This is a genomic window from Ruegeria sp. AA6 (assembly GCF_056542865.1).
Map to the genome: position 1 here is coordinate 1 of NZ_JBQGAN010000031.1, position 42,576 is coordinate 42,576.

The 42,576-nt window shown below is 54.8% G+C and carries 44 protein-coding genes and 2 pseudogenes; 29 read left to right on the plus strand and 17 right to left on the minus strand.

Annotation, left to right across the window (positions count from 1 at the left end):
* Positions 1-403: 403 nt before the first annotated feature.
* The 3 genes from ACR0LN_RS21245 to ACR0LN_RS21255 form a co-directional block, all read right to left on the minus strand.
* Entirely contained in the window at positions 404-1,519 is a 1,116-nt protein-coding gene (locus ACR0LN_RS21245) for a tyrosine-type recombinase/integrase (protein WP_480432557.1), read from the minus strand.
* Positions 1,519-1,713: a hypothetical protein gene (locus ACR0LN_RS21250; RefSeq protein ID WP_237216012.1), complete on the minus strand. Its 195-nt coding sequence runs from the start codon at positions 1,711-1,713 to the stop codon at positions 1,519-1,521. The genes ACR0LN_RS21245 and ACR0LN_RS21250 overlap by 1 nt, the downstream gene beginning before the upstream one ends.
* 168 nt (positions 1,714-1,881) lie before the next feature.
* On the minus strand, positions 1,882-2,382 hold the full coding sequence (locus tag ACR0LN_RS21255) for a hypothetical protein (protein ID WP_480432559.1): 501 nt from the start codon (positions 2,380-2,382) through the stop codon (positions 1,882-1,884).
* Positions 2,383-3,004: 622 nt separating this feature from the next.
* Here ACR0LN_RS21255 and ACR0LN_RS21260 point away from each other — a divergent pair.
* Entirely contained in the window at positions 3,005-4,858 is a 1,854-nt protein-coding gene (locus ACR0LN_RS21260; protein ID WP_480432562.1) for an adenylate/guanylate cyclase domain-containing protein, read from the plus strand.
* Positions 4,859-5,015: 157 nt separating this feature from the next.
* Here the strand turns inward: ACR0LN_RS21260 and ACR0LN_RS21265 are convergent, their stop codons facing one another.
* Both ACR0LN_RS21265 and ACR0LN_RS21270 read right to left on the minus strand, forming a co-directional pair.
* Positions 5,016-6,119, minus strand: a complete 1,104-nt coding sequence (locus ACR0LN_RS21265; RefSeq protein ID WP_480432564.1) for a GFA family protein — start codon at positions 6,117-6,119, stop codon at positions 5,016-5,018.
* Between the two features lie 309 nt (positions 6,120-6,428).
* Positions 6,429-6,752 carry a hypothetical protein gene (locus tag ACR0LN_RS21270; RefSeq protein ID WP_010443746.1) on the minus strand — a complete coding sequence of 108 codons (324 nt, stop codon included), beginning with the start codon at positions 6,750-6,752 and terminating at the stop codon, positions 6,429-6,431.
* A 516-nt stretch (positions 6,753-7,268) separates the two neighbouring features.
* On the opposite strand from ACR0LN_RS21270, the gene ACR0LN_RS21275 reads away from it, so the two are divergent.
* Entirely contained in the window at positions 7,269-7,814 is a 546-nt protein-coding gene (locus ACR0LN_RS21275; protein WP_010443748.1) for a hypothetical protein, read from the plus strand.
* Positions 7,815-8,287: 473 nt separating this feature from the next.
* Here the strand turns inward: ACR0LN_RS21275 and ACR0LN_RS21280 are convergent, their stop codons facing one another.
* Complete coding sequence (locus ACR0LN_RS21280; protein ID WP_171621314.1) at positions 8,288-8,920, minus strand: tyrosine-type recombinase/integrase; 633 nt, start codon at positions 8,918-8,920, stop codon at positions 8,288-8,290.
* 207 nt (positions 8,921-9,127) lie between these two features.
* On the opposite strand from ACR0LN_RS21280, the gene ACR0LN_RS21285 reads away from it, so the two are divergent.
* Positions 9,128-10,360: a flavin-containing monooxygenase gene (locus tag ACR0LN_RS21285; RefSeq protein WP_480432567.1), complete on the plus strand. Its 1,233-nt coding sequence runs from the start codon at positions 9,128-9,130 to the stop codon at positions 10,358-10,360.
* Positions 10,361-10,415: 55 nt separating this feature from the next.
* Here ACR0LN_RS21285 and ACR0LN_RS21290 read toward each other — a convergent pair whose 3' ends face one another.
* Positions 10,416-11,312 carry a LysR family transcriptional regulator gene (locus tag ACR0LN_RS21290; RefSeq protein WP_171621228.1) on the minus strand — a complete coding sequence of 299 codons (897 nt, stop codon included), beginning with the start codon at positions 11,310-11,312 and terminating at the stop codon, positions 10,416-10,418.
* A 159-nt stretch (positions 11,313-11,471) separates the two neighbouring features.
* On the opposite strand from ACR0LN_RS21290, the gene ACR0LN_RS21295 reads away from it, so the two are divergent.
* From ACR0LN_RS21295 to ACR0LN_RS21310, 4 genes are all read left to right on the plus strand, one after another.
* Positions 11,472-11,882: a GFA family protein gene (locus ACR0LN_RS21295; protein ID WP_170560164.1), complete on the plus strand. Its 411-nt coding sequence runs from the start codon at positions 11,472-11,474 to the stop codon at positions 11,880-11,882.
* Positions 11,883-11,913: 31 nt separating this feature from the next.
* Positions 11,914-12,108, plus strand: coding sequence for a DUF1059 domain-containing protein (locus ACR0LN_RS21300; RefSeq protein WP_171621227.1), 195 nt, complete (start codon positions 11,914-11,916; stop codon positions 12,106-12,108).
* A gap of 246 nt (positions 12,109-12,354) precedes the next feature.
* Entirely contained in the window at positions 12,355-12,975 is a 621-nt protein-coding gene (locus tag ACR0LN_RS21305; RefSeq protein ID WP_170560160.1) for a DUF1326 domain-containing protein, read from the plus strand.
* Between the two features lie 28 nt (positions 12,976-13,003).
* The gene (locus ACR0LN_RS21310; protein ID WP_171621513.1) at positions 13,004-13,774 is read left to right on the plus strand and encodes a DUF2182 domain-containing protein; all 771 of its coding nucleotides are present in this window, start codon (positions 13,004-13,006) and stop codon (positions 13,772-13,774) included.
* Between the two features lie 440 nt (positions 13,775-14,214).
* On the opposite strand, the gene ACR0LN_RS21315 is transcribed toward ACR0LN_RS21310, so the two are convergent.
* The 7 genes from ACR0LN_RS21315 to ACR0LN_RS21345 all read right to left on the minus strand — a co-directional run bounded on the left by ACR0LN_RS21315 (position 14,215) and on the right by ACR0LN_RS21345 (position 20,979).
* Positions 14,215-14,586: an HGGxSTG domain-containing protein gene (locus ACR0LN_RS21315; RefSeq protein ID WP_480432572.1), complete on the minus strand. Its 372-nt coding sequence runs from the start codon at positions 14,584-14,586 to the stop codon at positions 14,215-14,217.
* 227 nt (positions 14,587-14,813) lie between these two features.
* Positions 14,814-15,992: an AAA family ATPase gene (locus ACR0LN_RS21320; RefSeq protein WP_480432574.1), complete on the minus strand. Its 1,179-nt coding sequence runs from the start codon at positions 15,990-15,992 to the stop codon at positions 14,814-14,816.
* Entirely contained in the window at positions 15,992-16,381 is a 390-nt protein-coding gene (locus tag ACR0LN_RS21325) for a hypothetical protein (RefSeq protein ID WP_170560072.1), read from the minus strand. Before ACR0LN_RS21325 ends, ACR0LN_RS21320 begins: the two co-directional genes overlap by 1 nt.
* A gap of 536 nt (positions 16,382-16,917) precedes the next feature.
* Positions 16,918-17,943: a choline ABC transporter ATP-binding protein gene (gene choV / locus ACR0LN_RS21330; RefSeq protein WP_480432576.1), complete on the minus strand. Its 1,026-nt coding sequence runs from the start codon at positions 17,941-17,943 to the stop codon at positions 16,918-16,920.
* A gap of 3 nt (positions 17,944-17,946) precedes the next feature.
* Positions 17,947-18,777, minus strand: coding sequence for a choline ABC transporter permease subunit (gene choW, locus ACR0LN_RS21335; protein WP_170486709.1), 831 nt, complete (start codon positions 18,775-18,777; stop codon positions 17,947-17,949).
* 95 nt (positions 18,778-18,872) lie between these two features.
* Positions 18,873-19,799, minus strand: coding sequence for a choline ABC transporter substrate-binding protein (locus ACR0LN_RS21340; RefSeq protein ID WP_480432579.1), 927 nt, complete (start codon positions 19,797-19,799; stop codon positions 18,873-18,875).
* Between the two features lie 679 nt (positions 19,800-20,478).
* Positions 20,479-20,979, minus strand: coding sequence for a hypothetical protein (locus tag ACR0LN_RS21345; protein ID WP_480432581.1), 501 nt, complete (start codon positions 20,977-20,979; stop codon positions 20,479-20,481).
* A 157-nt stretch (positions 20,980-21,136) separates the two neighbouring features.
* Here ACR0LN_RS21345 and ACR0LN_RS21350 point away from each other — a divergent pair, with 157 nt between their 5' ends.
* Together ACR0LN_RS21350 and ACR0LN_RS21355 are read left to right on the plus strand one after the other, a co-directional pair.
* Positions 21,137-21,355, plus strand: coding sequence for a hypothetical protein (locus tag ACR0LN_RS21350; protein ID WP_480432584.1), 219 nt, complete (start codon positions 21,137-21,139; stop codon positions 21,353-21,355).
* Between the two features lie 128 nt (positions 21,356-21,483).
* On the plus strand, positions 21,484-21,705 hold the full coding sequence (locus tag ACR0LN_RS21355; protein ID WP_480432632.1) for an RNA 2'-phosphotransferase: 222 nt from the start codon (positions 21,484-21,486) through the stop codon (positions 21,703-21,705).
* A gap of 153 nt (positions 21,706-21,858) precedes the next feature.
* Here ACR0LN_RS21355 and ACR0LN_RS21360 read toward each other — a convergent pair whose 3' ends face one another.
* Positions 21,859-22,512 (minus strand): GntR family transcriptional regulator, encoded by a 654-nt coding sequence (locus ACR0LN_RS21360; RefSeq protein WP_480432586.1) that lies wholly within the window; start codon positions 22,510-22,512, stop codon positions 21,859-21,861.
* Here ACR0LN_RS21360 and ACR0LN_RS21365 point away from each other — a divergent pair.
* From ACR0LN_RS21365 to ACR0LN_RS21420, 12 genes are all read left to right on the plus strand, one after another.
* On the plus strand, positions 22,511-23,812 hold the full coding sequence (locus tag ACR0LN_RS21365; RefSeq protein WP_480432588.1) for a Gfo/Idh/MocA family protein: 1,302 nt from the start codon (positions 22,511-22,513) through the stop codon (positions 23,810-23,812). The two genes, ACR0LN_RS21360 and ACR0LN_RS21365, sit on opposite strands and share 2 nt — an antisense overlap.
* 88 nt (positions 23,813-23,900) lie before the next feature.
* A complete protein-coding gene (gene dctP, locus ACR0LN_RS21370; RefSeq protein ID WP_170734020.1) occupies positions 23,901-24,911 on the plus strand; it encodes a TRAP transporter substrate-binding protein DctP in 1,011 nt (336 codons plus the stop codon).
* A 30-nt stretch (positions 24,912-24,941) separates the two neighbouring features.
* Positions 24,942-25,517 (plus strand): TRAP transporter small permease, encoded by a 576-nt coding sequence (locus tag ACR0LN_RS21375; RefSeq protein ID WP_170328648.1) that lies wholly within the window; start codon positions 24,942-24,944, stop codon positions 25,515-25,517.
* Positions 25,514-26,809: a TRAP transporter large permease gene (locus ACR0LN_RS21380; protein ID WP_480432591.1), complete on the plus strand. Its 1,296-nt coding sequence runs from the start codon at positions 25,514-25,516 to the stop codon at positions 26,807-26,809. Before ACR0LN_RS21375 ends, ACR0LN_RS21380 begins: the two co-directional genes overlap by 4 nt.
* Complete coding sequence (locus ACR0LN_RS21385; protein WP_480432593.1) at positions 26,809-28,701, plus strand: bifunctional sugar phosphate isomerase/epimerase/4-hydroxyphenylpyruvate dioxygenase family protein; 1,893 nt, start codon at positions 26,809-26,811, stop codon at positions 28,699-28,701. The genes ACR0LN_RS21380 and ACR0LN_RS21385 overlap by 1 nt, the downstream gene beginning before the upstream one ends.
* 8 nt (positions 28,702-28,709) lie before the next feature.
* On the plus strand, positions 28,710-29,525 hold the full coding sequence (locus ACR0LN_RS21390; RefSeq protein WP_480432595.1) for a citryl-CoA lyase: 816 nt from the start codon (positions 28,710-28,712) through the stop codon (positions 29,523-29,525).
* Positions 29,512-30,702, plus strand: a complete 1,191-nt coding sequence (locus ACR0LN_RS21395; RefSeq protein ID WP_480432597.1) for a Gfo/Idh/MocA family protein — start codon at positions 29,512-29,514, stop codon at positions 30,700-30,702. The genes ACR0LN_RS21390 and ACR0LN_RS21395 overlap by 14 nt, the downstream gene beginning before the upstream one ends.
* A complete protein-coding gene (locus tag ACR0LN_RS21400) occupies positions 30,692-31,366 on the plus strand; it encodes a hypothetical protein (RefSeq protein WP_480432599.1) in 675 nt (224 codons plus the stop codon). Before ACR0LN_RS21395 ends, ACR0LN_RS21400 begins: the two co-directional genes overlap by 11 nt.
* The gene (locus ACR0LN_RS21405; protein WP_480432602.1) at positions 31,359-32,549 is read left to right on the plus strand and encodes a Gfo/Idh/MocA family protein; all 1,191 of its coding nucleotides are present in this window, start codon (positions 31,359-31,361) and stop codon (positions 32,547-32,549) included. Before ACR0LN_RS21400 ends, ACR0LN_RS21405 begins: the two co-directional genes overlap by 8 nt.
* 139 nt (positions 32,550-32,688) lie before the next feature.
* Positions 32,689-33,618 (plus strand): sugar phosphate isomerase/epimerase family protein, encoded by a 930-nt coding sequence (locus tag ACR0LN_RS21410; protein WP_480432605.1) that lies wholly within the window; start codon positions 32,689-32,691, stop codon positions 33,616-33,618.
* Positions 33,599-35,008: an aldehyde dehydrogenase family protein gene (locus ACR0LN_RS21415; protein ID WP_480432607.1), complete on the plus strand. Its 1,410-nt coding sequence runs from the start codon at positions 33,599-33,601 to the stop codon at positions 35,006-35,008. The genes ACR0LN_RS21410 and ACR0LN_RS21415 overlap by 20 nt, the downstream gene beginning before the upstream one ends.
* Positions 35,008-36,789, plus strand: a complete 1,782-nt coding sequence (locus ACR0LN_RS21420; RefSeq protein WP_480432610.1) for a thiamine pyrophosphate-binding protein — start codon at positions 35,008-35,010, stop codon at positions 36,787-36,789. Before ACR0LN_RS21415 ends, ACR0LN_RS21420 begins: the two co-directional genes overlap by 1 nt.
* Positions 36,790-37,314: 525 nt before the next feature.
* Here ACR0LN_RS21420 and ACR0LN_RS21425 read toward each other — a convergent pair.
* On the minus strand, positions 37,315-37,833 hold the full coding sequence (locus ACR0LN_RS21425; RefSeq protein ID WP_480432613.1) for a helix-turn-helix transcriptional regulator: 519 nt from the start codon (positions 37,831-37,833) through the stop codon (positions 37,315-37,317).
* Between the two features lie 31 nt (positions 37,834-37,864).
* Here ACR0LN_RS21425 and ACR0LN_RS21430 point away from each other — a divergent pair.
* Positions 37,865-38,137: pseudogene (locus ACR0LN_RS21430) on the plus strand (integrase core domain-containing protein); the annotation flags it as partial.
* Positions 38,138-38,505: 368 nt separating this feature from the next.
* Here ACR0LN_RS21430 and ACR0LN_RS21435 read toward each other — a convergent pair.
* Positions 38,506-39,087, minus strand: coding sequence for a TetR-like C-terminal domain-containing protein (locus tag ACR0LN_RS21435; RefSeq protein WP_480432615.1), 582 nt, complete (start codon positions 39,085-39,087; stop codon positions 38,506-38,508).
* Between the two features lie 124 nt (positions 39,088-39,211).
* Here ACR0LN_RS21435 and ACR0LN_RS21440 point away from each other — a divergent pair.
* The 7 genes and pseudogenes from ACR0LN_RS21440 (at position 39,212) to ACR0LN_RS21470 (ending at position 42,503) form a co-directional block, all read left to right on the plus strand.
* Positions 39,212-39,802, plus strand: a pseudogene (locus ACR0LN_RS21440) (YceI family protein).
* 77 nt (positions 39,803-39,879) lie between these two features.
* Positions 39,880-40,422, plus strand: a complete 543-nt coding sequence (locus ACR0LN_RS21445; protein WP_480432618.1) for a luciferase domain-containing protein — start codon at positions 39,880-39,882, stop codon at positions 40,420-40,422.
* A gap of 195 nt (positions 40,423-40,617) precedes the next feature.
* The gene (locus tag ACR0LN_RS21450) at positions 40,618-40,953 is read left to right on the plus strand and encodes a hypothetical protein (RefSeq protein ID WP_480432620.1); all 336 of its coding nucleotides are present in this window, start codon (positions 40,618-40,620) and stop codon (positions 40,951-40,953) included.
* A gap of 58 nt (positions 40,954-41,011) precedes the next feature.
* Entirely contained in the window at positions 41,012-41,479 is a 468-nt protein-coding gene (locus ACR0LN_RS21455; RefSeq protein ID WP_170641748.1) for a DUF411 domain-containing protein, read from the plus strand.
* Positions 41,479-41,943: a c-type cytochrome gene (locus ACR0LN_RS21460; RefSeq protein WP_480432624.1), complete on the plus strand. Its 465-nt coding sequence runs from the start codon at positions 41,479-41,481 to the stop codon at positions 41,941-41,943. The genes ACR0LN_RS21455 and ACR0LN_RS21460 overlap by 1 nt, the downstream gene beginning before the upstream one ends.
* A gap of 12 nt (positions 41,944-41,955) precedes the next feature.
* Positions 41,956-42,300, plus strand: a complete 345-nt coding sequence (locus tag ACR0LN_RS21465; RefSeq protein WP_480432627.1) for a copper resistance CopC family protein — start codon at positions 41,956-41,958, stop codon at positions 42,298-42,300.
* On the plus strand, positions 42,297-42,503 hold the full coding sequence (locus ACR0LN_RS21470; protein ID WP_480432629.1) for a hypothetical protein: 207 nt from the start codon (positions 42,297-42,299) through the stop codon (positions 42,501-42,503). The genes ACR0LN_RS21465 and ACR0LN_RS21470 overlap by 4 nt, the downstream gene beginning before the upstream one ends.
* Positions 42,504-42,576: the final 73 nt, after the last annotated feature.

Sequence of the window (42,576 nt, forward strand, 5' to 3'; positions counted from 1 at the left end):
CTCTTTGGATTTCACCCCAAAAATCTCTGCGTGTATCCCAACTTACTAACGTCCCGTCTCCCCCCTCCCGGTTACCTTCGCGGCCAAATCCAGGTTGAACACAGGAGGGGGGCTGAGAGACGCGCAGAGAGACGCACAGTGGCCCATCGGCAGTCGATGTGGGTACGCCCCCGGGAATCGCACTGATCCTCAGGGAGTCACTGAAGGACACTGAGAGGGAGCAAGGTGGACCGTAGGACAAATCGTAGGACAAAACACGCCTGTTGACGTGGACTCACCCCTCCTGATACCCCCTGTTTTACTGAGGTGATCATCGGTGACGGTGCCTGTAACGGGAGCAGAACTTCCGCCCCCGGGCACCATTCAAGCGATTGATTGTTCTCAATATTCAATTTTGGGCCTTTCATGGTTTGACAGTTTTCTTGAAGGGTTTGACAACTCTCGATCTGCGTTCGTTCTCCTTTTCTAATGCTTCCTCGTTCTCCTTTTCTAATGCTTCCATCGTGATCCGGTTGCGGTCCGCGAGGTTGGCGGACCGGGAATAGTGACGGGCCATAGATGGGGTCTTTTGCCCCAGCAGGTCCGCAATCTGGCGTTCCTCAAGCCCTGCCTCGCGCAGTGTCGTGGCCACGGTATGCCGCAGCCCCTTGAGTGTCAGGCCAGGTTGTACAACGCCCTCAGCTTCCAGCTTTTTCTTGAAGCGGTACCAGACCGTCGAAAAGCCGTTGTAGGTCCAAGGCTTTCTGTTTGATGAGGCATGGATGGTCACGGCGTCGTGCTTGGGCGCAGCATCCAGAGCCGCCTGCAGCGTCGGACCGATTGGAACGGCAACTTCCTGGCCCGTCTTGCCCCTGACGCCCCAAATCGTGTCGTCGTCTATCTGGCGACGGGTCAGCTTGAGCGCATCGGACGGATCAAGGCCGGTATTCATAATCAGCGCCACCGCCACTCGAACGTGCGGGGCGGCTCGATCCAGCACAACTGCGCGTTCCTCCACCGTCCAAGGCCGGTTGGCATAGGGCCGATTTTTCGGGCGCGGCTTGGGAATGACACCTGCCGCATAATCCCGGTCGATCAGACCGCGCGGAATGGCGTAGCGAAAAACTTGACTCAGGAAGGTGCGGACCATGTTTGCTCGCCGCCAGCCAATCTTGTCCGCCGCTTTGTCATGGATGCCCGAAACGAGGGGCGTCGTGATTGCGGAAACAGGCGTGTCCCGGATTGGGTGCAGGAAGTCAGCGCACTTGCGATAGTCGCGCTTGGTGGCGTCCGACAGATTGCCATAGTGTTCAGTCTGGAAATAGGCATTGACCAGCCCGCCAAGGGTTCCTGGCTTAGGAGCTTGCGCCTTCCTCGCCTCGGCAATGGCAGCAATGCGGGCGCATTCCGCAAAAAACTCAGCCGATCCTAATGGAGTCTTTTCCAGGTCGATCTTGTGACCCGTGGCGCGATGATAGCAGCGCGGTTTCCCGTGCCGATCATCGAATATCTTGAAACCTCTAACCCTGACACGTGTCATTACAACTTGCCAAGAATGACGTCCTGCGTTGCCATCTCGGCTCCTTCCTTCATTGCATCAATCCAATTGTCCAGATCGCGCTTGTCCCAAAGAACTGTGCCGGGCCGCATTTCAATTGGCTGGACGGGGCACGTTGTTTTAAAGAGCTTTGGAGGTAGCCCAGTATAAACCGCTGCCTCAGACTGTTTCAGCATGCGTTTTTCATTAACGTTGATAGTGAGACTAGCGTTAGCCACTGCTAGTGCCTCCCAAGACGCTCGTTGGTCCATGACGTTGACCAGGAGGTCCGTTTGGGGTCAATTTACCCCGAGGATCAATTGACGCTGTTATTTCCGGTTGGTTTTTTTTGATTGCGTGAGGCATCACTCAGTCCCAAACTCTGATGCAATAGCCTCTATCTCTCCAAGCGAGATCTGGCGCATGACATGCATGCCTTCCATTTCAAACAATCCGGCAGGCCCTGAATTTGACCACATGGTCGGGTCGTCTTCGAATTCGTTTATTTTCATTTCGGAAAGATGTACCGCTGTAAAATATATTTCTAATCCGGCGTTTTTGAAAATCACATAAGCTGGTTTCTCATGGACGTTAAATTCTAATCCATTGAGTAATATGTCAGATTCAGAATTGGACCGATGCGACAACACAAAATCAAATAAGTAGACAAGGAAGTCTTCCGCAGTGTTTTCTCGCTTGAAATCGAGACGCTGAATGACCTTTGCAGATTCTATATGCTCGAACTCATCATTCCGGAATTGTCGGTAAATCTCAAAAGTATCGACTATACGGTTTGGCGGAGCGCCTGTCATTAGCGCAAGCGTAAGCCTCGCTGCATCACGCGTTGTCATATCCGGTGCGTTCACGCCACGAGCTCCTGTCGTCAGAAAGCCTGCTTCACGGAGCTTCCTTGCAACAAAGTGAACTGTCGCTTGATCGATACCAAGCGCATTCGATATGACTTTTATCAGATGACCAGACTTCATAGTCTAAATGTGCATTGCGCACTTAGGCTATGTCAATACACCTTTTGCCCGTCGTCAGAGTATTTTGGAGAACACAGGCTGTATCGTAGCGGAGGCTCTAGTTCGGTTTCTGTTGAAGTTTAGGTGGCAGCGGCTTGGCTCTGCAACTGCCGTTATCGGATTGTCTGCGTCTTGATCTCCTCTCTCACCTTCAGGATTTTCGCACCGCGGCCATGATAGACGTCCACTGGTGTCAGAATCACGAGGCTCTCGTGGTAGCGATGGTTGTTGAGTGAGCGACGAAGGCACCGATCTGTCATTCGGGGCCGCCGGGTTTGTAATAGTTTTCCAATAGCACTGGGTTTTCATGGTCTTCTATACGACTGCTTTGGGGTCAAAGCAGTCTTTCGGCGCGTGGGGCATCAATGACCGCTGTGCGGACAGAGCCGACATTTGAAGCTACTCGTCAACGCGCTTAGAAAAATCTCACAATTAGGCTAAACTTAGCCACTGAGAGGTTCTGATGGATCGACGGTTGGCCACAATCCTTGCTGCGGATGCTGTCGCATATTCAAGGTTAATGGGCGAGGACGAGGAAGCGGCTCTGGCCGAACTGACTGCCTGCCGGGAACTGATCGACGCGCAAATTTCAAGCCATGGCGGTCGGGTTTTCGGTAGCGCCGGGGACAGTGTGGTGGCTGAATTTGCCAGCCCGGTCAAAGCGGTACAGGCGGCGTTGGCTGCACAGGCAGACATTGCCCGGCGCACTGCGGAAATCCCAGGGGCCGGACGACTGCAGTTTCGCATTGGTATTCATCTTGGTGATGTAATGGTCCGGGGTGATAACTTGCTGGGTGATGGCGTCAATGTCGCCGCACGACTTGAGGCACTGGCACCGCCCGGTGGGATCATCGTCTCGAAACCGGTCGCCGACATGGTTATCGACAAGCTGGATGTCGAGTTCGGGCATTCTGGCATCCACGAATTGAAGAACATTACTCGAAGCGTGGAACTCTGGACTTGGCCGGCGGACAAGGCAGTCAAGCCGGTAGCGCGGCGTGGTAATCGAAAACGGGGTGCGTTGGCTGCTGCCGCGGTTCTGGCGCTGGCAGGCCTAGCCTATCAGTTCTACCCGAAAGAAGAGGCCTATGCCCTGCCCACCGGGCCAAAAGTGCTTATCCTACCCTTCGAGAATGTCGGCGGCGATCCGCAGGACGACTATTTCAGCGATGGTCTGACCCGCGACATTAACGCCATGCTCGCCAAATTCACCAACCTGTTCGTCTTGGCGCCAGAGGCCGGCAAGCCTTTCCGCGAGAATGCGGACTGCGAAGCGATCCGCGATGAGCTGGGTGCGGATTACATACTGGGTGGCACTGTGCAGCGGTCGGACGACAAACTTCGCGTCACCACCACATTTACCGATGCAAAAACCTGTCTGCAGCTTCAAGCTCCCGGCCCCTTTGAAAGCGATTTGAGCCTTGCGAGTGTTCTGGACGTGCAGGTGGAAGTCGCCAGCAAGATTGCCTCGCTTATTGGATCGAGCGATGCCCCACTGTTCAAGGCCGATGTTTTGAAAACGATGCGCGAAAAGGCGCCCGAAACCCTCGACGCCTATGAGTGCTACATGACCGCGCACTGGTTTTATCAGACTTTTGCACTGCCCGAGCACCGAAAGGCACGCGATTGCCTGCTGAGGACCGTGCGTGAAGAGCCTGGCTATTCGTTGGGTTGGTCGCGCCTCGCCTACAACTACCTTGATTCAAAAAAGAACTCTTACGACCTCGATCCCGATTGGGCTCAGAAAAGCTTTGACGCGGCTCAACATGCCATCGAAGCAGATCCGGACAATCCCGATGCTTACTACGCACTTGCTGTGCGAAGCCGGTTGATGGGCGAGAGCATGGAAGTTTACCGCAAATATGCCGAGCGGGCGGTGAACCTAAACCCGAATGATTCCTGGATTCTGGCTGATCTGGGGATCTTCTTCGCCTATTCCGGCGATTTTAAAACGGGGTTAGCATGGATCGACCGGGCACGGGCGCTCAACCCAAAACTGCACTCGGGCTATACCTATGCGGCGCATCTGGATGCTATTTCTCGTGGTGATTACGAGGAAGCAATCAATATACAGTTGGCTGCGGCGGGTAGATTGCCGATGAACAAAGCAAGCCTTGCGGCTAGCTATGCCCTTAACGGGCAGCAAAAGAAAGCTGAAGAGACCGTAGAATATATCAAACAGCAGTTCCCAGAATACCAGTCAGATCCCCGTGCACCGTTTCGCGCCCGTGGGATGCCCAAAGAGCTGATTGACAGGATAATGGAAGGCCTGACCCTCGCTGGCTACCCGGTGCCACCGGAAGAGGCCACCGACTGACGATACTGCGTGATCTTCAATTAAGCTATGATTTGCGGGCTTGCCGATCCTGGGCCGAACGTCTGCTCCGGGCTCAAGGCAGACCTTCGTTGCGCTGCACATTGATTTGTCGGCGGTTGCTTCGGCATTAAGGTCAGCTTTGCGGACAAACCTGCCGTTACTCATTGTTCTTTGCTGGATCAATCGTCTTTCCCTCTAGCCTGTTAGCAACGCGATCCTCCGAAAAAGGTGGAGTCGGTCCGGAACTTGGCTCGCCCACAGCAACCCAACGAGATGCCATTCGCGGATCTTCTTCTGTTCTAATTCTGGGTAAGTCGTCGTGTATGTCGACCCAAGGGATTTGACTTTCGACGCCATAGTGAAGCTCAGGCGGAAAATCAGCTGGATTGTCGAGCGTCCCGACACGGATCGAATAGTATCCGATATCTTTGATGTCGGTATAAATGCTCGTCCCGCAATTTTTGCAAAATGCGCGCTCAGAAAGCTTTGAGGAAGCGTACAAACCCGGTTCTTCGCCTTCGAATGTCACATTTTGCTTCTCAAAAATTGCCCATGCATTCAATGGCGAACCAAGAGCCAGCTGACAGTGTCTGCAATGGCAAAAGCCAACTGCAACTGGCTGAGACCAAACCTGGTAACGAGTCGCTCCGCAAAGACATCCACCTGCAGTGATCGGTTCACGTTTTGCAGCTGTGAGGAACGGCCAGCCAATCGGCTTGGTCTCTTCACCTGCGGCCGTCAAAGTCGAACGATAAGCTCGGACAGGCTGAACAATGTTTTTTAACTTTCGATGACCTAGGTCTACAAAGGGATGCTCAATTTTGTCTTTGACCTGATCAAACACGCTGCCCGAGATACAAAGCTCAGCTGGTTTGGCAATTTCTTGAAGGCGTGACGCCTGATTCACGCCGTCCCCAAAAATGTCATCTCCAATGACAACAATGTCGCCAATGTTTACACCGATGCGAAAAGATATTTTCAAGTCGTCGGTGAAGTCGGCTTCCCGTTCCGCGATGACTTTTTGGATTTCCAACGAGCAGGCAACCGCATCTGCTGCCGTTGGAAACTCAATCAATAGGCCGTCACCCATTGATTTGACGACACGCCCGTGATGCGCTGCGACCCGGCGCGAAACGATGCCGTCGAAGCACACTCCGAGCCGCGCAAGAGTTCCCTCTTCATCAATTTGCATGAGACGAGAGTAACCAACGACATCGACCGAAACGATGGCAGCAAGCTTTCTGATCTTCGGCTTTGGCATTTCGGCAAGTTACGTCAGAATAGAGAAGTCGCATAGTGTGCATCGTTAATTCTAGCGATGAAACGCTTGTAAAGCTGTTTGACCTAGCCATCCAAAAAGCCATGACCGCTTATCGACCCCAAAATAACAGAGATCTCCCGACTGCTTTGGGCTCAGTGCAGACGTTCGCACAGTTGCTGCGAATGACCGCTACGCGGGACATACCCGCCGTTGCCGTCAGAACACTTAGAAATTGCTCCCGGCCCCATTGGGCAAACAAGTCATCGTTGGCCCGAGCGTAGCGTATCGCGCCGGCCACCCCATGTCCGGTCAGTGCGAGACGATCGCGAGCCCCGCAAATATGAGCGCGCCGCCTGTCCAATCGCGCGGCTCTAGCCCTTCGCCGATACTGTAGGCGTAGGTCAGTACGATCAGCGTCTCGAGCGCAATTATTATTAGATACAGCTCGGAAAGTGGAACTGTGCGCATCAGCACCACCTCGGACTGGGTGGCGGCAAGAAAACCCAGAATGATCAGAGCGAGCGCCACCGCCGTCCATTCGGCTGAGGCCAGTTTCATTCCGATGGTTGCAACGCCATACCCCACTGCCGCCAAGACGGCCAAGGCCAGTGGTTTCAACGCCAGAAGCTCCATGTTTCAAATCCTTCACCGTGCGCAAAAAAACCGCGCACCTCTCATGAACCAACATTCTCTGCGTAGGATTTTAGCATGCGTATTATGTCGCATCAGTGAAGCCGATTACTTTATTTTAGCGAAGTGAAAGCCGGTAAGAGTATTGCTTATTCAGATGAAGCGAATAGCTGATACCCGCCTTCGAAACGGATGCTGCGCCTGACCCAAAGTCTGAAAAGGGCTCGGTTCGGTCAGCCTTGTATGAGCTTCCCCAACTGAATTGGTCCACTGCTATATTTAGGAAACGGAGGACCAAGAATGGCAAGCAAGAGACCGAAACCTGAAGCGTTGTCCGCCCAAGCACTCAAGATTACGTGTGCGCTCTGGTGGAAATCTGATGCTCGAGAACTTCGGTCCTTGCTGATGCTGACTGACAAACATCTTTGAAACTGCGAAGCGGTGTGGCAACGTTTGGCTATCCTGCGAAACTGTGTGCTACTTTGCAGACTTCCATCATCAATCTCATTAGGAGAAGACATGCTAATCAAACTTCTTGCGTCCGCATTTTTCTTGATTTTGCCCGCGCTCAGTTTCGCTCAAACAGCTGAGCGCAGCGTGACCATCGAAGCCGATGCGACAGTTAAGTCGGTCGATCCGGACACTCGCCTTATCGTGCTGCAAAACTCAGAGACGGGCGAAGAAGAGACCATTGTTGCGGGACCGGAAGTCGTAAACTTCGACCAAATTGAAGAAGGCGACACAGTCAAAGCGGTTTACACACTGGGGGTAGCTGCAAGCATGGCGTTCCCCGGCGAGGTTGACAGTATGGTTGAATTGGAAGCCCAGGTTGCAGAGGGATCAACACCGGGCGTGGCTGCCGGAACGATGGTTACGTTAATTCTGACTTTTGTTTCCTTCGACGCCGCGAGCTCAATCGCCACTGTGACGGACAGCAGCGGCACGGAACAAATGATCGAGGTTGAAACGGATGTTGGTCGTGAGTTTGTTGAACAGCTTAGCCCGGGAGACAGAGTAGCTCTGAGCTTCACGGAAGGTCTCGCTGTGGGAATTGTTGAAAAATAGGCGTCGTCCGCAGCGCAACCTCATAAGGCGTACCTGTTGTTTCTTATGTCGCCACCAATGGAACAACTCGTCCCACAGCTTCCGCCCCCCCAAAGCTCTTAGCATTGTTGGTCCAAATTGGGCGTCGAAAGGTGGAGAAAACCCGCCTTCCAAAAAGGGATAAGGCTGAGGTCATACAATGGTCTCTGCCACCGTATCGATCCGGCACGCGATGGATCACAATAGGCCGCTTTGGGCTCGAAGAGGACGTTCGCCGCACTTTACAGGAGTGACTGCTTACTTCGCACAAGCAGTCACATGGGAGTGATGACGCCCCAGCTACTGACCTGAGCCCGGCGATCCGGGCGGGAGCTTCAACTCAATCGACAACGATGGTGACGCTCGTCTCGGCTCAGAAGCCCAGTGGATGGTCAACACTCATGCGACAATCGCCAGTCACGAAAAGCGGGCGACTCTTGCCGCCCGCTCAATCTTCACACGTCGATCTTTTCTGCGATACTCAGCGCGTCTTCTAATTCAACGCCAAGATATCGAACTGTGCTGTCAACCTTGGTGTGGCCAAGCAAAAGCTGCACCGCGCGTAGATTGCCTGTTTTCCGGTAGATCAGTGCCGCTTTTGTGCGTCTCAGCGAATGCGTGCCGTAACCGCTCGGCTCCAAACCAATCGCCGACACCCAATCGAGGACCAGACGCGCGTACTGTCGTGTCGATATATGCGGCCTTTCGTGGAAGCGGCTTGGGAAAAGGAAAGTGCGCCCAAGCATCTCCGGGCGACATATCCAGGTACAGACGGACTGGCGGGTGTTTTCCGAGACCTCGAATTGGACCGGCCGTTTTGTTTTGCTCTGGACAACTGTCACGCGTTCGCGGACACGATCACCAGTAACAAGATCGGCTACGTTCAATCGAACGAGATCGCAGCCTCGCAGCTTGCTATCGATCGCAAGATTGAAGAGTGCCAAATCCCTGAGATTGTCCGAGAGTTCAAGCCGGGCGCGGATGGCCCAGACCTGCTTCGCGAGAAGCGGGCGTTTCTGGCCTATAAGGCGACCTTTGTTCCACGGCGGGCGCTTCGGTGTGATGGCAGGAAGTTGAATAATGGACATCGATTGTCCTCCATCCTTCCCTCCCTCTCCAGGCACCGACACCATGTCGACCAACTGACTCTATCAAGGAGCAAAATGGCAGGTGTCATCAGCTTACCCGACGTTCGTGAGCAGCGCAGCGTATGACCGTTTCGAGCCCTGAGCGGACATTGATACGTTGAAGCAACTAGCTGTCGCCGATAGAGTTCCATAGAGAGGTTTGCTGCTATGTACACCCTGATTGACACTGTGGTTGTGGGCGGAGGTCAAGCTGGTCTTTCTGTTAGCTGGCACTTAAAACAGGCTGGTCATGATCACGTTGTTTTGGACCGCGGGCAGATTGGCGATACATGGCGTAACGGTTGGGACTCGTTCTGCCTTGTCTCTCCTAACAAACTCTGCCGACTTCCTGGTTTCCATTACGATGGGGATGATCCCGATGGTTTCATGCTCCGCGATGAGATCGTCAAGTACATTGAAGACTATGCGAGCAGTTTTGGTCCGCCCTATCGAGGGGGTGTCGAGGTGGCTAGAATCGAGGCAAGTGCAGGACCGGGTCGGTTCAAACTAACCACATCAGATGGCGAAATCAGAGCGCAGAACTTGATCGTCACCGTCGGCACGCATCAACACCCGAATATACCAAGTTGGCATTACGATCTGCCTGAAAGGGTTACTGGCATACATACTTGTGACTATCGCAACTCAGCGAGCCTACCGGATGGTGCGGTATTCATTATTGGAAGTGGTCAGTCAGGGTGTCAGGTCGCTGAGGACCTGCACTTATCCGGGCGCGACATACATCTCGCAGTGGGCAGTGCTGGCCGCATCCCACGTCGCTATAGGGGGCGCGACATTTTTGAATGGGACTTGGCGACTGGGTACATGAACATGGCGGTGAAAGACCATCCCAAAGGGACAACTATCCGGTTCAAAGCCCATCCACATCTCTCTGGGCGAGAGGGCGGTCGTACAATTGATCTGCGCCAGATGGCGCTCGACGGGGTCAAGCTACACAGCAAGGTTGAGGGTGTTCAAGACGGGTGTCTGATTTTGGCGGGCGGCCTTGAAGAGACGCTCAAGGCAGTGGACGATGTGTGTCGCGCGGAAATGGAGAGCATCGACACGTTTGTTGCAGAGAATGGACTCGATGATCCCAAGGAAATTGTTGTCCCGATCAACTGGCAGCCCAAACCTGAACCACCGTTCTTCGACTTGGCTGCAGCAAATGTTTCAACCGTCATATACGCAACTGGGTTTCACCGCGATTTTGGATGGATCGACTTGCCAGTCTTCGATGAGACTGGCTATCCGCTATATGAGCGAGGTACTACGGATATAGCAGGCCTGTACTTCTGCGGACTGCATTGGATGCATACACAAGGGTCTGGCCTGTTTTATGGCGTGGGCGAGGACGCGGAGTACGTAGTTGATCACTTGATTTGCACTTCGAACAAATGAGGTGCGCGACAGCCTCGAGCCTAGCTTGGTTCGAAAGTTTCCAACTGCAACTGGATCAGTTTTCGGACGTGTTTGCCGATACGACTTGCGACTGAGATATAAGCCAGTTGACGAACACCTTAGCCTCGGGACGCTGAAATTCTGCCTGCGTCTGGATGTAATAGACGCCGAAGAGAGGCTCAGAGAACAATTCAATCATCCGACCAGATGATAGATCGTCCTCGAAAAAAGCTCTGGCGGTATACGTGATACCGTCACCCCGGCGAACCGCAGTCATGATCAGGTTCCCCGGCATGTGATTTATGGTCAATGGTTCGGCAGGAACAACCCCGTGATAGGTGAACCAGTCAGCCGCCTCGTTGGTGCCCAGCTCCTGCAACCAGGGCAGCTTTGCTAAAGAGGCCGGGTCACGCAGATCTTGGCCTTCCACCAGTGAAGGTGCCCCGATCACGACCATGTCGGAAACAAGGACAGTATCCTCTTCTTTTCTCGGCATGCGTCTGTCGTGATACCGAATGGCGACATCGATACCACCTGGTCTTATCTGAACCAGTTCCGAGGTTGGGTTCAGCATCAAAGTGATCTCTGGATGTTCACGTTGAAACTCTGCCATTCTCGGCAATAGCCACTCCACCGCGAATGCTGGTGACATGGTCACTTGAACGGGGCGCTGCGCTGTGTGTTCTGCCAGTCGTTCGACACCCCTTCCGATAATTTCAAAGCCGATACCCAGTTCACGTGAAAGAATGATGCCTGGCTCTGTCAATTCGATGCTGCGCCCACGTCTGGCAACGAGAGCTACACCCAAATGCCTTTCCAACGATTTCACCTGCTGGCTGACAGCCGCTTGGGTCACGTTCAAGCGTTCAGCTGCCACGGTGTAACTCCCTGCTTCCGCAACCGCTGAGAAGGCACGCAAAGCGTTCATCGGAGGAAGGTGTAACCAATCCATACTGTAGATTTTCTAATGTTTGGTTAGACTATTTGAGTCGCATGATATCGACATTGTTGACATTATTCACAGTGAAATCAGCGCTGCCATTATAGCATATTGGAGCGGATGCTTTAGCACCGATGTAAACCTAGCCGCATGCCAGGAGATCTTGATACGATGGAAAAACTTCAAGGTGGATGTTACTGTGGTGCTGTTCGATACCAGATCGCGACACCACCTGTCTGGTCGGGACATTGCCATTGTCGTTCATGCCAAATGGCCCTTGGTGGCGCCTTTGCAACTTGGGCTAAGGTAGCCGCCGAAGACTTCGCCGTTATCAAAGGCGAAATCCAACACATTGAGAAAACTTCGGGTATTCGCCGCGGGTTTTGTCGGGACTGTGGAACGACGTTGACCTATGCCGCACTAAATGAAGTTGAGGGCCAAGACTGGAGTGCTGACGCTTGGTTTTCTGCTGTAACGTTGGACGACCCATCGATTGCGCAACCCAAGGCCCACATCTTCGTGTCACATCAGCAGCCATGGATAAAACTCGACGACGGGCTGCCGACGTTTCCTGAGTTCTAAGCAACTTTTCGAGCGAACGGAGAAGAAAGCGATGAACACTGTTTATTCATATGCCTGCAAGGATTGCGAGGGCATGGAGGCCTGCCCAGGCAAAGTGGTTGCAGCGACCAAGGACGAAGTCTGGAAGCTCATGGAACTGCACGCGGTGGTCGCCCATGGAGAGGACCCCAGCTCTTGGGACGCCGACACTCGGGCATACTTGGAAACATTGATTAAGCCAGCTTGATAAGATCAGTGGAGCTTCGACGCCCAACGAGATATCGGCCTTGAACTTCGATTTGGATCGCTTGGTGACGAATGGCGACTTTGTTGCGAAGGACCGGCATGGGCTGCCAACCAGGTAATCAAGCAAGCTGTAGGGATAGGCAGCTCTGAGCTTTGAGGAAACATGAGTAACCTTCTGGTTGATTGGTGAAAAGCGGTCTTTCTGCTAAAATGCAGTCGTCGGAAATGTGGGATGGGAGGAGAAATCATGTCTTGGAATGTTTCAGGGGAACTCGTCGAAACCTGCAGTTGCAACATGCTTTGCCCATGCTGGTTCGGACAAGCCGACCTTATGCTCATGGACCAGGGGTATTGTGCAACATCACTGTTGGTACGCATTCGCGAGGGCTCTCATGAAGGCGTGGACCTTTCCGGTCAAAACGCGATTGTCTCGTTTCATTTCCCCGGGCCGACACTGTTCGACGCCAACGGCACTGGGCGAGTGTACATTGATGAAAACGCCAGCGATGCGCAGGCAGAGGCATTGGAAACCATCTTACAGGGTGCGTCCGGCGGCGGCATGGAAGTACCAGCAAGCCTGTTGTCGACTTGGCTTCCGACCAAACGCGCCGCGATCAGCGTGACCGAGGCCGAAGGCGAACTAACGGCGAGTGTGGCTGGTGTGGGCGAGATGAAATCCCGCCGTCTGGTCAATGATCTCGGCAACAAGATGAAACTGCAGAATGCCGCGTTCAGCCTCGCCTTCGGGCATGAGGGGCATGAAGGTGATCTGGCCCCCAGTGACGGCACCACCTGGAACGACTCGGATATGCCCATGAGCTGGACAGGTCGGTCGGGTGTGGTCGGACAAGTCGCCTGGGCCGGCTGAGGCCGGGCCGGGTCGTCAGGCCATTATAATGAATGCTTTAGGAGTTGCACAACGGGATCGGGCGCTGGTTCTGGCTGCGCTAGTCGCGCTCACGGCGCTGGCGTGGGCCTACACAATTTACCTCGGGCGAGGTTCGCCCTCGATGACGATGATCGGCGACATGGCTATGCCGATGATGATGCAGTGGTCAGTCGCGGATTTTGTCTTCATGCTTATCATGTGGGCGGTGATGATGTTCGCGATGATGCTGCCTTCGGTTACACCCGCCGTAATGATCTACGAGCGGGTGCGCGCGAAACGGGAGGAGGCAGGGCGACCCTTCGTGCCAACGGGCAGCTTTGTGGCAGGGTATCTGTTGGTTTGGCTGGGGTTCTCGCTGGCGGCGACTGTATTGAATTGGTGGCTTCACACGGGTGGCGCGCTGTCCTCCATGATGGGGAGGGTTGCGCCGACGGTGGGCGGCGTGATGTTGATATTCGCCGGGTTGTTCCAATGGACGCCACTCAAGAACGCTTGCCTTGAGCATTGCCGCTCGCCCATGAGTTTTCTGACGGCTCATTGGCACGAGGGAACCCTGGGTGCCGCGAAGATGGGGCTTCACCACGGGGCCTACTGTCTTGGCTGTTGCTGGATGCTGATGGTGCTGTTGTTTGTATTGGGCGTCATGAACTTGCCGTGGGTTGCCGTACTTACAATCGTGGTGTTGGCGGAAAAGACGTTGCCATTCGGGCGGTTTCTGAGTCGTGCATTGGGCGTGGTTTTGATTGTCTGGGGCGGGTGGCTGATCATGCTCGCCTGAAGAAACATTGTCGCATTCACGAGCAGGATGAACGCAACCGCGGGGCGATTTCCATCACGTCACCGGACAAGCAATTTCTGCGGGAGTTTAAGTTCCGCTCCGAACCCTAAGCGGAAATAGGGGAACTGGTGTGCTAAACTGTTGCAAGACCATTCAGATTTTCTGGAGTTGGCCATGACTCACATCGATCACCTAAAATCGACATAGGCTCATGTTCCGCCAGCGTTTGCACTTGATGGAGAAGCAGCTGTTCACCGCCGGATTCTGGAAGTTTCGCCCTGAATTTCGGCTATTGGGGGTATCTTGTGCACAGCATGATCCAATCGGATCATACGGGGGAAATTTCTCCCTGTGGCCATTGTGAGCGATGTTGTGGAATCTGATGGGTACGGATTGCGTGCTCCACCGGCAGTGCAACGGAGGTATTGCACCGCCTCCCTTTAGTCATCCTTTGTTTCAACTTTGGCTTTAGCTTTTCGCTTCCCCTTTGGGCCGGTGCTGAGGCCGCCATGCAACCTGCAACGCCGTTTTCCAGGTACTACCCGGGCTTGGCATTGGCCACCGGTTCGGGTCCTAGCGCCGCATGTTGGGCGCTCTGTCTTAGGCAAGGGTTCCCTGGCATCATTCAAGCCTAGCTCAGCCATCCGTTTGCAATTTACGCCGTGGCACTGTGAGCAATCCCTACGATAGTCTGGATGCTTGTGCGCCTCTGCTGGGCATGGTCGCCAACGTGACCGAATTTCACGCCAATCAATGGGATCGCTTTGAAAGAGCGAGCGTAACTCAACTTCTAGCTTTGTCGGTCGCCCCATCAAAAACCCCGACAATTGTTAACATACTCGGCAAACCCCATGATGCGCGTAGTGTTTGGTGTTCGGTTCTCACAAATTTCATTGAGTACTGCACCGTATCTCGCTCAATGGAGGTGCGGCACGCCACACCACCGCCCGCCCCCTTTAGGGGGGCGGTGGTGTGGCGACTGTTTTCTGCATGTTTGCCACACCCCGCCACACCTCCGCTTTCGGGGTGGGTGTCGCACTTATGTGTTTGCCCATTCACCTACCTCCAAACACGGGCGTTCCATACGTTTTGCATCCAACAATTTGACCTTCTTCAAGGCACCAGATTTCAACCATGCCTCGATCATTTTTTTGATACGTATGCGGTCTGAACAGGCATCAAGTGCCAAGACTTCCGCAATAGTCAGGCCTGCCCAGTCCTCACGAGCCTGGTCTGAATACCGTAGTCCTTTTCCATCCAGAGCTTTCTGCACAGCAAGAAGGTCGGCCAATGAAATTCCATCAAAGGTACCGGGCCAATTCCAGACTTCGACTACGCCTACGCTGTCACCGTTTGACAAGTGGACTGAAGCTAAGCGCCGCCAGACACGACCAGCAGTGGGGGCAAGGTTTGCCTTGTCGCGGGTCACTGCAAAGTAGGTAGACGGGTCCTCTTTCACACCCGCTTCAGCCTTCATGCTCTCTGTCATCTTGTTAAGCACCCGACCGGAACGCGCCGCTGCCAAAAGCGCGGTTGCACCTCGCCCACTTTCGGTTGTTGCTTCTTCACCGTTGGTTTTGCGAGTGTGGTGCACAAGTTCGATTGCACAATTGCAACGGTCTGCCAGCCGCGCCCATTCCTTTGCCACAAGGTCGATTGCGCCGTTGTCGTTCTCGCCCACCTGATGCGACGACACGAACGGGTCGATAATCAGAACATCGATTTCGCGCGCTTCGATCTCTTGGGCTAAGGCCTCCATTTCCGGCTTGACGATCTGGACGCCTTCACGAGTTTGAATGGCGGTACTGAGTTCGCGTTCCCGCCCCGTGTCCACAAATAGACGCCCTGAGATTTCCTCGGAGGCGACGTTGTGATGTTGCATGGCCGCGATGATGCGCCGGTTCATCTCGTCTCGGGTGTCTTCCAGGTTGTATATCCAGACATTTAGGTCTGATGCGGTCCAATCACCCAGTAGGTCGCGGCCGGAGGCCATTGCCAGCCCTTCGCAGATCGTCAAAGACGATTTCCCGACGCCGCCGGGTGCGACCGTCACCGATATCTGTTTGCGGATCAGGTGTTGCCCGTAGAGCCAAGGACGGGGCGGAATAGTGGAAGGGTCGCGCCAGACGAACTCTGTAGGCAAACGATCCGACCGTTCTTTGGGGAACTCGGCGCCGTGTGCATCCAGTTTCAACGCCATGTCAGCAAAATCACGCATCACGCCGCTTGCCTCCTTTGCACATGTTCAAGGAATGCTGCCTGCCGCGCGGGTTTCATGCGCTTAAAGCTGGCAAGGCAATAAGCGTATAGTTCTTCCGGGTCGGCATAATCCGCCCAGAACGCTGCCTCATCCATGAAGTTAAAGAACGGGGCAGGGGGCCGTCCCGCACCAGTGCCTAGCGCCGCCTCAGCCGCATTTACCGCGTCGTCACGGTCCAGAGCCTTGAGAGCCACGAATGCCAGGGCCACGCGCTGCCGCGCATCCAGACGTGCTCGCAGGATTACCGTAAGGCCGAACCATGCGTCAGTGCCATCCAGCCAAGCGGCGTATCCGATCGAGCGGCAAACACGTTTGATATTGTCGGGGATTTGCGTCGAAATATTCACAGCAGCACCCCCCAATGCATTGCCAATATGGGGAAAGCCGCGATATGTTCACTGTAAGAACAGACGCCTTCCATAACGTCTTTAACCCCGGTTGCGATTGCCGTCGCGCCGGGGTTTTCGTTTGTCAGTTCGGCTTCAGCCGGTTTGACACTTTCGCGGTAAGTCTTTGATGTTTCGTCGGGGGTTTGACGCACCCCGGTTTTGTAAGTGTTTGATTTGCTAGAATTAGCGCCGGATTGAAAATCCTCGTGTCGGTGGTTCGATTCCGCCCCCGGGCACCATTCCCAAAAGGTAAGCTACTGTTTCCCTTCAGCTTTTACTGAGGCTGACCAAGGGCGTAGTGCAAGTTGGAGAGGGATACTGTTCCGTTCTTGATTGTAGAAGGTGGGGTCGTTTTCTTTACACGACGGGTCTCGAAGGACCTCGGTTACCACTCGAAAACGCAGTGCCGTCCGGTGCCCTTGCAAGATTCTTCCATGCCAAAGAGAAACTGACAATAAATTGGTGGTTATTCTCTATTGCGTGGAACCCACAGTTCAGCCGCCTTTGGGATTGAGAAGTTTCGTCAAGACTAAGTCTTTGGTGACCCGGCCAACTATCGTTCCATTTTCGATGACGCCTATTGGCGCTTCTGTTTCGAATATTTTATTTACAACCGTTCGAATACTTGTGCTCGGGTCGACGGCAACCTCAGTATTCTCTGTGGTTGCTTCCATCACGTCTCTTGCACACAGAACGCCAAGCGGGTTCATGTGGGTTACGAACTCTCCTACATATTCGTTCGCCGGGTTGGAGTAGATTTGGTGAGGCGTCCCACATTGAACAATCCGCCCGCCTTCCATGATGGCGATGCGATTGCCGATTTTGAAAGCTTCATCAAGATCGTGAGATACGAAAATGATCGTACGCTTCAGTTTCCGCTGTAGCTCCAGCAACTCATCCTGAAGCTTTGTACGAATAAGCGGGTCGAGGGCCGAAAAGGGTTCGTCCATCAGCAGAATTGGCGCGTGGGTTGCAAAGGCGCGTGCCAAGCCTACACGTTGTTGCATGCCCCCCGAAAGCTCACCAACTTTCCGATCGGCCCAGTCCGAGAGGCCGACCATCTCCAATTGTTCTTCGGTCTGTTTGTTGCGCTCGGATTTGCGCATGCCCGAAAGTTCCAGGCCAAGCCAGACATTTTCCCGGACGGTACGCCACGGCAAAAGCCCGAATTGCTGAAACACCATGGCAATATGGTTCTGTCGTATGCGACGCAAAGTTGCGTCGTCCGCGTTCGAGACGTCGACCATTCGGGATCCGTCATTCACGCGCACAGATCCACGAACGACAGGATTCAAGCCGTTGACCGCCCTAAGCAACGTGGATTTTCCGGAACCGGACAACCCCATCAGGACAAGGATTTCACCTTCCTTCACTGTAAGCGAACAATCATGGACGCCCAGCACTTGACCGGTTTTCTCCTGTATCTCGGCGCGTTCTAGGCCTTGATCCATAAGCGGCAGTGCCTGCTTTGGCTTGTCACCGAAGACGATGGAGACTTTGTCGAATTCAACTGCGGTCATGGATCAGCGCTCCACTCTTAGAATACGGTCAAGCATGATCGCGACGACCACAATGATGAAGCCCGACTCAAAGCCCAGCGCCGTGTTTACTTGATTGAGCGCCCGTACAACCGGTACGCCTAGACCATCGGCACCAACAAGGGCGGCGATCACCACCATCGAAAGGGACAGCATGATGGTTTGGTTGAGGCCAGTCATGATCTGCGGCATGGCGTAGGGCAGTTCCACCTTCCACAGGGTTTGGCGGCCAGTTGCACCAAAGGCCTGTGCGGCTTCGAGGAGGGGCGTCGGTGTCGAAGAAACGCCCAGATGTGTGAGGCGAATTGGTGCAGGCAGAACAAAGATCACCGTCGCGATCAGACCGGGGACCATGCCAATACCGAAGAACACAATTGCGGGGATTAGGTAGACGAAGGTTGGCAGGGTTTGCATCAGATCCAGCACCGGGCGCATGAAGACATAAAGTCGGGGGCGGTGCGCCACGGCGATGCCAATGGGGACACCAACCAGCATGCAAACAACACAGGACGACAGAACCAGCGTTAAACTTTCAGTGGTTTCTTCCCAATATCCCTGATTCAGGATGAACAGGAACCCAAGCAGTACGAACAAGCATGTTTTCCAGTTTCGTTGAAGCACCCAGGTTATTGCGACAAAAATCGCGATTACGATCAGCGGATGGGGCGTTTGCATCAACCACAGAATGGAATCAATCAACAGCTCCAAAACCCAGGACAACCAGTCAAAAAATGGCTCTCCTACATCCTGAAGCCAGTCGAATACCGACTTGGCGGTCTTCCCCACGGGAATCTTAGTTTCCGTCAGCCATTCCATATGAATCCCCTGAGCCGCCACCGAAATTCGGATTTATGCCGGTTGTAGAAAGCTCCCCGCCAGGCAGGCGGGGAGCTTCGAATTGCAAAATTTCGTTACAGACCGAGCTGCGCTTTTACAGCAGCAACAGCGTCACCACCATCTTTTGTGGTTACCCCATCCAGCCAAGCGGTGAATGCATCGGGATTGGCCTTGAGCCAAGCGCTGGCGGCATCTTGCGGGTCTTCACCGTCGTCAAGAATCGAGGCCATGATCTCGTTTTCCATCGCAAGTGAAAACTTCAGATTGCCGAGAAGTGCGCCAACATTGGGGCATTCAGCTGAATACCCTTGGCGGGTGTTCGTATATACGGTCGCGCCGCCCAGATCAGGACCAAAGAAATCGTCGCCACCCGTCAGATAGCTCATTTCGAAGTTGGCGTTCATCGGGTGCGGCTCCCAACCAAGGAACACGATCGGATCACCCTTGCGGCTTGCCCGGTCGACCTGTGCCAACATGCCTTGTTCCGAACTTTCGGCCACTTCAAAGCCTGACAGTCCGAACGAGTCGCCATCGATCATGGATTGAATAAGGCGGTTGCCGTCATTGCCGGGTTCGATGCCGAATATCTTTCCGTCCAGCGCATCTTTGTGGGCAGCGATATCCGCAAAGTCCTTGATGCCAAGCTCGCTTGCGACCGAGTTGACCGCCAGCGTGTATTTTGCACCCTCAAGGTTTTCACGCACGGTGTCGACGGTGCCTGCTTCGCGATATGGAGCGATATCGCCTTCCATTGTCGGCATCCAGTTTCCAAGGAAAACGTCGATGTCACCTTCGGCCATCGACGTATAGGTCACAGGTACCGACAGGATCTTGATGTCGGTTTCGTAACCAAGGGCGTCAAGTACAACTGTCGTTGCCGCGGTCGTGGCGGTGATGTCCGTCCAGCCGACATCCGAAAAAACAACCTCTGAACAGTCCGCAAACGCAGCACCTGCGCACGTGATGACAGCAAGTGTTGAAATAGTCGATTTGAGTTTCATCGTAGCTTCCCTGTTTTATGATTGATGAGCCAAATAACAGGTTTTTTGACTGACGGGTCAAGAAAAAACTACAGTCAAACCGAGTCGTCCACGCAGAAGACGTGGTGTCAAATCACTTGTCGGAAATGTTTAAATCTTTGCTGGCAACACCAACTCGGTCAAACGCTAGGCACTAGTATTTGGTCCAATAGCAAGCGCCCAGTCGTCGAAGCGCTGAGATCGCGGCAACTAAGTGCCGCGAAGGTCGGCTATTCAAGAGTTGCCTTGCAACCCGTCTGGCGGGATTATTTAGTTTGCAGAAGTATTTGAGGGGTCCCCGCTCCTAGTGCCCGGCTGGCATCTAGTTGACCGGATCAGTCGACAGTATACGCCCAGAGGTGGAAAGATCTTGGAAAGACTGTAACCTTCGCCAATAGCATTGGGTATGGCATCTTTGTTGGCGCTGTCGATTAAGCAGGTATGTTCTTAATCCCGTTCAATTCACTGAGGTAAAGGTAAGTAAACTGCAGTTTGAGATTTGGTGAAGTTTTTGCGGAGCAAGTTCGAACACTTTGATAGAGGAAGTCCAACGCTGGGAAAGGCACTTTGCAGGTCTCAAAGGCAGTTGAACTGAATTTCCTAAAATCTGTAGTGTAGCCGAGTTAGCGACCTTGAAATAATCGAAGGTTTTGTCTTTCCGTTAACCTTTCGACATCCCAGCGCGCCACGCATATGCAAGATCAGCCGCATCAGGGCCGGCGCGGTGAGTTGTTGGACGGCTTGCTTTTGTTCTGTAGACGCGAGACAACACTGAGGATGCTCGATTGCCTTTGTCTGAGAACGTATTCCAGGCCGCCTTATCGAAATCCATGATCTGTGGCCCGGGTCGGATGAGCAGACGATCAAGCCATCTCTGATCGAAGTCTGGAGCGTCGGAGATCAGACTGTTTTCCTGAACGATATCCAGCAGCCAGTCGGACACCTCATCCGGGTCTGATCCGGTGGTAGTAACGGCTGAATACTGTAAGCCATGCACCTTTTCTGACTTCGGATCCCAGCCGTTTGGATCCCACTCCACGCGCGGGATGATCAATCGGCTTTTGACGACGACTTTTCCGCCTTCGAGCCAGGCCAGGCCAACTTCGATTGGCCAGCTTTCAGGACTCAGCGACGACGCTTCGAAATCGATAAAGATGTTCATAAAGTCGGAGTCCATGAAATCAAATAAGCCTGCGCCCGTGGTATGCAGACAACTCATTTCTGTATATCATAGATGTATTGTTAGAGAGCGTATACAGAACCAATGCGTGTGTGAACTCGGAGAGTTCCGCGATAGAAAACAAGCGGAAGATCGTTTGATGCGTGAAGAAACAAACAAACGTGTCGAGGCCGCGCTCGAGGGCCACCTTGCACCAAGTGACCTCACTGACGAGGAACATGAGATTTGGGCAGACGTTTTCATGCAAAAGATGGCGATTCCAACCCCTGCAGAGGGGGCATTCTTTGCTGAAAGGTATCGCAAAGGCCTTGGCGTCGGGCTTGATGAAGGCGGAAGTATCGTTCACACCTCAAATTAATGAACAATCAGAAAGAATGGATTTCAGCGGCCGGACGCTGCGTCGAAGAAGAGCAAAATACTTGCGAAGATTTTGAGGCATGAACCGGAAATTTCCGGTCTGTCGCTGATACCCCCGGTTGGGCGTCCATTCAGGAACTGCGATGTAGCATGAGGCGCGTTGGCAGGCGCCAGCAAGTTCACCTCTCCCCTGATCCAAAGACTGTGGAAAAGGTCGGGCAACGGCATAGAGAGCCTTTCGTACTTGGAATAGGCACCGGCGGTTTACGCCGCGATGGTCATTTGTTTTATCGTGCTGACAACGGCGTTTGGCTGATCGACTATGCGCCTTCAGCGGCGATCGGGTTTTGAGCAAATGAGGACTGTTCAAGCCCGTGCCACGATTTAAAACTGTGCGTGAGCCTGGTTTTTCTCAAAACCAAGCATCGATTTCAATCAAGGGAGGTTGGAATAGGTTATGCAGATCCAACTTGAATGTTCTGGTGGTCACAGTAATGGCGAAGGTCACATAGCCTCCAATGTGTGGGTGAGGCCGTTTCGGATGTGATCTTCCAACAGTTTCTTCGCCATATTCGCGTCTCTGGCCAGCGCGGCATCAAACATGCCCTTGTGCTCCTTGACGGCCTCTTCGCCGCGATAGGTCAGCACGAGCATCTGATACCGCAGATATTTGTCGTAGATGATCGAGTGAAGGGATAGAAGATTCTTGGAGTTGCAGGCTGCTATCATTGCTTGATGAAACTCCGAGTCGTACCTCTTCCAGGTTTCTTTCTCAGAGTCATCTCCTTTGAGAAGCCGTTGCTCCATCAAATGCAGCTTATGATGCGCGGCAACGAGGTTGCCTTCCCAGTCCGTGTCGCCATTCGCAATGGACAACTCCAACGCGTGGCATTCCAACAGAACGCGCAGCTCTGAAATCTCGGCCAGGTCTTCTCGTGAAACTGGCGTGACCAGGAAACCCCGTTGCTCGGGAGCTTCGACAAATCCGTCGCTGGCGAGCCTGTTAAGCGTTTCACGAAGTGTCGAAAGGCTTGCCGAGTAGCGTTCCTTCAAGGCGTCCAGCTTCAGTTTGGAGCCGGGCTGCAGCTCCCCGAAGATGATATCCCGCTTGATGCGCTGATAGGTGCTTGCACCTATCGTAGACGGCTGTTTCGCCATGCGTTTCACCCGATATTATCAGTTTCTTCGTTCAATTAGCATTTTTCGGAGGTATCAGCAATCCAAACTGATGTATGGTAAAAATAAAAATATCATACATTATTGCGGAATCGTGAAAACCCCAATACGGTCGTGGCCAAGTTGGGCAATGCAGCCCGGTCGCAAACATCGGTTTCGGGATTCTCCGGACCCTCCGGAAGGAAGCAAAGTGTCTCATAACTTTCGCATTGCCATTGTCGGCATTGGCCTTGTTGGACGCCGCCACGCAGACGCTATCCGAGCGTTGCGCCATGTTGATCTTGTCGCGGTGGTCGACCCCAGCGATGAAGGTCGTGCTTACGCCGTTGAGCACGGGGTCGCATGTTACGAGACCCTCGAGGAAATGTTTGCAATTCAGACGCTGGACGGTGCTGTTCTTGCGACCCCGACCACGCTTCATGTCGAACAAGGCCTCATGTGCGTTCGACATGGTTGTCCCGTTCTTGTCGAAAAACCCATCGCCGTGGAAGCCGCCGCTGCACTTGAGCTTGTTCAAGCAGCGGAGAAGGCCAATGTGCCACTGATGGTCGGACATCATCGCCGACACAATCCTCTGATCCGTTCGGCTAAAGAAGCCATTGTCGATGGGAAGATTGGAGATGTGCGCGCCGTCCATGCGAATTGCTGGTTCTATAAGCCAGACGAATATTTTGATGCAGCGCCCTGGCGAAAGAAACCCGGTGCAGGGCCCATCTCGGTCAATCTTGTCCACGATGTGGATCTGCTGCGGTACCTGGCCGGAGAAGTCATGACCGTACAGGCTCAGTCGGCTGCATCGCAGCGGGGCTATGACAACGAAGATGTTGCTGGTGCGCTGTTGACGTTTGAAAGCGGGGCGATTGGGACCATAAGCGTGTCCGACAGCATCGTCGCTCCGTGGAGCTGGGAGATGACGTCTCAGGAATATCCCATCTATCCTTCAACCACTGAGAGTAGCTACATGATAGGTGGCTCTCACGGGTCGTTGTCCGTTCCCGATCTTCGACTGTGGAGTTACCAGACCGAGCAAAGGGATTGGTGGACGCCAATCTCATCAACCGCGCTGAAGAAGGGTGCATCCGACCCTCTGGTCAATCAACTCAGGCACTTTGTTGAAGTCGCTCGGCGCGAAGCAGATCCTATTGTTTCCGGCTGGGAAGGCTTCAGGACGCTCCAAGTCATTGAAGCCATTCAGAATTCCTGCAGGTCGGGCGAGACTGTCAGGATCAGAAGCCTTCAGGATATGCAGCAACAGAGACTGCAGATAATGAAAAATATCTGATATTTTGTAAAAAATCTTGCAAAATGTCCAAAATAGGTCAAAACTCAGAATCGGAAAAATGCATCTTGATGTCTCAGGGAGGAGCAAAGTGATTACCAAACTTACCCGCCGGGCTGCTGTATCAGCCCTGGTTGCAACCGGTGTTCTGTTTAGCGCGACAAGCGGTGCGCTGGCAGACGACAAAGTCCAACTTCGCCTCGCAACATCAGGATCGGAGACCGACCAGCGCTCGGTCGCCATGGCCGAGGTTTTCGCGCCCATGGTTGCTGATTTCGCAAGCTACGAGCCCAGCTATAATGGAACCATCTTCGCCCAAGGCACCGAGTTGGACGCCATCAGCCGCGGTAACCTGGAAATGTCGATCACCTCGGCGCAGGAACTGGCACAGTTCTTCCCCGAGTTTTCGATCTTTACCGCAGGCTATGTCCATCAGGACGCTGCGCATCAGGTGGCTGTCTTCAACGATCCCTTGATGGATGCCTTCAAGCAAAAGGCCGAAGAAGAACTGGGCGTCAAACTGCTGTCGGTCATGTATCTGGGCCGTCGTCAGGTGAACCTGCGCCAGCCCAAGGATGAACTGACCGTCAGCACTCCGGCTGATCTGGAGGGTGTGAACCTGCGGATGCCGGGTACAGATGCGTGGCAGTTCCTTGGCAAAGCGCTGGGTGCCGCCCCGACACCAATGGCGTTCTCAGAGGTTTACACAGCTCTTTCGACCGGTGCCGTTGACGGTCAGGACAACCCGTTGCCGACTGTGGTTGATGCCAAATTCTACGAAGTGACCAATCAGATCATCCTGACATCGCACCTGGTTGACTTGAACTATATCGCCATCGGTAAAGAGGTTTGGGACGGATTGACACCGGAACAGCAAGCCAAGGTTCAGGAAGCTGCCGACGCAGCGGCTGAATCCGGTCGCCAGAAGCAGCTTCAGAAAGAAGAGGACCTTGTCAGCTTCCTCAAGGAGCAGGGCATGGAGGTTTACGAGCCCGACCTGGCGGCGTTCCGCGATCAGGTACAGTCGATGTACCTTGAAAGTGAATTCGCCGGATCATGGCCGGACGGTGTGCTTGAGCAGATCAATGCTCTGGGAAACTAAGGTCGTCTGAAGAAGGGAGGGGGAACCACGATGAAAGGCTTCATAAAGGGGTTCTCCCGACTGACCGAAGCGATTGCCGGCGGGATGCTGGCGGCAATCTTCCTGATCTTCCTTCTGCAAATCCTTCTGCGGTATTTCTTTACCCCCGCCGGTTGGACGCTTGAACTGATCGGCATCCTCTGGGTCTGGGTGATCTTTTTTAGCTGCGCCTTCATCGTGCGCGAGAGAGATCACGTGAAGTTCGACATCATCTACCTTTCGGTGCCGATGCGCGTTCGTCAGGTCTTTGCGATGCTGGCGGCCGCGGCGATTGTGGTCGGAATGCTCTACAGCTTCCTGCCGACGTGGGACTACATCGACTGGATGAAAATCCGCAAAACATCGACCGTCCGCAATCCGTTCTCGGGTGAGAAGATACCGCTGCGCACTGTGTTCTCAATTTATGCGGTGTTCATGTTGGTCGTGGCCGCGCGGTATGGATGGCTGTTCTTTGACATCCTGCGCAATGGCCCACCTAAAACCGAGCTGGAACTGGTCGTTGGGTACAACGTGGTTGACGATCATCCCCGCGTCGATGGTGAAGACGACGAGGAAGCAGACAAATGAGTTTTGAACTTCTTTCCTGCCTGCTCGCTCTCTTTCTTCTGGCAGGCATCGGGACACCCATCGGCTATTCCATCCTCTTGGCCTCATTGGTGTACCTTGGCACGGCCGGATTGGACGTCGCCCTCGCGGGTGAGAAAATCCTGCAAGGATTCTACAAAAGCACGATTCTGCTTGCCGTGCCTTTGTTCATCGTCGCCGCGAACATAATGAACGCGGGGTCGATCACGGACCGGCTGCTGAACTTCTGTGTTGCTGCGGTCGGGCGGTTCAAGGGCGGCCTCGGGCACGTCAATGTGGTAGCGTCTCTGATCTTTTCGGGTATGTCCGGGTCGGCCGTCGCGGATGCAGCAGGGATCGGTAAAATCATCATTGAGATGATGACCAAGGATGGCCGCTACAGCCGAGGTTACGCAGCCGCAATCACGGCGGCCTCGGCGACGATCGGCCCGATCATTCCGCCCTCGATCCCGATGGTTCTGTATGCGCTGGTCTCAAAAGCCTCTATTGGCTCGCTGTTCCTGGCAGGGATTCTGCCTGGCCTGATCATGGGCGTCGTCCTCATGGCGATGAACTACTATCTTGCCGGCAAGCGGAACTTTGCATTGGAAGAACCTGTTCCGCTGCGCGAATTGCCCGCAAAAACCGCCAACGCGTTTCCGGCACTGCTGATGCCCGCAATCCTGCTGTACGGCATATATGGCGGCGTCACCACTCCGACCGAGGCCGCAGCCGTGGCTGCATTCTACGCGCTGCTACTGGCAGCGTTGTTCTATCGCGCATTGACCTTCCGCGGCCTTTATCAAGTGTTCGTCGACAGCGCGCGCTCTTCCGCGGCCGTTGGGGTGGTCATTGGCGGCGCGTTCATTCTGAACTTCATCGTCATTCAGGAGCAAATACCGCAGTCTATCTCGGAGCTGCTGGAGGGTTCCGATGTTAGCCCGATCGTCTTCCTGATCCTCGTAAACCTGCTGATCCTCGCGCTGGGATGCGTGTTAGACGCAACAACGATCATTCTGGTGATCGTGCCTCTGTTCATTCCAACCTGCGAAGCGCTCGGGATTGATCTGGTGCATTTCGGGGTGCTGGTCGTCGTGAACTCGATGATCGGTCTGATCACGCCGCCCTACGGCATTCTACTCTTTGTGATCAACGCCGTGACGGACATTCCACTGCGCGAAATCATCTCGGAAATCTGGGCCTTCCTCGCCGTTCTCATATTCGCTTTGGTTATCATGATGCTGATGCCCGATCTGGTCCTGTGGTTGCCGCGTATGTTTGGGTATCAGGGATAATGTGCCTCTCGGTTTCGACAACGTCGATCCCCGGTGATCTGGCTGAAAAGCTGAGTGCTATCGCTGACGCGGGATTCGGGGGTGTCGAATTACACGAACCGGATTTGACCGCTTTTGACGGGCCGCCATCGCAAGTCCGCGAAATTGCATCGGACCTCGGCCTGAAGATTTGCCTGCTACAACCCTTCCATAACCTTGAAGGCCAGCCCGATGCCGGACGTGAGCGCGCCTTTGATCGACTGAAGCGCAAACTCGACCTAATGAGCGAGTTGGGAACGGAATTGCTGCTTATCGGGTCTGCCTTCGAGGTCGATGTCGCCGTGACCGAAGAACAGGTAATCGCAGATCTTGGCGAGGCGGCCCAGATCGCTAAGGAAATGGGGTTGCGTCTGGCCTATATGGGCTTGCCATGGTCGGATCTTATTCACTCGGATGAACAGGCGTTACGCGTCGTAGAAGCCATCGACAGCCCTCATTTGGGGTTGGCTTTGAATTCCTTCTTCTCGCTTGCCGACGGGTCCAAACCCGCCTGCCTCCGGGACATTCCCGGAGAGCGGCTTTTTCATGTGCAACTGTCCGATGCACCCCGGCTTGAGATGGATATACGTCGGCTCAAACGGCATTTTGGGCTGCTTCCAGGGCTTGGGTCGCTGAACCTTGCGGGCTTTGTACGGGTGTTGTCCCGCGCTGGATACAAGGGGCCTTGGTCCATTGCGCGCGTCAACGAAGCAGCTCCTCAACCCGGTGGCCGGACACTGGCCCGAGACAGCTACAGGTCGCTGGTGAACCTGTTAGATGAGGTTGCCCGGACCGAGCCGGGAACCGATTTTGGCATCCCGGACCTGCCGGAGCGCGTCTATGCGTCAGGCTTCGAGTTTGTCGAATTTACAGCCGATGAATTAAGCGGCGCGCAGCTGGCAGACATGCTGTCAGCAATGTGCTTTCGAATGGAGCGAAAACACGTCACCAAGTCCGTCGAGCTGTGGCGGCAGGGCGCGATAAACATCGTTGTGAATACCGAAAAAGAAGGTTTTGCCCATTCGGCGTTCCTGGGTCACGGCCCTTCCGTTTGTGACATGGGGTTGCGAGTCAAAGATGCGGATCAGACGGTTCAGCGGGCGACCGCGTTGGGCGCGCCGAATTTCTCACAGCCGGTGGGAACTGGAGAGCTGGACATCCCGGCCATCCGAGGTGTCGGCGGCAATGTCGTTCATTTCATTGATGAGAAATCCGATCTGCATCGGGTGTGGGATATCGAGTTCGAGCCGGTTGCGAAAACCAAAGCCACCCAACCTGCCGGTCTGCGTCGTATCGACCATCTGGCCCAGACGATGCGTCACGATGAGATGCAAAGCTGGCTGCTCTACTACATTTCTACTTTTGAGATGGCGAAGTCGCCAATCGTAAACGTTGCAGACCCGTCCGGTGTCGTGCAAAGCCAAGCCATTGAAAGCCCCGAAGGCGAAGTGCGCCTGAACCTGAACGGGGCAGTTGGACGCCGAACACTGGCGGCGTCATTCCTTGAAGATGGCTTTGGGGCCGGTGTTCAGCACATTGCCTTCCAGTCGGATGATATTTTTGAAACTTCAGCCCAGTTGATCAAGTCCGGCTTTCCCAGCCTGTCCATCCCTGAAAACTACTACGCTGATCTGCAAGCGACATTCGGATTGGATGACGGTTTGGTCGCTCAACTGCACCGGGGTAACATTCTTTACGATCGGGCGGCGGGCGCTGAGTATTTTCAGATATACAGCCGCCCCATCTTTAACGGCTTCTTCTTCGAAATTGTTGAACGCCGCATGGGCTATGCCGGTTACGGTGCGCGTAACGCGCCCATTCGCCTCGCCGCGCAAAGCAAAACCCAGCCGGTGAAAGAGGTGCAAATTCAATGACCTTGCAAATGACAAGCGATGAACGCGCCGTTCGCCAATGGTGGCGTACCTCCATCATCGACATGAAACCTGGACAGATCGCTTTTCGCGGCAACGCCATAGAGGACCTGATCGGGAACGTTTCATTCCCGCAGATGATCTGGCTGATGGTGCGGGGTGATCTGCCCAGCGACACACAAGCGCGCTTGTTCGAAGCTGCTTTGGTCGCAGGCGTGGATCACGGCCCGCAGGCTCCCTCAATCGCGGCTGCGCGTATGGCCGCCACCTGTGGAGTTGGTCTCAATAATGCAATGGCGACTGCGGTGAACATGCTGGGCGACGTGCACGGCGGGGCAGGAGAGCAGTGTGCTGAGCTGTACTATGATATCGCAGTCCGTATGGATGCAGGAGCTTCGCTGAATGACGCTGTTCGGGATGGCTTGGACAGTTGGCGCGAGACCTACGGCAAGATCGTATCGGGCTTTGGTCACAGGTTTCACAAGCCCGTCGATCCACGCGCACCACGATTGATGCAACTTGTTCGTGATGCGGCGGCAGAAGGCACAGTTTCTGGCCGGTTTGCCGATATCGGAGAAGAGGTTCAGGCCGAACTCGGTCGTCAACGCGGCGGTCGGCCAATTGCCATGAATATCGACGGCGCGACAGCTGTGATTTTCTGCGAACTTGGCTTTCCTGCACCCTTGTCGCGAGGGCTGTTTTGCTTGTCCCGCTCGGTTGGAATACTTGCCCACGCTTGGGAGCAGATGGGGCAGGGCGGTCGAAACAAAGGGCCGATGCCCCCGAATTACTTACCCCTCTACGAAGACAGGAATGATGACAAGTGAGACATCGAAATCCTTCCGGGTCGGCCTTATCGGCTGTGGTCGTATCAGTGATATCTATCTAAAAACACTATCGAAATTTTCGAGCGCCGAGGTTGTGGCCTGCGCAAGCCTCGATCCTTTAGAAAGTCGCGCCAAGGCGGATCAATACGGCATCGCCAAGACTTGTACGCCGGATGAAGTGTTTGACGATCCGGCGATTGATTGCGTTCTGAACCTGACAATTCCGGCGGCGCATGCCGAAATCAGCCTGCGCGCGTTAGAGGCGGGCAAGCACGTCTATTCCGAAAAGCCACTGGTCATGAACCGATCGGATGGAAAGGCGATCCTGCACATGGCATCTGAAAAGGGGCGACTGGTTGGTTGCGCGCCCGACACGTTTCTGGGCGGTCGTTGGCAGACCGTTCGGCGTTTGATCGATGAAGGCGCTATCGGGAAGCCAACAGGGGTGTTTGCCCATGTCGGAACGCACGGGACGGAACGCCATCATCCCAACCCGGATTTCTACTATAAGGCGGGCGGTGGGCCATTGCTGGACCTTGGCCCATACTACCTGACCGCCATGATCTGCTGCCTTGGTCCCGTTGACCGGGTCGCCGGAATGGCTCGGCGCACGTTCGACAAAAGGATGATCGAAAACGGCCCTCGCAACGGCGAATGGATGGATGTCGAGGTCGACACGCACTCCCTAAGCCTGCTGCAGTTCTCTTCCGGGGCTATAGGGTCGATGACCATGAGCTTCGACGTCTGGGACAGCGAAACTCCGCGGTTCGAAATCTACGGTGAAAACGGCACCATCAGCATTCCTGATCCTGACCCGGTTCATGGTGCCAATATCTTTCAGGGGGATGTCTGGTTGAAAACGCGAGACACCTCGCGCTGGTCTCATCAGCCCCGCCCAGCCGGTCGCGAAGATTGGCAGGTGGTCGAAAACAAACACGGGTTTAATGAAGACAGCCGTGGCCTCGGCTTATTGGACCTCGCTCTGGCGGCACAAGAAGGACGTCAACCCCGTGCAAGTGGAGCGCTTGCCTACCACGTTTTCGAGGTCATGGACGCGATTGAACGAGCGCCGAAATTTGGCGCTTATCAGACGATAGAAAGCCGTTGCGCGGCTCCTGAGCCTCTGCCGGTCGAATTCCTTAACGATGAGAGGAAGGAATTGGTTCATGCCGATTGAGACACTCGACTTTGCTCAGCCATTCTTTCGCGTCCAGCACATAACTGACGAGCACAGAATTTCTATCGAGGGTCGCGCCATTGTTCTGAACCTTGGGGGGAAGGACATCGCGGTCGAGGATCAGGCCGTTGCACCGCTTTCGTCCGTTATCGTGCAAGATAGCACGCTTAACGGCGTGGAACGTGCAGTCATTGTCCACGGTTTCGACGCCCATGGTGATGACAATGAGCTGTTCGCATGGGTGAAAGATACGTGGCCATCTGCTTTTGATATCCGCCAAGAGGAGCGTCTGCGCGGTGTCAGTCATTACATGTCCCCAAAGGTCTTCGTGGGTAACGTCGGACTGACCATGTACCATTCCGGCTCGGTCCCATTGAATGTCGGATTGCACAAGGATCATCCGTTCTGCCCGGTACCGGGGTTTCGCGAAGTGCATACGCAAATCGTAGGCTTTGGCAAAATGCAGCAATGCCGTGAACGGGATGTTGAAACCCTTTATCTCGAAGAATTCATGGCCCCGGGTACGACGCATAAGCCTATGTATGACGCCGAAGGCAACTATCCCTGGCATCAGTACGAGACGATCACACCCGGCATCTTCATGGCGGTTGAAATGCTGCCCGAAGGCGCATGGGTCCCGGAATTGGAGGTTCAGAATGGCTGAGAGACTTTTGCCCGAAGACCAGAACTTCGACAGCCCTTTCCCCCGGTTGTCTCGCCGTTTGCGGCTGGGCGTTGTTGGTGGAGGACGGATCTCTGTCACGCAAGCAACGGCTGCGCGGATGACCGACCGATGGGAGGTCACCGCAGGCGCGCTCAGTTCTGACGCTGCGCGCAGCAAGGCGCGTGGGGCCGAGTGGTATCTGCCAGCAGACAGGTGCTATGCGTCATTCGACGAGATGGCAAAGGTCGAGGCGGCGCGCCCGGATGGCGTGGATGCCGTAATGATCACTACCCCGAACCACGTTCATTTCGAAGCGGCCAAAGCGTTTCTGGAGGCGGGCATTGACGTGATGTGCGACAAGCCCCTGACCAACGAAGTCGACGAGGCTGAGGGGCTTGAGGAGATTACCGCGCGCACGGGACACATCTTTGCTGTCGGCTATGCGATGTCGTGTTTTCCAGTAATCCGTCAGGCCAAACAAATCGTGGCGGAAGGCGGCATCGGTAAAATCAACCAAATCCACGTCGAGTTCATGCAGGACTGGATGACGCCCGAAGATGTGGCCGATGCGCCTCATGTAAAGTGGAGGCTGGACCCAAAGATTTCTGGCCCGACCAGTTGTGTCGGCGATATCGGCACCCATGCCGCGCATCTGGCCAGTTTTGTCTCGGGCCTGCCTTTGACCGATCTACGGGCCGAGTTTCATGTCTGCGGCGCGCCAAAGCCTTTGGAAGACACGGTGTTCATGTTCACCCGTTACCAAAATGAAGTCCCCGGAACCTTGATGGCAACACGCCTTGCCCCGGGAAATCGGGGAGGGTTGCGGTTGCGGATATTCGGGAGCGAAGGGGGTCTCGAGTGGGACTTGGAGAATTCGGAACAGCTGAAGTTCAATCGGTTCGGTGAGCCGGATCGTATCATCAGCCGAGGTCACGGGCATGGTATCGGACCCGGTGCGGAACGTCTGATCCGTACCGCGCGTGGCTTCCCAGAAGGGATTATCGAAGCCTGGGCTAATCTTTACACTGAGTTCGCAATGGCAGTGGCCGCGCGCCGGGATGGCGTCGCGTTTCCGGCCCATTGGCTGACCTATCCCAGTGTCAATCAAGGAGCAGACGGTGTCCGATTCATTGATGCCTCCGTGCGCTCTCACCAGTCCGGAGGTGACTGGGTCACTCTCTAAGGCTCTGCCAATACACATGTAAAACACGCCCGGGCCGCTGCCCGGGCGTTTTCATTTCCTGTTCAGTATTAAAAGTTGATATTTTTAAAAATATCAGATATTTTTTACTACGTGTGATGAATTTGAGATTCGCAGACACATGGAGCTGTCGTTCATGGTGAAACCCGAAGAGGCTGGCGCAAGCCCCTCTCTCTATTCCTTGGCGCATCTGACGCTGATCGGCTGTACGCCGCCCGAGCTGGTCTATATCGCAGCACGGGCCGGTTACGATGCCGTCAGCCCCCGGTTTATCCCGATGCATGTGCCCGGAGAATTCACCCAATCCCCAATCGACAAGGCACAGGTGCAAGCCACCAAAACTGCTCTCACTACCACAGGCTTGAAAGTCCTTGATGTCGAGCTTGCGCGCATTACCGAAGACGTCAATCCGCGCAGTTTCGAACCCTCATTGGAAGTCGGCGGGGAACTCGGCGCCAAGCGTATGATCATGAGCGCGTGGACCAACACCCGCGATGATCGTGACTTTCTGATCGACGTCTATTCCGAGACCTGCGAGTTGGCAGCGCCCTACGGGTTAACAGTGGACTTGGAGTTCCCAAGTTTTTCACGCTTGCGCACTCTGGATGAGGCCCTGGACATTGTCCGCGCGTCTGATCAACCGAATGGCGGTATTCTGGTCGATACGCTCTACCTTCACCTCAGTCGCGTTGATCTCGGAGAGCTTCTGCACGTCCCGTCGGAGTTGTTTCACTTCCTGCATATCTCCGATTGCCTACCCGGGATCGCCGATACGCGCGAGGGCATGATCCAACTGGCCCGCGATGCGCGGCTCTATCCCGGCGAAGGCTGGATTGACTTCACTGGCATCATCGAACGGATGCCGCCCGTCGACTATTCCATCGAACTGCCCAACCAAAGCCGCGTTGCCGAGTTGGGATATGAAGAACACGCGCGTCGCTGTCTCAGCCACGCCAAGCGAACATTCGGCGAGGCGCGGTCACAGCGTCGTATGCCCGATGCTGCAATTCCAAAACACCAAGAGGATCATCATGGGCAAAGAGCTCACTGAGAACGACCGACAACTCGCGGCCGATATGCTGGCACGCGCCCGCGCTGCCATGGCCGAAATCGAGGATTGGGATCAGGACAAGCTGGACCGCCTGTCTCAAGCCATCGCGTGGTATGCGGGGAACGAGAAGACCTTCACGCGTCTGGCGCAGCAAGGCGTGGACGAAAGCGGTATCGGAGATCGCGAAGGACGCCCAGCAAAGCGGTTCAAAATTCACATGGTACTGCGTGATGTCTTGCGCACTCCATCGACCGGTATCGTCGAGGTGGATGAGGAAAAAGGTCTGGTTAAATATGCCAAACCTGCTGGCGTCATCGCATCCTTGATCCCGATGACCAATCCAGCAATGACACCACCGGTAACAGGTGTTTCCGCCGCAAACGCCCGGAATGCTGTCATCTTCAGCCCGCACCCGCGAACCGCCCATACTACCTTTGAAATGGTCGAGGTCATGCGTGCAGCTTGTCGTGCTGCCGGTGCCCCCGAGGACTTGTTTCAATCTATTCGCAAACCGTCGATCCCGTTAACACAGCACCTCATGGAGATTTGTGACCTGACTCTGGCGACGGGTGGCAAGCCGATGGTCAAAGCGGCCTACAGTTCTGGGCGACCGGCCTATGGCGTCGGCGCGGGCAATTCGTCCATCGTCATCGATGAAACCGCCGATCTGGACATCGCCGCGCAGAACACTCGCATTTCAAAGACCTCCGACTTTGGGTCGGGCTGCTCGGCCGACGGCAACATCATCATCCAGCGCTCAGTTTACAACGATATGGTCAAGGCGCTGCAAGCCGAGGGCGGCTACCTGTGTTCGGATGAAGAGAAGGCCATGCTCGAAGCGGCCATGTGGGATGAAAAGGGAAACCGTACGTTTCCGACCATCGCCTGTCCGCCGCAGCAAACGGCAAAGGTCGCCGGTTTTAACATCCCCGAAGATCGCAAGTTTCTTATGGTTGAAAATCAGGGGCAAATCGGCCCGCAGCACAAGTTCTCAAAGGAAAAACTGACCACGCTGATGGCGCTTTATCACTTCGACACGTTCGATGACGCGCTGGAAACGGTCAGCCAGATCTACAACACCGGGGGCAAGGGCCATTCCTGCGGCATCTACAGCCACAATGACGATCACATCGACCGGTTGGCGCGCCTGGCTCCGGTCAGCCGCATGATGGTTCGACAGCCTCAGTCCAAGGCCAATGCGGGTGCCTGGACCAATGGCATGCCCATGACCAGCAGCCTGGGTTGCGGCATCTGGGGCGGCAACATCACCAACGAAAACGTCACCATGAAACACATGATGAACTACACTTGGGTCAGCCGTCCCATCCCCGAGGATCGCCCCTCTGAGCCGGACCTGTTCGGTGAGTTCTACGGACAGGAGGTCGCGTGATGGACGGAGCTAAACTGGACGGCAAAACCGTTGCGGAACATATCGTTGACTTTCTCGAACGCCGTGAGGTCAAGCATATATTCGGCCTTTGCGGGCACACGAACATCGCGGTTCTGGCTGCGCTGGCGGAAAGTCCCATCGATTTCGTCACCGTGCGGCATGAACAGATCGCCAGCCACGCGGCGGACGCTTATGCCCGCGTGACAGGCAAGGCCTCGGTGGTGTTGTCCCATCTCTCCCCGGGGCTAACCAATTGCGCCACCGGGGTCGCCAACGCCGCACTGGACTGTATCCCGATGGTCGTGATCGCGGGCGATATTCCCACACATTACTACGGTAAACACCCACATCAGGAAGTGAACCTGCACGCGGACGCTGCCCAATGGGAGATCTATCGCCCCTTCGTCAAACGTGCCTGGCGGGTAGACCGTGCAGACTTGATGGCCGAGATTCTGGAAAAGGCGTTTCATCTCGCTGAAAGCGGCCAGCCCGGGCCGGTACTGGTCAATGTCCCCATGGACATTTTTTCCGAGGTGATCCCCTCGGACAGTTTCGACCGTATTCGCGACAACACGCGCGCGCTCAAGAAACCGTCGATTGACGACGAGACAGCGCGAGAGATTGTCGAAGCGTTGGCTAAAGCCGAAAACCCAGTCGCTTATGTCGGAGGTGGTATTCTTCTGGCACAGGCCAGCGAGGAGTTTCGAGAATTTGTCGAACATATGGGCCTGCCAGTCGCGCATTCCCTGATGGGTAAAGGCGCGTTGCGAGACGACCATCCGCTTGTGCTGGGAATGACCGGGTTTTGGGGCACCGAATTGGTCAACCAGTCCTGCCTGAATGCGGACTACATCTTTGCGGTGGGCACACGGTTCAAAGAGGCTGATTGTTCAAGTTGGTACCCTGGCTACACGTTCAATATTCCCGGATCGAAGGTCATCCATATCGATATCGAACCGCAGGAAATCGGCCGTAATTATCCCACCGAGATCGGCGTCGTAGCTGACGCAAAGGCCGCTTTACGCGTCCTCAACCGGGTCGCCCGCGAGATGTATCCGGAGGGCTTCAAACGCCCCGCGCTGGAACAGAAAATTGCTGAATTCCGGGCGGACTTCAAAGAGCGCAACGTGGAAATGGCGACTTCATCGGCCTTTCCGATGATGCCCGAGCGTATTTTGGCAGATACCCGCAAGGCACTGCCTGAGGATGCCATCATCACCACGGACGTTGGATGGAACAAGAACGGTGTTGGACAGCAATTCGATATCCTGACCCCCGGTTCAATACTGACCCCGGGCGGGTTCGCCACGATGGGTTTTGGCCCTCCGGGCGCGATCGGTGCGAAACTGGCAGCGCCAGATCGCGTGGTGATCAGTCTGGTTGGCGATGGGGGGTTCGGTCAGAATCCGTCGATGCTGGCAACCGCGGTCGAGCTTGATCTGGGCATCATCTGGCTGGTTATGAACAACAACGCCTTCGGAACTATCGCAGGTCTGCAAAAGGCGCATTATGGTCTGACCTACGGAACTACGTTTCCTGGATCAGCCGCAGCTCCCGCAAACGGACCGGGCTATGCAGACATTGCACGAGCTTATGGCGGGGAAGGGCACCGGCTCAGCGCTGCTGACGAGTTGTTGCCTGCATTGGAGGCGGCAATCGCCAGCGGCAAACCAACTGTTATTGATGTCCCAATGATCAACAATCCGACGCCAACTACCGGGCATTGGAACATCCTCGACATCTATTCGCCGGACAAAGACGTTTCGCACGTCGCAACCTAAACTGTCTGCGCGAGGCACACTCCGCAAGGGAAGTGCTTCGCGCAAACTTGAACTGATTTCATGCTCGCGGAAGTGATTGAAAAAACGTCACTCTGCTTTGCCTGCGGCGATTTGAAAGATGAGTAGACCCAACCACCCCGCAAGTGCATAAAAAAATGCATAAAATTGCCTTTTCGCCTTCGGTCCGTTCAGGTGTAAAATTAAGCAAATGGGTTCATTTTTGAGGCTCGCAAAACGACATTTTTTGCTCCCTTGGGAGTTCACGAGCGAGATTGGGTCGAGAATTGATTTGGGTGTAGGTTCGGGCATAACTTTGCATTTCGAGTAGAACTTTGCACGCCGGCGCGGACGCTTGGAGCGCAAGGGCCACGGCAAAGCTCAGATTAGTGCAAGCAGCGGGTGCAGCGTTCGCGAGTGAACGGAAAGCAGACATTCGCTGCGCTCAGTGCCAATGACCGCATTGCGGACGACTGCTGCCATTCGCTGCGGTGGCTCCAAGGTCTGCTCCGCTCACGCAAGTCAGCTTCATGCAACATCGACCGGAAGTTGATGTGCCTCTCCCCATTGCCTCGGTGATTGCCCATACATGCGCTTGAACTCGCGACTGAACTGGGACGGGCTGACATAACCAACGTCCATTGCGGCTTCGTTCACAGGCATCCCGCCGGCGATCTTCATGGCGGCGTTGTTAAGGCGCATCGACTTAACGAACTGGATTGGTGCCATCGTCGTGACCTGCTTGAATTTGCGATGGAAGACGGCCCGGCTCATGCCTGCTCGGCTTGCCATATCGTCAATCGAGATCGGCGCATCCAAGTGTGATGACACGTGTACAATGGAACGTGCGATGGCGTTGCCAGCACCGAATGCATGCCGTGCGAAGGTGCCAGCTTCTCCCTTTAGGATCGCATAAAGCAATTCACGCAATCGCGCCTCGCCGAGAACCGCTGTATCCGTCTCGCTGTATCCGAGGCGCAGTAGCCGTAGCAGCGCATCAGTAAAACCATCGTCCCATCGCGCGAGCCTAATTCCGGGCTCCCGCAATTCTCTTTTGACCGAAGGCAGAACGCCCCCGGCATTTTCCAACTGGATCGCCGCAGTTGGCGCCCAGACGGCTTACATTGAACCTGGCAGCCCGTGGGAGAACGGATACTGTGAAAGCTTTAATGGCCGGTTCAGGGACGAACTGCTCAACGGCGAGATCTTCTACAGCTTGCGCGAAGCTCAAATTCTGATCGAACAATGGAGGCGACACTACAACACCAAACGCCCCCACAGTGCTCTGGGCTATCGCCCGCCAGCGCCTGAAACCATCGTCCCGATGGATCACACGCCGATGATGCACTAACAATCAATTTGGACCAGTCAGATGAGGCTGCTCAATTGCAATGCTTGGGTGAGAAGGTTCAGTTTGGGCTGCTTCAAGTCACTTATTTGCAAGTCAGCGAAAGGCGCATCCGAGGAGGATACTGGACATTGCAATGTTTGGCCGGTTCCCGAAAGTCGACATTGCCGTGGGCGACACTGAACTCAAAGGTGTTCATGTTGCATTGTGAATTAGCGGCAGCGACAAATCAGGATGCAGTCGTCAACGTTGTGGGGAACGCTTCGAATTGACCCTGCGACGTGCTGATGTCAAGCGGCAAACGTAGTCATACTGCGATCTTGGAAACTGTTATGTTTATTGGCCGCTTCGTTTGCAATTTCAGGCGATTCTCACCGTCCAGGATTGGATTTCGCGACACTGCAAAGCAGATCAACATGTCGATCCAACCAATCCTCGTCCAGTGCCTCGTAACGAATGAGCTTGCGGAAATAAGGTGCCGCGATTGCCAGTTCTATGAGCTGGTCAACCGGAACGTCGGCGGTGATCTCACCACGATCTATTGCTGCTGCAAATACTGCTTCAACACTTGCGAACCTGTCTTTCATGAATTCAGTGATCACCAACCGCGCTTCTTCGTCGGTGGACGCAGCAGCGACCACCTGAGGCGCGATTTGGCCCCACGGTGTGTCATTCAAGGCTCCCATCAGTACACCGAGTAACCAGCGCAAGTCAGATCGTAGCGGGCCATCGGTTTTGGGCGGTATGTTTGGCGGTGTTGCGATGCGCCGGAATGCTGCATCACGCAGACTGCGCGCATCTGGCCAGTGCCTGTAAAGTGTACTGCGCGAAATGCGCGTTGCCTTTGATACTGCGCCATGAGTTACGTGCAGCACGCCTTCATCCATCAGTATCTTTTGCGCAGCATCAAGCGCAGTCTGTCGTGTGGCGATCAGCCTGGGATCTTCTTTCAATCACTCCTCCTATAGAACAACTTGTTGCATAGTAGAACATTTTGTCCTAAAAGTATGGTCGGCCAAAACCTAAATCCCAAAACTCAATTCCACAAACACGTCTTGTCAAAATGGGAGCGTATCAATGTTCAAAGTGGCAGCAACCCCGCTGGCGGTACTCTTATCGATGGGCGCGACAACAGCATTGTCCGAGAGCGGCACTTACGAGCTGGATCCTGGACATAGTCAGGTATTGTTCAGCTACAACCACATAGGGTTCTCAGAAACATTTGGAATGTTCTAAGGTTTTAGCGGCGAGATAGAGTTCAATGAAGATGATCCGTCTGCGTCATCTGTCACAGTGTCTATGCCTGTAAAATCCATGATCACGGGCTGGGACGCTCGTCTGCAACACTTCATGTCCGATGACTTTTTTAGCGCGAGTGACGGTGACGTTGTCACTTTCGCCTCAACCAGCATTGAAGTGACCGGTGACAATACCGCGAATATTTCTGGCGACCTGACCATGAATGGCGTCACCAAACCTGTTGTTCTGGAAACAACGCTTAACAAGTCAGCGCCATACCCGTTTGGCGAAAAGGAGGGCACGCCGACCTTGGGGCTGGAAGCCACGGCGACTATCGTGCGGTCTGAATTCGGACTTGGGGCGTTTGCACCAGCGGTGAGCGACGAGATAGAGCTCTTAATCAATATCGAAGCGTTAAAGGCTGAGTGAAGTGTGCAAGGGCACCGATACGGTGCTCAGCACTCAATCTTTTTGATTGGCGGATGGTCAACACGATGAATGTACACATGAGAACATTGACGGTTGCCGTGACGGTAGTGGCATTGATGTGCTCGATGGCGTCCGCGCAAGAGCGCTCCTTGCCGGAGCGCTCCTCGCCCCGTCCCGAAACAACAAGCGGCGTACCGCATACTCAAATTGGTGTCGAAATTAATGCCGATTTGGCCCAGCTATTGCTGGAGCGAGTTGCGCAATTCCCAGGGGTCACACTTGGCCCAACACGCATATCATTACCTGGCGCGACTGGTTTTCTGCTTGATCCTGACATGTTGTTGTCTCAACCGAACTCTATCGTCGGTGGGTTTGAGTTTGCGCATATGCATCCTGATGGCAGCTTGCACGCCTCGCTCGACCCGGCAATGGCGCGGCGGGCAATTGAGGCCGGCTGGGCCGTAGCGCACCCTTGGGCCGATCAACGCCCCGGATGGAGCGGCTTTGTCATGATCTATACTCCGACCACACCAGAAGAGCTGGATGTCGTCATCGATCTGGTGGAAAGTTCGTACACCTTCATCACCGGCAACACCTTGGGCTATACGCCTACCTGCTGATCTTACCGTTGCTGACTAACACGCAGGTCAGCCAGTATGCAGCCGCACGCGGATATACAGATGATCCATGTTCCACTGTTCCAGCCGGGCATGATCCAGAGATGTGGCGCACCCACAACGGGTGCAACTAGGATCGTTTGCGTCGACCCATCCTCGTAACTTGTCAAAACCACATACCCCCAGTAGGTATTTGGTATGTTTCGCCTGGTCCTGACGATATTTCTTGTTGTTGCATTCTCTGGCGCATCCGCAGCGTCCGTGAAGCATGGCTTGACCCATGGATCGGATCATTCTGGTCATCATGCTCAAATGGCGGACGACGATCCGTTGGCTAATGCCGAGAAAGCTGTTGCGGATTGTTGTGACACCACTAGCGGCATGGGTTCAGCATCCTGTTTTGGTGATCTTGTCGCCACGGTGGGGATTTCGCCGATTGCTCCAATGGTGATCTCAGTGGGTGGTGTGATGTACGCTGGAGCCGATTTTTTGGGCCTCGCAATGGGCGTCCCCACCGGTCCTCCGAAAGCCTGAACGGCAACGGGCGCCCGCCCGCAATCCGTTCAATTTTCACATCAAAGGACCGACAGACATGATCACACGTCGTCACTTCACCACACTGTCTGCAACTGCTCTCATCGCGACCGCTCTCCCCGTCCGTGCAGGCACCCCAATGCATGTGCTCAGCTCACCAGGTTGCGGATGTTGTCACGCCTGGGCCGACTTGGCTCGCGCACGTGGCTACGCCGTCACCGTTGAGGATCTGACCGACCCTGAGGCACAGAAGTCAGCGCGGGGTATCCCGCTGAACCTCGCATCCTGTCACACGATAGAAGCCGATGGTTATGTCTTCGAAGGCCATGTGCCGTTCGAAGCACTGGAAGCCGTGTTGAGGGATCGGCCTGGCATCACAGGGCTAGCTGTTCCTGGCATGCCAATGGGCTCTCCAGGTATGGGCGACGATGCGTCCGCCCGCTACGACGTCGTTGCATTTGGGGGAGAGGCTGGGACCGGAACGGTGTACTACCGCGCGGGCACAGCTCAGCCGTTCGACACCTGATGGTAGTTCGCACAACACTCTTGGTTGCCGGTGGGCTTGCGCTCGCCGGTTTCACCGTAGCGTTCGTTCTGGCCCAAGCCTCGGAAGCGGTCGGTCTTTTGACACCTGATGACGCGGAAGTTGTCGCCACTGGCCAAGATATTTACGCGGCACAATGTGCTGCCTGCCACGGTGAGAACCTTGAAGGACAGCCAAACTGGCGGATGCGCGGCGAGGACGGTTTGCTACCAGCACCGCCGCATGATGCCACAGGGCATACGTGGCACCACGATGATGAAACGCTCTTCACCTTGACCAAATTTGGCCTGGCCGGACTGATGGAAAATGCGCCTCCAACCAGTATGCCGGTCTATGAAGGTGTGCTCGGCGATGACGAAATCATAGCGGTCCTTTCTTTTATCAAGTCAACCTGGCCCAATGATCTTCGTGAGTACCACGACGAGCTGAATGCCCAGTCCGAATAGGGGATAACTCAGATGATCAAACAAACTCTTATCGGCTTGGTCGTAGTAATGGCTCCAATACTTGCGGCCGCGCATTCCAAGTCCGAAGAAACGACACCAGCTGACGGCGCAACTGTCACGGACGTGCCGGAGCTTTCCATGCGGTTCGATGATCCGATGCGCATCATCTCGGTCACGCTGACCTCACCCGATGGCGATGTCGAAATTGACCGCGAAACGGGTATGGATCCCGCCACAGAATTCCGGGCTATGCCTTTGGAGGAGCTTGCACCCGGGAGCTACCGCTTCGACTGGCGAGGTATGGCTTCAGACGGCCACCCGATGCAGGGCAGCTTTTCTTTCACAGTCGCTAAGTGACCGGACTGGCCCCCATTGACGGTGTTGTCGTCTTGGCCATTTTGGCGAAAGCACTTGGCTACGGTGCGGCGCTGCTGGCGATGGGCAGCGTCCTGTTCACCGTTCTCTTTGCCACGCGCGCCGAGGCGACCGTTTTGCGCCTCGCTCGTCACCTCGCGGTCGGTGCGGCGCTTCTCGGTCTCGCCGTGAGCCTCCCCACGTGAATTGGTCCACCTTTATGGTTAGGAAACGGAGGACTACGAATGGCAAACAAGAGACCGAAGCCCGAAGAGATTG

Coding starts and splice junctions, on each gene's coding strand:
- ACR0LN_RS21300 (WP_171621227.1), top strand. CDS start 11,914: ATGAACACTGTTTATTCATATGCCTGCAAGGATTGCGAGGGCATGGAG.
- ACR0LN_RS21350 (WP_480432584.1), top strand. CDS start 21,137: ATGCGTGAAGAAACAAACAAACGTGTCGAGGCCGCGCTCGAGGGCCAC.
- ACR0LN_RS21405 (WP_480432602.1), top strand. CDS start 31,359: ATGGCTGAGAGACTTTTGCCCGAAGACCAGAACTTCGACAGCCCTTTC.
- ACR0LN_RS21410 (WP_480432605.1), top strand. CDS start 32,689: ATGGAGCTGTCGTTCATGGTGAAACCCGAAGAGGCTGGCGCAAGCCCC.
- ACR0LN_RS21395 (WP_480432597.1), top strand. CDS start 29,512: ATGATGACAAGTGAGACATCGAAATCCTTCCGGGTCGGCCTTATCGGC.
- ACR0LN_RS21445 (WP_480432618.1), top strand. CDS start 39,880: ATGAGAACATTGACGGTTGCCGTGACGGTAGTGGCATTGATGTGCTCG.
- ACR0LN_RS21265 (WP_480432564.1), bottom strand. CDS start 6,119: ATGCCAAAGCCGAAGATCAGAAAGCTTGCTGCCATCGTTTCGGTCGAT.
- ACR0LN_RS21315 (WP_480432572.1), bottom strand. CDS start 14,586: ATGGGGCGACCGACAAAGCTAGAAGTTGAGTTACGCTCGCTCTTTCAA.
- choW (WP_170486709.1), bottom strand. CDS start 18,777: ATGGAATGGCTGACGGAAACTAAGATTCCCGTGGGGAAGACCGCCAAG.
- ACR0LN_RS21270 (WP_010443746.1), bottom strand. CDS start 6,752: ATGGAGCTTCTGGCGTTGAAACCACTGGCCTTGGCCGTCTTGGCGGCA.
- ACR0LN_RS21400 (WP_480432599.1), top strand. CDS start 30,692: ATGCCGATTGAGACACTCGACTTTGCTCAGCCATTCTTTCGCGTCCAG.
- ACR0LN_RS21320 (WP_480432574.1), bottom strand. CDS start 15,992: ATGCGTGATTTTGCTGACATGGCGTTGAAACTGGATGCACACGGCGCC.
- ACR0LN_RS21360 (WP_480432586.1), bottom strand. CDS start 22,512: ATGGCGAAACAGCCGTCTACGATAGGTGCAAGCACCTATCAGCGCATC.
- ACR0LN_RS21285 (WP_480432567.1), top strand. CDS start 9,128: ATGTACACCCTGATTGACACTGTGGTTGTGGGCGGAGGTCAAGCTGGT.
- ACR0LN_RS21465 (WP_480432627.1), top strand. CDS start 41,956: ATGATCAAACAAACTCTTATCGGCTTGGTCGTAGTAATGGCTCCAATA.
- ACR0LN_RS21415 (WP_480432607.1), top strand. CDS start 33,599: ATGGGCAAAGAGCTCACTGAGAACGACCGACAACTCGCGGCCGATATG.
- ACR0LN_RS21280 (WP_171621314.1), bottom strand. CDS start 8,920: ATGTCCATTATTCAACTTCCTGCCATCACACCGAAGCGCCCGCCGTGG.
- ACR0LN_RS21420 (WP_480432610.1), top strand. CDS start 35,008: ATGGACGGAGCTAAACTGGACGGCAAAACCGTTGCGGAACATATCGTT.
- ACR0LN_RS21450 (WP_480432620.1), top strand. CDS start 40,618: ATGTTTCGCCTGGTCCTGACGATATTTCTTGTTGTTGCATTCTCTGGC.
- ACR0LN_RS21305 (WP_170560160.1), top strand. CDS start 12,355: ATGTCTTGGAATGTTTCAGGGGAACTCGTCGAAACCTGCAGTTGCAAC.
- ACR0LN_RS21340 (WP_480432579.1), bottom strand. CDS start 19,799: ATGAAACTCAAATCGACTATTTCAACACTTGCTGTCATCACGTGCGCA.
- ACR0LN_RS21295 (WP_170560164.1), top strand. CDS start 11,472: ATGGAAAAACTTCAAGGTGGATGTTACTGTGGTGCTGTTCGATACCAG.
- ACR0LN_RS21345 (WP_480432581.1), bottom strand. CDS start 20,979: ATGAACATCTTTATCGATTTCGAAGCGTCGTCGCTGAGTCCTGAAAGC.
- ACR0LN_RS21310 (WP_171621513.1), top strand. CDS start 13,004: ATGAATGCTTTAGGAGTTGCACAACGGGATCGGGCGCTGGTTCTGGCT.
- ACR0LN_RS21275 (WP_010443748.1), top strand. CDS start 7,269: ATGCTAATCAAACTTCTTGCGTCCGCATTTTTCTTGATTTTGCCCGCG.
- ACR0LN_RS21260 (WP_480432562.1), top strand. CDS start 3,005: ATGGATCGACGGTTGGCCACAATCCTTGCTGCGGATGCTGTCGCATAT.
- ACR0LN_RS21460 (WP_480432624.1), top strand. CDS start 41,479: ATGGTAGTTCGCACAACACTCTTGGTTGCCGGTGGGCTTGCGCTCGCC.
- ACR0LN_RS21245 (WP_480432557.1), bottom strand. CDS start 1,519: ATGACACGTGTCAGGGTTAGAGGTTTCAAGATATTCGATGATCGGCAC.
- ACR0LN_RS21385 (WP_480432593.1), top strand. CDS start 26,809: ATGTGCCTCTCGGTTTCGACAACGTCGATCCCCGGTGATCTGGCTGAA.
- ACR0LN_RS21390 (WP_480432595.1), top strand. CDS start 28,710: ATGACAAGCGATGAACGCGCCGTTCGCCAATGGTGGCGTACCTCCATC.
- ACR0LN_RS21365 (WP_480432588.1), top strand. CDS start 22,511: ATGCGTTTCACCCGATATTATCAGTTTCTTCGTTCAATTAGCATTTTT.
- choV (WP_480432576.1), bottom strand. CDS start 17,943: ATGACCGCAGTTGAATTCGACAAAGTCTCCATCGTCTTCGGTGACAAG.
- ACR0LN_RS21375 (WP_170328648.1), top strand. CDS start 24,942: ATGAAAGGCTTCATAAAGGGGTTCTCCCGACTGACCGAAGCGATTGCC.
- ACR0LN_RS21380 (WP_480432591.1), top strand. CDS start 25,514: ATGAGTTTTGAACTTCTTTCCTGCCTGCTCGCTCTCTTTCTTCTGGCA.
- ACR0LN_RS21290 (WP_171621228.1), bottom strand. CDS start 11,312: ATGGATTGGTTACACCTTCCTCCGATGAACGCTTTGCGTGCCTTCTCA.
- ACR0LN_RS21455 (WP_170641748.1), top strand. CDS start 41,012: ATGATCACACGTCGTCACTTCACCACACTGTCTGCAACTGCTCTCATC.
- ACR0LN_RS21250 (WP_237216012.1), bottom strand. CDS start 1,713: ATGCTGAAACAGTCTGAGGCAGCGGTTTATACTGGGCTACCTCCAAAG.